Source organism: Octadecabacter sp. R77987, assembly GCF_042466115.1.
Lineage (GTDB): Bacteria > Pseudomonadota > Alphaproteobacteria > Rhodobacterales > Rhodobacteraceae > SW4.
In genome coordinates, this window is the sequence record NZ_JAXHBQ010000001.1 from 1,532,065 (window position 1) to 1,587,606 (window position 55,542).

The 55,542-nt window shown below is 60.2% G+C and carries 60 protein-coding genes and 1 pseudogene (2 of these 61 cut by a window edge); 34 read left to right on the plus strand and 27 right to left on the minus strand.

Annotated features, from left to right (window positions below; genetic code table 11):
- On the minus strand, positions 1–460 hold the 5' portion of the coding sequence (locus tag SJY21_RS07755; protein ID WP_377508522.1) for an FAD-dependent oxidoreductase. 2,033 nt of this gene lie to the left of the window's left edge; the window shows 460 of its 2,493 coding nt (coding positions 1–460); its start codon is at positions 458–460; its stop codon lies beyond the left edge, outside the window.
- Between the two features lie 166 nt (positions 461–626).
- Here SJY21_RS07755 and panC point away from each other — a divergent pair, with 166 nt between their 5' ends.
- The 4 genes from panC (at position 627) to SJY21_RS07775 (ending at position 3,372) form a co-directional block, all read left to right on the plus strand.
- Positions 627–1,484 carry a pantoate--beta-alanine ligase gene (gene panC, locus SJY21_RS07760; protein ID WP_377508524.1) on the plus strand — a complete coding sequence of 286 codons (858 nt, stop codon included), beginning with the start codon at positions 627–629 and terminating at the stop codon, positions 1,482–1,484.
- Positions 1,481–2,293 carry a 3-methyl-2-oxobutanoate hydroxymethyltransferase gene (gene panB / locus SJY21_RS07765; RefSeq protein ID WP_377508527.1) on the plus strand — a complete coding sequence of 271 codons (813 nt, stop codon included), beginning with the start codon at positions 1,481–1,483 and terminating at the stop codon, positions 2,291–2,293. Before panC ends, panB begins: the two co-directional genes overlap by 4 nt.
- 164 nt (positions 2,294–2,457) lie before the next feature.
- A complete protein-coding gene (locus SJY21_RS07770; protein ID WP_377508530.1) occupies positions 2,458–2,649 on the plus strand; it encodes a hypothetical protein in 192 nt (63 codons plus the stop codon).
- 81 nt (positions 2,650–2,730) lie between these two features.
- Positions 2,731–3,372 carry a hypothetical protein gene (locus tag SJY21_RS07775; RefSeq protein ID WP_377508533.1) on the plus strand — a complete coding sequence of 214 codons (642 nt, stop codon included), beginning with the start codon at positions 2,731–2,733 and terminating at the stop codon, positions 3,370–3,372.
- Here the strand turns inward: SJY21_RS07775 and SJY21_RS07780 are convergent.
- On the minus strand, positions 3,369–4,355 hold the full coding sequence (locus SJY21_RS07780) for a 2-hydroxyacid dehydrogenase (protein WP_377508535.1): 987 nt from the start codon (positions 4,353–4,355) through the stop codon (positions 3,369–3,371). The genes SJY21_RS07775 and SJY21_RS07780 overlap by 4 nt on opposite strands.
- 115 nt (positions 4,356–4,470) lie before the next feature.
- Between SJY21_RS07780 and SJY21_RS07785 the strand changes: the two genes are divergently transcribed.
- Positions 4,471–4,980 (plus strand): SH3 domain-containing protein, encoded by a 510-nt coding sequence (locus SJY21_RS07785; protein ID WP_377508538.1) that lies wholly within the window; start codon positions 4,471–4,473, stop codon positions 4,978–4,980.
- An 8-nt stretch (positions 4,981–4,988) separates the two neighbouring features.
- A complete protein-coding gene (locus tag SJY21_RS07790) occupies positions 4,989–5,897 on the plus strand; it encodes a cation diffusion facilitator family transporter (RefSeq protein ID WP_377508541.1) in 909 nt (302 codons plus the stop codon).
- Here SJY21_RS07790 and SJY21_RS07795 read toward each other — a convergent pair.
- Genes SJY21_RS07795 through SJY21_RS07830 form a run of 8 tightly spaced genes read right to left on the minus strand, consistent with a single transcriptional unit; the run spans position 5,894 to position 14,082 of the window.
- Positions 5,894–7,909, minus strand: coding sequence for a M3 family metallopeptidase (locus SJY21_RS07795; RefSeq protein ID WP_377508544.1), 2,016 nt, complete (start codon positions 7,907–7,909; stop codon positions 5,894–5,896). The genes SJY21_RS07790 and SJY21_RS07795 overlap by 4 nt on opposite strands.
- Before the next feature lie 56 nt (positions 7,910–7,965).
- Positions 7,966–8,763, minus strand: a complete 798-nt coding sequence (locus SJY21_RS07800; protein ID WP_377508547.1) for an amino acid ABC transporter permease — start codon at positions 8,761–8,763, stop codon at positions 7,966–7,968.
- A gap of 42 nt (positions 8,764–8,805) precedes the next feature.
- Positions 8,806–9,591, minus strand: coding sequence for a transporter substrate-binding domain-containing protein (locus SJY21_RS07805; protein ID WP_377508550.1), 786 nt, complete (start codon positions 9,589–9,591; stop codon positions 8,806–8,808).
- 59 nt (positions 9,592–9,650) lie between these two features.
- Positions 9,651–10,682, minus strand: coding sequence for a HesA/MoeB/ThiF family protein (locus SJY21_RS07810; protein WP_377508553.1), 1,032 nt, complete (start codon positions 10,680–10,682; stop codon positions 9,651–9,653).
- The gene (gene dut / locus SJY21_RS07815; RefSeq protein WP_377508556.1) at positions 10,679–11,137 is read right to left on the minus strand and encodes a dUTP diphosphatase; all 459 of its coding nucleotides are present in this window, start codon (positions 11,135–11,137) and stop codon (positions 10,679–10,681) included. Before dut ends, SJY21_RS07810 begins: the two co-directional genes overlap by 4 nt.
- A 36-nt stretch (positions 11,138–11,173) precedes the next feature.
- A complete protein-coding gene (gene coaBC, locus SJY21_RS07820) occupies positions 11,174–12,361 on the minus strand; it encodes a bifunctional phosphopantothenoylcysteine decarboxylase/phosphopantothenate--cysteine ligase CoaBC (protein ID WP_377508559.1) in 1,188 nt (395 codons plus the stop codon).
- A 57-nt stretch (positions 12,362–12,418) separates the two neighbouring features.
- The gene (locus SJY21_RS07825) at positions 12,419–13,207 is read right to left on the minus strand and encodes a ChaN family lipoprotein (RefSeq protein ID WP_377508562.1); all 789 of its coding nucleotides are present in this window, start codon (positions 13,205–13,207) and stop codon (positions 12,419–12,421) included.
- Positions 13,204–14,082: an RNA polymerase factor sigma-32 gene (locus SJY21_RS07830; RefSeq protein ID WP_377508565.1), complete on the minus strand. Its 879-nt coding sequence runs from the start codon at positions 14,080–14,082 to the stop codon at positions 13,204–13,206. The genes SJY21_RS07825 and SJY21_RS07830 overlap by 4 nt, the downstream gene beginning before the upstream one ends.
- A gap of 85 nt (positions 14,083–14,167) precedes the next feature.
- Between SJY21_RS07830 and cobU the strand changes: the two genes are divergently transcribed.
- The 4 genes from cobU (at position 14,168) to SJY21_RS07850 (ending at position 17,605) form a co-directional block, all read left to right on the plus strand.
- The gene (cobU, locus tag SJY21_RS07835) at positions 14,168–14,701 is read left to right on the plus strand and encodes a bifunctional adenosylcobinamide kinase/adenosylcobinamide-phosphate guanylyltransferase (protein ID WP_377508568.1); all 534 of its coding nucleotides are present in this window, start codon (positions 14,168–14,170) and stop codon (positions 14,699–14,701) included.
- Positions 14,698–15,273, plus strand: coding sequence for a histidine phosphatase family protein (locus SJY21_RS07840; RefSeq protein ID WP_377508571.1), 576 nt, complete (start codon positions 14,698–14,700; stop codon positions 15,271–15,273). The genes cobU and SJY21_RS07840 overlap by 4 nt, the downstream gene beginning before the upstream one ends.
- A 58-nt stretch (positions 15,274–15,331) precedes the next feature.
- Positions 15,332–16,021, plus strand: coding sequence for a glutathione S-transferase (locus SJY21_RS07845; RefSeq protein ID WP_377508574.1), 690 nt, complete (start codon positions 15,332–15,334; stop codon positions 16,019–16,021).
- 69 nt (positions 16,022–16,090) lie between these two features.
- Complete coding sequence (locus tag SJY21_RS07850; RefSeq protein ID WP_377508577.1) at positions 16,091–17,605, plus strand: YifB family Mg chelatase-like AAA ATPase; 1,515 nt, start codon at positions 16,091–16,093, stop codon at positions 17,603–17,605.
- On the opposite strand, the gene SJY21_RS07855 is transcribed toward SJY21_RS07850, so the two are convergent.
- The 4 genes from SJY21_RS07855 to rsmI all read right to left on the minus strand — a co-directional run bounded on the left by SJY21_RS07855 (position 17,575) and on the right by rsmI (position 20,687).
- Positions 17,575–18,519 carry an alpha/beta hydrolase gene (locus tag SJY21_RS07855; RefSeq protein WP_377508580.1) on the minus strand — a complete coding sequence of 315 codons (945 nt, stop codon included), beginning with the start codon at positions 18,517–18,519 and terminating at the stop codon, positions 17,575–17,577. The genes SJY21_RS07850 and SJY21_RS07855 overlap by 31 nt on opposite strands.
- Positions 18,464–19,405, minus strand: a complete 942-nt coding sequence (gshB, locus tag SJY21_RS07860) for a glutathione synthase (RefSeq protein ID WP_377508583.1) — start codon at positions 19,403–19,405, stop codon at positions 18,464–18,466. The genes SJY21_RS07855 and gshB overlap by 56 nt, the downstream gene beginning before the upstream one ends.
- 68 nt (positions 19,406–19,473) lie before the next feature.
- Positions 19,474–19,830 carry a YraN family protein gene (locus SJY21_RS07865; RefSeq protein ID WP_377508586.1) on the minus strand — a complete coding sequence of 119 codons (357 nt, stop codon included), beginning with the start codon at positions 19,828–19,830 and terminating at the stop codon, positions 19,474–19,476.
- Positions 19,827–20,687, minus strand: a complete 861-nt coding sequence (rsmI, locus tag SJY21_RS07870; protein ID WP_377508589.1) for a 16S rRNA (cytidine(1402)-2'-O)-methyltransferase — start codon at positions 20,685–20,687, stop codon at positions 19,827–19,829. The genes SJY21_RS07865 and rsmI overlap by 4 nt, the downstream gene beginning before the upstream one ends.
- 107 nt (positions 20,688–20,794) lie before the next feature.
- Between rsmI and SJY21_RS07875 the strand changes: the two genes are divergently transcribed.
- From SJY21_RS07875 to murJ, 5 genes are read left to right on the plus strand one after another with little or no spacing between them, the layout of a single operon-like run.
- Entirely contained in the window at positions 20,795–21,982 is a 1,188-nt protein-coding gene (locus SJY21_RS07875) for a penicillin-binding protein activator (protein WP_377508591.1), read from the plus strand.
- Positions 21,942–24,773 carry a [protein-PII] uridylyltransferase gene (locus SJY21_RS07880; protein WP_377508594.1) on the plus strand — a complete coding sequence of 944 codons (2,832 nt, stop codon included), beginning with the start codon at positions 21,942–21,944 and terminating at the stop codon, positions 24,771–24,773. Before SJY21_RS07875 ends, SJY21_RS07880 begins: the two co-directional genes overlap by 41 nt.
- A complete protein-coding gene (locus SJY21_RS07885; protein ID WP_377508597.1) occupies positions 24,770–25,351 on the plus strand; it encodes a dimethylsulfonioproprionate lyase family protein in 582 nt (193 codons plus the stop codon). Before SJY21_RS07880 ends, SJY21_RS07885 begins: the two co-directional genes overlap by 4 nt.
- A 7-nt stretch (positions 25,352–25,358) precedes the next feature.
- Positions 25,359–25,604, plus strand: coding sequence for a YdeI/OmpD-associated family protein (locus SJY21_RS07890; RefSeq protein WP_377508600.1), 246 nt, complete (start codon positions 25,359–25,361; stop codon positions 25,602–25,604).
- A gap of 2 nt (positions 25,605–25,606) precedes the next feature.
- The gene (murJ, locus tag SJY21_RS07895) at positions 25,607–27,145 is read left to right on the plus strand and encodes a murein biosynthesis integral membrane protein MurJ (RefSeq protein WP_377508603.1); all 1,539 of its coding nucleotides are present in this window, start codon (positions 25,607–25,609) and stop codon (positions 27,143–27,145) included.
- Here the strand turns inward: murJ and SJY21_RS07900 are convergent.
- Positions 27,142–27,822: a rhomboid family intramembrane serine protease gene (locus SJY21_RS07900; protein WP_377508606.1), complete on the minus strand. Its 681-nt coding sequence runs from the start codon at positions 27,820–27,822 to the stop codon at positions 27,142–27,144. The genes murJ and SJY21_RS07900 overlap by 4 nt on opposite strands.
- Positions 27,823–27,901: 79 nt before the next feature.
- On the opposite strand from SJY21_RS07900, the gene trpS reads away from it, so the two are divergent.
- Complete coding sequence (gene trpS / locus SJY21_RS07905; protein WP_377508609.1) at positions 27,902–28,921, plus strand: tryptophan--tRNA ligase; 1,020 nt, start codon at positions 27,902–27,904, stop codon at positions 28,919–28,921.
- Here the strand turns inward: trpS and SJY21_RS07910 are convergent.
- Positions 28,918–30,018: a class I SAM-dependent RNA methyltransferase gene (locus SJY21_RS07910; RefSeq protein ID WP_377508612.1), complete on the minus strand. Its 1,101-nt coding sequence runs from the start codon at positions 30,016–30,018 to the stop codon at positions 28,918–28,920. The two genes, trpS and SJY21_RS07910, sit on opposite strands and share 4 nt — an antisense overlap.
- 28 nt (positions 30,019–30,046) lie before the next feature.
- Positions 30,047–30,913, minus strand: a complete 867-nt coding sequence (yghU, locus tag SJY21_RS07915) for a glutathione-dependent disulfide-bond oxidoreductase (protein WP_377508615.1) — start codon at positions 30,911–30,913, stop codon at positions 30,047–30,049.
- 159 nt (positions 30,914–31,072) lie between these two features.
- Here yghU and SJY21_RS07920 point away from each other — a divergent pair, with 159 nt between their 5' ends.
- From SJY21_RS07920 to SJY21_RS07990, 15 genes and pseudogenes are all read left to right on the plus strand, one after another.
- Complete coding sequence (locus tag SJY21_RS07920; RefSeq protein WP_377513192.1) at positions 31,073–31,567, plus strand: VOC family protein; 495 nt, start codon at positions 31,073–31,075, stop codon at positions 31,565–31,567.
- Between the two features lie 176 nt (positions 31,568–31,743).
- A complete protein-coding gene (locus tag SJY21_RS07925) occupies positions 31,744–32,610 on the plus strand; it encodes a branched-chain amino acid aminotransferase (protein WP_377508618.1) in 867 nt (288 codons plus the stop codon).
- A gap of 57 nt (positions 32,611–32,667) precedes the next feature.
- Complete coding sequence (locus SJY21_RS07930) at positions 32,668–33,123, plus strand: universal stress protein (protein WP_377508622.1); 456 nt, start codon at positions 32,668–32,670, stop codon at positions 33,121–33,123.
- 355 nt (positions 33,124–33,478) lie between these two features.
- On the plus strand, positions 33,479–33,814 hold the full coding sequence (locus SJY21_RS07935; RefSeq protein WP_377508625.1) for a hypothetical protein: 336 nt from the start codon (positions 33,479–33,481) through the stop codon (positions 33,812–33,814).
- A 126-nt stretch (positions 33,815–33,940) separates the two neighbouring features.
- Complete coding sequence (locus SJY21_RS07940; protein ID WP_377508627.1) at positions 33,941–34,501, plus strand: NifU family protein; 561 nt, start codon at positions 33,941–33,943, stop codon at positions 34,499–34,501.
- Positions 34,502–34,519: 18 nt separating this feature from the next.
- Positions 34,520–35,098, plus strand: a complete 579-nt coding sequence (gene tsaB / locus SJY21_RS07945) for a tRNA (adenosine(37)-N6)-threonylcarbamoyltransferase complex dimerization subunit type 1 TsaB (protein WP_377508630.1) — start codon at positions 34,520–34,522, stop codon at positions 35,096–35,098.
- 80 nt (positions 35,099–35,178) lie between these two features.
- Complete coding sequence (locus tag SJY21_RS07950; protein ID WP_377508632.1) at positions 35,179–35,514, plus strand: GNAT family N-acetyltransferase; 336 nt, start codon at positions 35,179–35,181, stop codon at positions 35,512–35,514.
- 182 nt (positions 35,515–35,696) lie between these two features.
- Positions 35,697–36,692 carry a BMP family protein gene (locus SJY21_RS07955; RefSeq protein WP_377508635.1) on the plus strand — a complete coding sequence of 332 codons (996 nt, stop codon included), beginning with the start codon at positions 35,697–35,699 and terminating at the stop codon, positions 36,690–36,692.
- Between the two features lie 77 nt (positions 36,693–36,769).
- Positions 36,770–37,132 carry a molecular chaperone GroEL gene (locus SJY21_RS07960; protein WP_377508638.1) on the plus strand — a complete coding sequence of 121 codons (363 nt, stop codon included), beginning with the start codon at positions 36,770–36,772 and terminating at the stop codon, positions 37,130–37,132.
- A gap of 1 nt (position 37,133) precedes the next feature.
- Positions 37,134–38,675 carry an ABC transporter ATP-binding protein gene (locus SJY21_RS07965; protein ID WP_377508641.1) on the plus strand — a complete coding sequence of 514 codons (1,542 nt, stop codon included), beginning with the start codon at positions 37,134–37,136 and terminating at the stop codon, positions 38,673–38,675.
- The gene (locus tag SJY21_RS07970) at positions 38,675–39,778 is read left to right on the plus strand and encodes an ABC transporter permease (protein WP_377508644.1); all 1,104 of its coding nucleotides are present in this window, start codon (positions 38,675–38,677) and stop codon (positions 39,776–39,778) included. Before SJY21_RS07965 ends, SJY21_RS07970 begins: the two co-directional genes overlap by 1 nt.
- Positions 39,779–39,781: 3 nt before the next feature.
- Positions 39,782–40,750, plus strand: coding sequence for an ABC transporter permease (locus tag SJY21_RS07975; protein WP_377508647.1), 969 nt, complete (start codon positions 39,782–39,784; stop codon positions 40,748–40,750).
- Positions 40,734–41,538 (plus strand): annotated as a pseudogene (locus tag SJY21_RS07980) (purine-nucleoside phosphorylase). The gene SJY21_RS07975 and the pseudogene SJY21_RS07980 overlap by 17 nt, the downstream one beginning before the upstream one ends.
- Before the next feature lie 141 nt (positions 41,539–41,679).
- Positions 41,680–42,597 (plus strand): sulfite exporter TauE/SafE family protein, encoded by a 918-nt coding sequence (locus SJY21_RS07985; protein ID WP_377508650.1) that lies wholly within the window; start codon positions 41,680–41,682, stop codon positions 42,595–42,597.
- Positions 42,594–43,349, plus strand: coding sequence for a TIGR02186 family protein (locus SJY21_RS07990; RefSeq protein WP_377508653.1), 756 nt, complete (start codon positions 42,594–42,596; stop codon positions 43,347–43,349). The genes SJY21_RS07985 and SJY21_RS07990 overlap by 4 nt, the downstream gene beginning before the upstream one ends.
- On the opposite strand, the gene SJY21_RS07995 is transcribed toward SJY21_RS07990, so the two are convergent.
- The 7 genes from SJY21_RS07995 to SJY21_RS08025 form a co-directional block, all read right to left on the minus strand.
- Positions 43,346–44,059: an SDR family oxidoreductase gene (locus SJY21_RS07995; RefSeq protein ID WP_377508656.1), complete on the minus strand. Its 714-nt coding sequence runs from the start codon at positions 44,057–44,059 to the stop codon at positions 43,346–43,348. The two genes, SJY21_RS07990 and SJY21_RS07995, sit on opposite strands and share 4 nt — an antisense overlap.
- Positions 44,056–45,588, minus strand: a complete 1,533-nt coding sequence (locus SJY21_RS08000) for an ATP-dependent RecD-like DNA helicase (protein ID WP_377508659.1) — start codon at positions 45,586–45,588, stop codon at positions 44,056–44,058. Before SJY21_RS08000 ends, SJY21_RS07995 begins: the two co-directional genes overlap by 4 nt.
- A 39-nt stretch (positions 45,589–45,627) precedes the next feature.
- Positions 45,628–46,263: an acyl-homoserine-lactone synthase gene (locus SJY21_RS08005; RefSeq protein ID WP_377508662.1), complete on the minus strand. Its 636-nt coding sequence runs from the start codon at positions 46,261–46,263 to the stop codon at positions 45,628–45,630.
- A gap of 81 nt (positions 46,264–46,344) precedes the next feature.
- The gene (locus SJY21_RS08010; RefSeq protein WP_377508665.1) at positions 46,345–47,133 is read right to left on the minus strand and encodes an autoinducer binding domain-containing protein; all 789 of its coding nucleotides are present in this window, start codon (positions 47,131–47,133) and stop codon (positions 46,345–46,347) included.
- Positions 47,075–47,290: a hypothetical protein gene (locus tag SJY21_RS08015; protein WP_377508668.1), complete on the minus strand. Its 216-nt coding sequence runs from the start codon at positions 47,288–47,290 to the stop codon at positions 47,075–47,077. Before SJY21_RS08015 ends, SJY21_RS08010 begins: the two co-directional genes overlap by 59 nt.
- Before the next feature lie 193 nt (positions 47,291–47,483).
- On the minus strand, positions 47,484–48,773 hold the full coding sequence (gene ccrA / locus SJY21_RS08020; RefSeq protein ID WP_377513194.1) for a crotonyl-CoA carboxylase/reductase: 1,290 nt from the start codon (positions 48,771–48,773) through the stop codon (positions 47,484–47,486).
- A gap of 131 nt (positions 48,774–48,904) precedes the next feature.
- Entirely contained in the window at positions 48,905–50,290 is a 1,386-nt protein-coding gene (locus tag SJY21_RS08025; RefSeq protein WP_377508671.1) for a 1-acyl-sn-glycerol-3-phosphate acyltransferase, read from the minus strand.
- 136 nt (positions 50,291–50,426) lie between these two features.
- Between SJY21_RS08025 and SJY21_RS08030 the strand changes: the two genes are divergently transcribed.
- Both SJY21_RS08030 and SJY21_RS08035 read left to right on the plus strand, forming a co-directional pair.
- Positions 50,427–52,394, plus strand: coding sequence for a methylmalonyl-CoA mutase family protein (locus SJY21_RS08030; RefSeq protein WP_377508673.1), 1,968 nt, complete (start codon positions 50,427–50,429; stop codon positions 52,392–52,394).
- A gap of 108 nt (positions 52,395–52,502) precedes the next feature.
- The gene (locus SJY21_RS08035; protein ID WP_377508676.1) at positions 52,503–52,832 is read left to right on the plus strand and encodes an H-NS family nucleoid-associated regulatory protein; all 330 of its coding nucleotides are present in this window, start codon (positions 52,503–52,505) and stop codon (positions 52,830–52,832) included.
- Between the two features lie 3 nt (positions 52,833–52,835).
- Here SJY21_RS08035 and SJY21_RS08040 read toward each other — a convergent pair whose 3' ends face one another.
- Together SJY21_RS08040 and SJY21_RS08045 are read right to left on the minus strand one after the other, a co-directional pair.
- Positions 52,836–53,357: a DUF4329 domain-containing protein gene (locus SJY21_RS08040; RefSeq protein WP_377508679.1), complete on the minus strand. Its 522-nt coding sequence runs from the start codon at positions 53,355–53,357 to the stop codon at positions 52,836–52,838.
- Entirely contained in the window at positions 53,350–53,895 is a 546-nt protein-coding gene (locus SJY21_RS08045; protein WP_377508681.1) for a DUF4329 domain-containing protein, read from the minus strand. Before SJY21_RS08045 ends, SJY21_RS08040 begins: the two co-directional genes overlap by 8 nt.
- Before the next feature lie 61 nt (positions 53,896–53,956).
- Between SJY21_RS08045 and deoD the strand changes: the two genes are divergently transcribed.
- Entirely contained in the window at positions 53,957–54,661 is a 705-nt protein-coding gene (gene deoD, locus SJY21_RS08050; RefSeq protein ID WP_377508684.1) for a purine-nucleoside phosphorylase, read from the plus strand.
- Here deoD and SJY21_RS08055 read toward each other — a convergent pair.
- Positions 54,654–55,542 carry the 3' portion of an NAD(P)/FAD-dependent oxidoreductase gene (locus tag SJY21_RS08055; protein ID WP_377508687.1) on the minus strand. It continues 194 nt past the right edge of the window, so the window shows 889 of its 1,083 coding nt (coding positions 195–1,083); its start codon lies off the right edge, out of view; its stop codon occupies positions 54,654–54,656. The two genes, deoD and SJY21_RS08055, sit on opposite strands and share 8 nt — an antisense overlap.

The window sequence follows — 55,542 nt, forward strand, 5'->3', positions numbered from 1 at the left end:
TCACGTCCGCGGGGTTAATATAGCCGTCGGTGTGATGATAAAGCGCGCCTTTCAGGTCTTCGGTGCGGATCAGCGGCCAGCGTTCCTTGATCTGCGCGGGCGTCAGCCATTCATAGGGCACATCACAGGTTTCCGCGGTGGACGCATATAGCATATATTCATCCATGCGTTCATCCGTCTGGGCCATGCGCAGGTTGCCAACCACGGCAAAGCCCGCGTTCAGACCGGTTTCCGCCTCGAGCGCCTTGTAGAAATCGACCGAATACTTGTGGATATGGGTCGTCGCAAAGGACATGTTGAACAGCGGCAGCAGGCCAGCCGCGTGCCACGTTGACCCCGATGTCAGTTCGTCGCGTTCCAGCAGCATGACGTCCTTCCAGCCCGCTTTGGCAAGGTGATAGGCAATCGAGGTGCCGACGGCACCACCGCCGACAACAAGGGCTTTGACATTGGTTTTCATGGGGCGACTCTTTCGCTGGCGCATTTCGTTGGCCGCAATTTGGCGCAAATCGCAAGGCGGGGCGAGAGTGTCCCGACCACCTTTGGCGCGAATGCGACAGCGGACAGTTGTGAAGCGTCCTGCCGGGCAGTAACAATGGCGCAAGATTGTTACCATTGGGGAAGATATGCAGGTCTGCCGCACCATTTCCGACATCCGCGCTGCGGTGGCCGGCTTTCGCGCCGCCGGCGACACTGTTGGGCTTGTGACGACCATGGGCGCGCTGCACGCGGGGCATATGGCGCTGGTCGCTGCGGCCAGGTCAGCACATACCCGCGTGATCGCGACGATATTCGTCAACCCCACGCAATTCGGCGACCCCAAGGACCTTGCCAGCTATCCGCGCACCGAAGACGCCGATCTGGCGATGCTGCGTGATGCGGGTGTCGATGCGGTGCTGATCCCCGATGCGGCCGAGATTTACCCCGAAGGCGAAGAAACCATCGTTGAAACCACGCGGCTGGCCAACGTGCTGCACGGGCTTGTGCGCCCCGGCCATTATCGCGGGGTGGCCACGGTTGTGGCGAAACTGTTCAACATCAACCAGCCCGACGCCGCCTATTTCGGCGAAAAGGACTATCAACAGCTTCAGGTCATCAAACGCATGGTGCGCGACCTGCATATGCCCTTGGTCATTCACGGCGTGCCGACCGTGCGCGAACCGGACGGGCTTGCCATGTCATCACGCAACGTGCGCCTGACGGAAAACGACCGCAAGGCGGCTGTGGTTCTGTCGCGCGCTTTGGACAAAGCCCAAGCCACTGCCGCCCGCCGCGTTCCCATTGACCGGATTGATCAGGCCCTGCGCACCACCATCAACGCCGAACCACGCGCCCGTCTGCGCGCCGTTGATATCGTTGAACCCGCCACCCTTGCCCCCGCGACGGGGCTGATGAAAGGGCCGATTGCGATCATGCTATCGGTCGAATTCGGCCCCAACGACAATCCCGTCATGCTAATTGACCAGCGAGAGATCACACCATGAGCAGCCAGACCGAAACCATCCGCCGCAATACCGTGCCGCAAATTGCAGCCCGCAAGGGCGGTGATCCGATCGTGTCGCTGACATCCTATCATGCGCACACGGCGGCGATTGTCGATAAATACGCCGATTTCATTCTGGTCGGGGATAGTCTGGGCATGGTCATGCACGGAATGGACAGCACCGTTGGTGTTCCGCTTGACCTGATGATCATGCATGGCAAGGCCGTGGTGCGCGGCACGAAAAAGGCGCTGATCGTGGTCGACATGCCCTTTGGCACCTACGAGGAATCGCCAAATATCGCGTTCCGCAACGCGGCCAAGATCATGAAAGAAACCGGCTGTGGCGCGGTGAAACTTGAAGGCGGGTCGCGCATGGCCGAAACGATCCACTTTCTGGTGCAGCGCGGGATTCCGGTGATGGCGCACACCGGCCTGACCCCGCAATCATCCCACGTCATGGGCGGATTCAAGACCCAAGGCCGCAATGAAGACACATGGGCCGCCCACGAGGACGACGCCCGCGCCGTGGCCAAGGCAGGCGCCTTTGCCGTCGTGCTGGAAGGCATGGTCGAACCGCTGGCCGCCAAGATCACCAAACAGATCGACATTCCCACCATCGGCATCGGCGCATCCGCCGACTGCGACGGGCAAATTCTGGTGCTTGAGGATATGCTGGGCATGAACCCTTGGACTCCGAAATTCGTCAAGGTTTACGGCTCGCTTGGCCCGATGATCGAAGATTCGGTGAAACGTTACGCCGAAGAGGTGAAAAACCGGTCGTTCCCAAGTGAGGAAGAGGTTTACCGCTAGTCGGTCTGGCAGTGATTTGCCCCAAGTTGACCTGCGCGGCATTTTTGCCGCAGGGGAAACAATCGCGCGCATTCACATGTCGCAAGCGGGCAAATTCATGCTATATGTCTGGCAGTTAAACAAATGAGGGCCGCGCCAATAGTGGCTCCGTTGAGGATAGTAGTATGACCCGTTTCGCTATTACTGCGCTTGTTGCGGTGACAACTCTTGGTGCGTGTTCTGCCCAAAACAGCGGATACACGTCCCGTATGGACACACAAAGCATGATGGATATCGGTGGTTTTTCGCCCGATGTGATCGGCGCACGTCCAGACAATGACGACATGCGCTATTCCACGCGCGGGTTGATCCGGTAACACCCAAAGGTGGGGGAAACCCCCATAAGCGTGTGGGTATCTGTGTGCTAACGTGTTCAGGCATTGAACACGGAGGGCACCATGCACCGTTACCCCATCAAAGCCGCCGCGCAACTGGCCGAGGCTGGCAAACACGCAGCAACCCATCCGTCCGTTGCCCCTTTGATCCGGCGCGGGCTGGATCACGGCGATGTCACGGCCTTTATGCTGAACAATGGTGTGTTGTTGTTACCCGGCAGTAATTCGGTCGGCGATTATATCCTGTTCAATCTACGTGTATTCAAGATTGGTGGCACACGTTACCGCCTTGAAGACAGCGCGACCGGCAAGGGCCACAGCGGCGCGATCTGGCATCAGGGTTTCCTCACCTATTCCAAGGCGATCTTTGACCATTTCGCCGATATCCCGCCAAAATTCATCATCGGGCATTCACTGGGGGCCGCGGCTGCACAAATCCTGTCCAAAAGCTGGGGCGTGCCCGCGATTGGCTTTGCCGCGCCGCGTCCGCGCTGGGGCGCGACCCGCCTGCGCAACGAACATCTGGCCCTGTCGATCCTGCGCAGCGACGATTTCGTCACCACCCTGCCCGGCGGCTTTCGCCACCTTGGCACCGCCAAACGGCTGGCCCCGCGCGACAACAACGCCGGCATGGACCACCACATGAAACACTACCGCAAGATCGTCGACGAACACGCCGGCAACCTGCCGGTGCAGTGGCCCTAAAGCACCCCCGGCACCACCAGATCGGGCGGGCGGTGGCCGTCGTCGAATGTCTTGATGTTGATGATGACCTTCTCGCCCATCTCGATCCGCCCCTCAATCGTGGCGGACCCCATGTGGGGCAGTAACACAACGTTGGGCAGTTCGCGCAGGCGGGGGTTGATCTGGGACCCGTGCTCGAACACGTCCAGCCCCGCGCCGCCCAGTTCACCAGCCCGCAGCATCCGTGTCAGGGCGTTTTCGTCAATCACTTCCCCGCGCGAGGTGTTGACGATCACGGCGTCGGCTTTCATCAGTTTCAGCCGCCGTGCGTTCATCAGGTGAAACGTGCTGGGCGTATGCGGACAGTTGATCGAAATCACGTCCATCCGCGCGACCATCTGGTCAAGGCTTTCCCAATAGGTCGCCTCAAGCGCGTCCTCGATTTCCGCACGAAGGCGTTTACGATTGTGATAATGCACTTGCATCCCGAACGCGGCGGCACGCCGCGCTATCGCCTGCCCGATCCGGCCCATCCCCAAAATGCCCAGACGCCGCCCACCAATCCGTCCGCCCAACATCGCCGTGGGCGCCCAGCCGCCCCAATCACCCGATTGCATCAACGCAAGCCCTTCGGGAATGCGGCGTGTCACGGCCAGGATCAGCGCAAGGGTCATATCGGCCGTGTCCTCGGTCACGACACCGGGGGTGTTGGCCACCAGAATGCCGCGCTGACGGGCGGTGTGCACGTCAATATGGTCAATCCCGGCGCCGTAATTGGCGATCAGCTTCAGTTTCTCGCCTGCCTGCGCCAGAACCTTGGCATCAAGCGTGTCGGTCACCGCAGGCACCAGGACATCCGCGCGCTGCATGGCCGCGGCCAGTTCTTCGCCGGTCATCGGGGTATCACCGTCGCGCAATTCGACGTTGAACAGCTCTTTCAGGCGGGTTTCGACCACGTCGGGCAACCGTCGCGTGACAACAACACTTAGGCGTTTGCTTGGCATGATCTGCTCCTCTCGCTTCCAAATGCGCGCGTTCTCTGGCAGGTTGCCAGTCAGGCGCAGGCGGCACAAGAACCCCGATGCCGCAGAGCAGAGAATTTAGGTAACAGGTAGTCCAATGATCGGTTTGGTGCGCAGTCTGATGGTGATTGCCCTTGTGGCAGTGGCGGCAATGGCCAGTGCGCAGGAAACCGTTGGCGAACTTGGCCCTGAAACCAACCTGCCTCTCCCGCGATTCGTGTCGATGAAGGCGAACGAGGGCAACGTGCGGCGCGGCCCGTCGCTAAGTCACCGGATTGACTGGGTGTTCAACCGCCGCGACATGCCACTACAGATCGTCGATGAATACGGCCACTGGCGGCGCGTGATTGACCGTGACGGCGTGGGCGGCTGGGTGCATTATTCGCTGCTGTCGGGCACGCGCACGGTGATCGTTGATCAAGACCTGCTGCCGCTTCATGCCCGCGCGGATGATACATCGCCCGAAACGGCTGTGCTGGAAGTTGGCGTGATTGCCCGCCTTGGCGAATGCAATGAAACCTATTGCCGCCTGACGGCAGGTGGCTATCGCGGCTGGGCCCCGAAATCGGCCCTTTGGGGTGTTGGCGCGGATGAAATGCGCGACTAGACTTGGGCATGAACGCTAAGAATGACAAGACCCTGAACCTGTCCGCCGGCCTGATGTCGGTGACAGTTGCACTGATCCTTGTGCTGGCAAAACTCTGGGCACTTGGGCAAACCGGATCGCTGGCCGTTGCCGCCACTTTGGCCGACAGCGCGATGGATTTGATGATGTCTCTCGGCGGTCTTGCCGCGATTGCCTATGCGGCCAAACCCGCCGATGACGACCACAACTTCGGCCATACCTCGGCCGAGGATCTGGCCGCCCTTGGCCAGTCCCTGTTTATCCTGATTTCCGCCGGTGTGATTGCTGTCGCTGCCATATTCCGCCTGCTTGATGACAACGTAACCCTGCCCGAACGCGAACAGCAGGGCATGGCCGTCATCGTGTTTTCCATCGTTCTGACACTGGGTCTCGTGCTGTGGCAACGCCGCGTCGCGCGCAGCACGGGCAATCGCGTGGTCAAGGCCGACAGCCTGCACTATCTGGGCGATCTGATCCCCAATATCGGGGCTTTACTGGCGCTTTGGGCCTCGGCGGCTTTGGGGTTGGGGCAGGTCGATAGCGTTGTCGCGCTGGGGGCCGCAGCCCTGTTGGCCGTGGGTGCCCTGCGCATCGGCAAGGGTGCATGGGACGCGCTGATGGACCGGCAGGCAGACCCGGACATGATCGAAGGGATCGCCAAGATCGCTGGCAGTTTTGAAGGTGTGCACGGGTTTCACGACCTCAAGACCCGCGTTGCTGGAAGCCGCGTTTTCGTGAACCTGCATATTGAACTCGACGGCACGCAAACCCTGAACGAAGCGCATGCAATCGGCGCGGCCCTGCGCCGCGCGATCCTGCACGCCTATCCGCGCGCCGATGTTCTGATCCACAAAGACCCGCTGGGCGTCGAACCCCACCCCGACGATCCCAGCCGCTAAAGGCCGCGCCCTTTCAGCAACGGCCCCACATCGGGCATCTTGCCCCGAAACGCGAGATAGGCATCACTCGCCTCTTGCGTCCCGCCAGCCGACAGGATGTGTTTTTCCAGCTTGGCGGCCATATCCGCGTCAAACGCCCCGCCCGCTTCTTCAAAGGCCTCAAACGCGTCGGCGTCCATCACCTCGGACCACATGTAGCTGTAGTAACCGCAGGAATAGCCATCACCCGCGAACACATGCGCAAAATGCGGCGTGGCGTGGCGCATGCCGATGGCGTGGGGCATCTCGATCTCTTCCAGAACTTCGGCCTGTTTCTGCATCGGGTCAGTCGGCGCGTCACCTTCGTGAAACGCCAGATCAACCAGCGCAGAGGCGAGGTATTCAACCGTCTGGAACCCCATGTCATAGGTCGCAGCCCCCAACATCCGGTCCAATAAATCACGGGGCATGGGTTCACCGGTTTCGGCGTGGGTCGCGAATTCTTCCAGCACCTCGGGCACCCCAAGCCAGTGTTCGAACAACTGGCTGGGCAGTTCGACGAAATCGCGTGCCACCGATGTGCCGCTGATCAACTGATAGGTCACATCCGACAGCATCTGGTGCAGGGCGTGGCCGAATTCATGGAACAGGGTGCGGGCATCATCATAAGACAACAGCGCCGGTTCCCCTTCGGGCGGTTTGGCGAAATTGCACACGTTCACCACGTGTGGGCGGATGTCGCCTGCCAGCTTTTGCTGGTTGCGCATTGCACTGCACCACGCGCCCGACCGTTTCGATGAGCGCGCGAAGTAATCAGCGATGAACACGGCGATATGTTCGCCGTCGCGCTTGACCTCCCACGCCTTGCAATCAGGGTGATAGAGCGGCACCTCAATGGGCGAAAACTCCAGTCCGAACAAGCGGTTGGCGCACGAAAACGCGGCCTCGACCATACGGTTAAGTTGCAGGTAGGGTTTCAGCGCGGCCTCGTCGAGATCGTGATCATCCTTGCGGCGCTTTTCCGAATAATAGCGCCAGTCCCAAGGTTCCAACGGCCCGGTTTCACCGTCATTATGCATCATCGCTTGCAGGCGCATCCCGTCGGCATCTGCCGCTGCTTTGGCCGGTTCCCAGACCTTCATCAGCAGATCGCGCACCGCATCGGGCGTGCCAGCCATTTCGGTTTCCAGCTTGTAATCGGCAAAGCTGTCATAGCCCAACAGGTCCGCACGCTGCGCACGCAGATCAAGGGTTTCAGCGGCGATATCACGGTTGTCGGTTTCGCCACCATTCGCGCCACGTGCGGCCCACGCCTCGTAGGCTTTCTGGCGCAAGGCGCGGTTAGGGCAGAACTGCAAGAACGGCACGATAAGTGAGCGCGACAGCGTCACAACAGGCCCGTCAACATCGTGATCCTTGCCCGCAGCCCGCGCCGCGGCGATCACGAAATCAGGCAGACCCGCCAGATCAGAATCGCCCAGCGGCATGAACCACGCGCGTTCATCGGCCAGCAGGTTCTGGCGGAACTGGTTGCCAAGCACCGAAAGCCGCCCCTTTACCTCGGTCAACCGGTCAGCGGCATAACCTTCAAGCTGCGCACCGGATCGGACAAAATTGCGCCGCGTCAGCAGAAGCACACGCTGTTGTTCATCCGTCAGGTCCAGGTTTTCGCGGTCCTGCCACAGGGTTTCAATTCGTGCGAACAGGTCTTTGTTGGATGACACTTCGGAACTGAAGGCAGACAAAAGCGGCGCAAAATCCCGCGAAAGGGCTTCGCGCGCGGGGTTAGCATCGGCACCCGCCAGCGCATAAAACGCGCCCAAGGCCTGATCAAGCAGGCGGTCGGACAGATCCAGCGCCTCGATTGTATTGGCAAATGTCGGGGCTTCGGTATTCGCCGTGATCGCCGCGATATTGGAACGCGCCTCGGTCAAAGCAGCGTCAACGGCTGGGGCGAAATCGTCGTCTGAAATCTGATCGAATGGCGGCAGCCCATAGGGCGTGTCCCAGGTCTGCAAAAGCGGGTTGGTCATCAAAGTCTCCTTTGCACCACAGTTAAGCGTCTCGCGCGCAAATCACCACCACCCGCCTAGCCGAAATCCTTTTGCCGCAAGCGTTTTTCAATCCGGCGCAGGACCAATGACAGCGAGACAGTCATGATCAGATAGATCAGCGCGACCACATTATAGGTTTCAAAATAGCGGAAATTGCCCGCCGCCGTGACCTTGCCCAACTGCGTCACATCCAGCACGCCCAATACCGACACAAGCGAGGAATCCTTGATCATCGCGATGAAATCATTGCCCAAGGGTGGCAGAATGCGCCGGAACGCCTGTGGAAAGACGATATGGCGAAACCGTTGCCACGCCCCAAGGCCCAGCGCCTCGGCGGCTTCGATCTGGCCCTTCTCGATGCTTTGCAGCCCTGCGCGGAACACTTCGGCGATAAAGGCGGAATAGCCGATGGTCAGCGCGATAATGGCACGCCACATCAGGCTGAAATCACGGTTGCGGATCGTGTCGGCGCCAACCCCTTCCAGCCCCCAGTTGACCAAGGCAACCATCGCGGGCGCAATCACAAAGGCGACGTAAAGCAACAACACAAGGATCGGCACACCGCGCACGATCTCGATATAGAACCGGCAAAGCTGCCGGATCACCAGAAACCGCGAAAGTGAGCCGACCGCCAGCACCAGCCCGATAGCCGAAGCCATGGCAAACCCCGCAAGCGTGACGAAAATCGTCACCCAAATCCCCTTGGACAGGGTCATCAGAACCTTGTGATAAAGGTCATCCGCGACCACCCGATACATCAGATAGGCAGCAATACTGGCCGCAATCAACAGCCACCACGGAAAGTCGCGATCTTGGGGGGATTGGGGGATCATGGGATGCGTCGGGGCCAGCCAAAAGCCAGCCCCGCCAAAGGCTTATTCGCCAAGCTTGTAGTCAAGGAACCACTTGGTGTTCAGCGCCTCAAGCGTCCCATCGGCGGCCATATCGGCAATCGCCGCATTGATCGGTTCAACGAGATCAGACCCCTTGGGGAAGATGAAACCGAAATCTTCGGTGCCCAGTGGTTCGCCAATGATCTTCAGCCCGCCATCGGATGCCTCGACATAACCGGCACCGGCGGTGCCATCGGTCAGGACCATGTCCACATCGCCTGTGCGCAGCGCCTGCACGGTCGCACCGAACGTTTCCATCTGCACGATGCGCGGGTTGGCTTCGTCGCCGTCCAGCACGTCATAGACCGTCACGTAAAACGGCGTGGTGCCGGGCTGCGCGGCAGACAGCAGATCGGCGTCAGCGGCAAAAGAGGCGGCATCGGTGAAACGCTCCTCGTCGCCGCGCACCAGCATGACCATCTGGCTGGTCATGTAGCTGTCGGAAAAGTCGACGATTTCGGCGCGGTCCTCGCGGATGGTGATGCCTGTCATGCCCATGTCATATTGACCTTCGGACACCGCAGGGATCATCGCGTCCCAGCTGATATTTTCGTAAACGACAGTGGCATTCAGACGCGCGGCCACTTCGGCCATCGCATCATATTCCCAGCCGATCGCCTCGCCGTCAGCGATGAATTGCAGCGGCGGATAGGCATTTTCCGTGACAACGACAATTTCGCGGCCGTCCAGATCGGGCAAATGCCCTTCGGCCAGCGCGGTTGTCGCAAAAAGGGCCGCAGCGGCGGCAAAAGGGGCAAGCAGTTTCATGGCAGTCTCCCAAGTGTTGAACGGCGCGAGTATGGCGCAACGGGACGCGCGCGCAAGGGTCAGTGCGCGCAAACCGGACAATCCGCGCGGGGTTGCATCGCGATGGTGCGTGTCTCGCCATATAGCGCGTCATAGATCATCATCCGCCCGCGCAACGCCTCACCCGCACCGGTGATCACCTTGATCGCCTCGACAGCCATCATCGCGCCCAACACACCGGGGAGCGGGCCAATCACGCCCGCCTCGGCACAGGACGGGGCAAGGGACGGATCGGGGGCCTGCGGGAAGATACATTGGTAACACGGCGCGCCGTTCGCCGGATCATAGACGCTGATTTGCCCCTCCCACTGGGTCAGCGCGGCGGCAACCAACGGCACGCCCACCCGCACACAAGCGGCATTCACCAGATAGCGGGTGGCGAAGTTGTCAGTGCCATCAAGCACCAGATCGTATTCGGCGATCAGGTCATCCGCGATGCCATCATCCACACGGCGCTGATAGGTCTTTACGGCCACATTCGGGTTCTGCGCCTGCATCGCTGCCGCGGCCGAGCGCACCTTGGGCAGGCCGATATCACCGTCACGATGGATCACCTGCCGTTGCAGGTTGGAATTGTCGACCACATCATCGTCAATCACACCAATCGTGCCGACCCCAGCCGCCGCCAGATACAACAGAACGGGCGATCCAAGGCCACCGGCACCTACAACCAGAACGCGCGCATCTTTCAGCGCTTTCTGGCCCGGTCCCCCGACTTCGCGCAGCACGATGTGACGGGCGTAGCGGTCAAGTTCGGCCGCGCTGAATGTGCCGCCAACCACGGGAACATCCCGCGCCGCGACATGCGCCTTCACACGTGCCAAACCCGCGCGATACGCCAGCCCAATCCCGATAAAAGCGGCAATCATCAGCCAAAGCCGCGCATCGCCACCCGTTGCCTCGCGCAGCGGATGCCCATCGGGCAAAGCAAGCTGCACGACGATCACGCCAACAAACAGGATGCCGATCATGATCCAGCGCGCACGCATCGGGGCGCCCGTGACCGCCCCAAACACCCAAAGCGCCAGCGCCATGGCCAGAACCATGATCATCCCGTTTGCCCCGTCGATCCAAACCCGCCGGACCCTCGCGCGGTTTCGTCCAAGCCCCCGGCAACCACAAACTGCGCCTGCACTACAGGTGCGACAACCAACTGCGCAATCCGCTCGCCGTGGCGAATGACAAACGCGCTGTCCCCAGCGTTCATCACGATCACGCCCAATGGCCCGCGATAATCACTGTCAATCGTGCCGGGGCTGTTGGGAAGGGTAATTCCGTGTTTCAACGCCAAACCGGACCGCGGGCGCACCTGCACCTCGAACCCTTCGGGGATTTGCAGCCGTAAACCGGTTGGCACCAAGGCACGCGCACCTGCTGTCAGGATCACCTCACCGCGATCAGGCAGGTTGGCACAAACATCAGCGCCCGCCGCGCCTGCGGTTTGATAGGTGGGCAAAGGCAGGCTTTGATCAGCCCCATCGACCCATTCAACTGCAATCAGTGGCATGCCGCCCCCGCCTTTTGCAAAACACGGTTCACCGCATCAACCCAGCGCATCGGCAAGCCTTTGCGCCAGACGCGCGGCCACTGCATCCTTACCCATACGCGGCCAGTCTTCTGATCCATCTGCGGTAATCAGGGTCACATCGTTTTCAGACCCGCCCATGATGCCGGTAGCAGGCGACACGTCATTGGCAACGATCCAGTCACAGCCCTTGCGCTTGCGCTTGGCCGTGGCATTGGCGATCACATCATCGGTTTCGGCCGCAAAACCCACGACCAGTTTCGGGCGGCCTTCGCGTAACCCGCTGACCTGCGCCAGAATGTCGGGGTTTTCGGCGAATGTCAGCTTGGGCAAACCCTTGCCGTCTTTCTTGATCTTGCTGTCGCTGGCCCCTTTTACGTGCCAATCGGCAACCGCTGCTGCAAACACCGCTGCATCTGCGGGCAAGGCATCCCGAACCGCCGCCTGCATCTGCGCCGCCGTTTGGACCGGCACAACCGTCACACCATGGGGTGGCGGCACATCTGCCGGGCCGGTCACAAAGGTTACTTGCGCACCAAGCCCCAGCAACGCGCGCGCAATCGCCGTGCCTTGCGCGCCCGACGACCGGTTGGCGATATAGCGCACCGGATCAATCGGTTCGTGGGTTGGGCCGGAAGTCACCAGCACGTGTTTGCCTTTCAAAGGCCCGTCCGTCAGCGCAGCTTCAATCGCTGCGACGATTTCCATCGGTTCCGCCATCCGGCCCGGCCCGTATTCACCGCAAGCCATGTCGCCCTCGTTCGGGCCGACAACCAGAATGCCATCGCCTTGCAACGTGGCCAGATTGCGCCGGGTTGCGGCGTGTTCCCACATCCGCACGTTCATGCTGGGGGCGATCAGCACGCGTTTGTCCGTGGCCATCAACAGGGTCGAGGCCAGATCGTTGGCGTGCCCACCCGCCATTTTGGCCATCAAATCAGCGGTTGCAGGCGCAACGACCACCAGATCAGCGGCGCGGGACAGTTCGATATGGCCCATCTCGGCCTCGTCGGTCAGATCGAACAAGTCCTGATAGACCTTGGCCGCAGCCAGCCCCGATACAGACAGCGGTGTGACAAATTCCGCGCCTGCACGGGTCAGCACGGGCGTCACCTGATGCCCGCGTTCGCGCAAGCGGCGGATCAGATCAAGCGATTTGAACGCCGCGATCCCGCCACCGATGATCAGAAGGATATGTTTGGCCATACGCGCCACCCCTTTTTCGCTGTCTTAGGAGTAAGTGCGCCGCGCCTGAATGACAAGCTAGCGGAAGGCATCACAAGGGTCGGGGCGCACAACGCCTTTGGCGCTTAGAACAAGGTCAAACGCCCCGTCCATCGGCGCGTCATCTTCGGTTTGCCCCAGCGAAAAGATGATTGCGTTGGGCAAGACCCCGTCGAGGATCGACGGCATGCCCCAATCCTTGCGGGCGTGACCGTTGCCAGTGATCACCACTACCGCGCCCGACGTGTCAATCATCGCCTGTGCCACGGCGCGCGCAAGCGTGGCGTCGCGAAGGCGTTGGATATCAACCATGGCTGGCAGCATGTCCGGCGGCATGGCATTGCAATGCGCCTGATCTTGCAACGCGATGCGCGCAACCTGCTGGTCAGCGGGCAAGGCGCGATGCAATCCGTAGTCGCCCGCGTCCGCCCCGAATGTTGCAGCGATCCCGTCTGTCATGGATGCCCGTGCGACATCACGCGGGACGGCCGCGCCATAAATTCGCGCGTCTGCGGCCGCCACCAAGATCGGGGAATACATCGCAAAATCGGGCCAGCCTGCTTGCTCCCACCCCAGTAAATCCCCAAGCATTTCAGGGTCCTGGCGTGTTTCAGGCGTAACAAGCGCCGCCTGTTCCGGCGTCAGCATTTCCATAACGATTGCCGAAGGCGCAATGTGCGCCACCCATTGGGCCTGCAAGTCGTGATGCGCAGGGTTGTCGTGGATTTCGCCCAATACGACGACATCAGCCAGAACCGCAGCATCTGGCACCGCCTGCGCGGCGACCGGACCGGCCCAAATGGCCGCAATCAGGGCGAATATCCTCATGCGAGGAAGTGATGCACTTCCGTCGATTGCCCTTCAAGGCTTTTGCGCATCTTGCCAAAGGCGGCTGCTTCAAGCTGGCGCACGCGCTCCTTACTCAGGCCCAACTCGGTCCCAAGGCTTTCCAACGTGCGCGGATCGTCGCGCAGCTTGCGTTCGCGCACGATGAACCTTTCACGATCATTGAGGTTGTTCAACGCCGTCATCAACCATTGGCGCAGGGTTTCCGTATCGTGGCTGTTTTCAACGGTTTCGGCAGCCTGCGGCCCGTCATCGGCCAGCGCGTCAATCCATTCGCGGCCTTCGTCCTCGGCCGACTGGGTTGCATTCAGCGAAAAATCGGACCCTGACAACCGCCCCATCATCATCTCAACATCTTTCAAGGGCACACCCACTTCGCTCGCGATCTTTTCGCGCAGGTCGTGGCCCGAAAGGGTTTCACCGGTCGCCAAGGCCTCGCGCTCAAGCCGTGCCTGCACGCGGCGCAGGTTGAAGAACAGCGACTTTTGCGACGACGTGGAGCCGGTGCGTACCATCGACCAGTTGCGCATGACGTGGTCCTGAATGCTCGCCTTGATCCACCAAACCGCATAGGTCGAAAAGCGCACACCACGATCAGGGTCAAACTTGTCAGCCGCTTTCATCAGCCCCAGTGACGCCTCCTGGATCAGGTCATTCATCGGCGCGCCGTAGCGGCGAAACTTGCTGGCCATCGAAATCGCCAGCCGCATGTAGGCGGTGATCAGCCGGTGCAGCGCCTGTTCATCGCGCTTGTCGCGCCAGGCATAGGCCAGTTCCAATTCGGTCTCGGCATCCAGAAGTTCGGCCTTCATCGCGCGGCGCGTAAAAGTCTGGTCAGACGGTCCATCAAAAGCCATGTCGAAAACCCCCGTATTGTGTTGAGCAGTAACAACGTGTTCTTAAGAGGTATTACGCAACGCAAACTGCATCGGATCACCCATCGTGCCAGATTTTCCCTTGCCGCAACTCACTTTGGTCCTAGGGGGCGCGGCCTCGGGCAAGTCCGCTTTTGCAGAACGTCTGGTGGCCGGAACCGGGCGCGCGCGGGTCTATTTGGCAACGGCGCAGGTCTATGATGCTGAAATGGCTGATAAAGTTACGGCGCATCAGGCGCAGCGCGGCAGCAACTGGCACACGATCGAAGAACCGTTCGATATCGCGACACCATTGGCTGGCGTTTCTGCCGATCAGATCGTCCTGCTTGATTGTGCAACGCTTTGGCTGTCCAACGCCCTATTGGCCGACACCCCAGCGACCGACGCCGTTGACGACTTCATGAACGCACTCGCCGCCTGCCCTGCGCCCGTCGTTGTGGTCTCGAACGAGGTTGGCGCGGGAATCGTGCCCGACAACGCCCTTGCCCGCGCGTTTCGCAATGCCCAAGGCGCGCTTAATCAGGCTGTGGCCGCGCGCGCTGATCTGGTTGTAAATGTGATCGCCGGACTGCCAATGGTGCTCAAGGGCCAACTCTCATGACCCGTGTGTTCTGGGTGCGCCACGGTCCGACCCATGAAAAAGCGTTCGTCGGACATCGCGATGTGCCCGCCGATCTGTCCGACACGGCTCAGATTGCGCGAATTGATACCTACCTTCCTGTTGATGCCCTGATCGTGTCCTCGGACCTGTCGCGCGCCGTTGATACGGCCAACGCCATCCAGAACGCACGCACCCGCCTGCCCCACAGCAGCGATCTGCGCGAATTTGATTTTGGCGATTGGGACGGGTTGCACCACAGCGAGGTGGCCGCGCGCGACCCCGATCTTGTGCGTCAGTTTTGGGAAAACCCCGGTAAACTGGCAGCCCCCAACGGCGAAAGCTGGAACATGGTTGCGACCCGCGTCAACGCCGCGATTGACGGGATCGCCGCCGAAAACCCGCGCCGCGACATCATCGCTGTCGCGCATATCGGCGTGATCATGACGCAAATTCAGCGGGCCGGCGGGTGCACCGCATATCACGCCATGAGCCACCAGATCGCCAACTTTTCGATCACCGAGATCCAGATGTGGCCCACGATGGGAGTCGCGCGGATCAATCACCTTCCGTGATGACATTGCGCACAAATTTGCGCTGGGCGCAGGCACCGCATCGCCCTAGGATTTGCCCATGACGTATGAATTGTTCCTTGGAAATCGCCTTTATTTCAGCTGGTCCATCGCGGCCTTCATGATGTTTGAACACTTTGGTCTGGCCGATCAGGTCACGATTACCGTGTTTCAGCCGCAATCTGAAAGCGACGTCAAACGCCACCTGTCCCAGCTTGCACCCGCGCGCACCCTGCCGACGATGCGCACGCCTGAAGGGGTGATCGTGTCCGACAGCATGGCCATCGCCGAGGAACTGGCGAGCCGTCATCCCGACATTGCGTTCTGGCCGCGCGATCCGGCAAACCGCACCGTGGCGCGCACCCTGGCCAACGAAATGCATTCCAGCTTTGGTGGCTTGCGCGGCAACTGGCCGGTGAACCTGCGCCACGCCTACGTGCCTGTCACGCCGCCCTCCGAAATCGCCGCCGAACTTGACCGGCTTGAACTGATCTGGAGCAATGCGCGCAAGGTTACAGGCGCAACTGGCCCGTGGCTTTGCGGTGATTATTGCCTTGCCGATGCGATCTTTGCGCCAATGGCGGCGCGGCTCGCGGCCTATGGGTTCGATACGCGACCCACAACCAAAGCCTATGTCGCGGCCCACCTCGCCGATCCCGCGTTCCGCAAATGGCGTGCAAACGGTCTGGAACTTGATCCCGAAATGCCGAAATTCGAGCTGGATTTGCCCCACGCCGACTGGCCGAACTAGCCACACGTTAACCATTCTTAAACGCCTTTCCTGCCAAACCGTTAACCACGAATGGAAGGGACGGGAAACATGGTTGCACTGACCTATACGGTGGCTTTTGAAGGGGTCGAGGCGCGCCAGGTCGAGGTGCAATGCGCCATTTCGCCCGGAATGCCCGCGTTTTCCATTGTCGGACTTCCCGACAAGGCCGTGTCCGAGGCCCGCGAACGGGTCCGCGCAGCACTGACAGCGATGGCCATCGCCCTGCCGTCCAAGCGGATCACGATCAACATGTCGCCCGCCGACCTGCCCAAGGAAGGGTCGCACTATGACCTGCCCATCGCCGTGGCGCTGCTCTCGGCGCTCGACATCATCCCGCAGGACAAGGCACAGGAAACGCTGGCATTGGGGGAGCTTTCACTGGATGGCACATTGGTGCCGGTCGTCGGCGCATTGCCCGCTGCGATGGCCGCCGCAAGCGAAGAGCGCACCCTGCTTTGCCCGCAGGCCTGCGGGGCCGAGGCCGCATGGGTCGGCGCGGCCAATGTGATCGGCGCGCGGTCACTTGCAGACGTCGTGCGTCATTTCACCGGCCAGTCGGTCATTGCCCCAGCCAAACCCGGCGAGGTCACGCGCCCGACCCGCGCGCGCGACCTGCGCGATGTGAAGGGGCAGGAACGCGCCAAACGGGCACTGGAAATCGCGGCCGCCGGACGGCACCATCTGTTGATGGTCGGATCACCCGGTTCGGGGAAGTCCATGTTGGCGGCACGGCTTGCGGGTATTTTGCCGCCCCTTGATCCGGCCGAAGCGTTGGAAACCTCGATGATCCATTCGCTGTCAGGCTTGCTGGACGAAGGCGGCATCAGCCGCGAGCGCCCCTTTCGCGAACCCCACCATACGGCGTCCATGGCAGCAATTGTCGGCGGCGGGCGGGGTGCCAAACCAGGCGAAATCAGTCTGGCCCATAACGGCGTGTTGTTCATGGATGAATTCCCCGAATTTTCGCGCACCGTTCTCGAAACCCTGCGCCAGCCTATCGAAACAGGCGATGTGGTGGTGGCGCGGGCCAATGCGCATGTGCGGTACCCCTGCAAATTCATGCTGATCGCAGCGGCAAACCCCTGTAAATGCGGGTATTTGTCGGACCCGGCCCGCGCCTGCGCCCGTGTCCCGCAATGCGGCGAGGACTATCTGGGTCGCATTTCCGGCCCGTTGATGGACCGCTTTGATCTGCGCGTCGAAGTGCCGCCCGTTGCCTTTTCCGACCTTGATCTGCCTGCATCCGGCGACAGTTCGGCGCAAGTCGCCGCCCGCGTTGCCACCGCGCGCGATGTGCAGGCCGCGCGGTTCGCGGGGCATGCAGATGTGCGGGTCAACGCCGACATGGAAGGCGCACTACTCGAGGAAATCGCCACGCCTGACAGCGAGGGGCGCGCGTTGCTGACCAAGGTCGCGGAACGGTTTGGCCTATCAGCGCGGGGCTATCACCGCGTGCTGCGGGTCGCGCGCACCATTGCCGATCTGGACGGGGAATCGGACGTGCGCCAACCTCACGTGGCCGAAGCCGTGAGTTACCGTTTGGCGCTGGCCAGCGAGGTGTGAACCACCCGCGAAATCTGACCGATCGTCACCTCGGACTCAGGCAATTGCCAACCGGGAAAAATGGGCCAGACATGCGGCAGATTATGTTCTTCGGTAAGAACGGCATCAACGCCCTGGTCGACCAAAGCCGCGACCATGCGACGGGAATCATCATACAGGATTTCCGCGTCACCAACCCAGATGCGCACGGGTGCGGCCCCGACAAAATTCGCAAACAGTGGCGACGCGCGCGGATCATCGGCATCTGCGCCAGACAAGTACCCATCACGGCTTTCGGCCATGCGTTCGGGCGGTAAAACCACTTCGGTGTTTGCATTTCCTGTCATGCTGTCACCCGACAGGGTCAAGTCTGTCAACGGCGACAAAACCCAAACCACAAGCGGTTGCGCCAACCCGGCACTGCAGATCTGTGCCAATAGCGAAAGCGCCAAACCACCGCCCGCGCTGTCACCGGCCAGGATCACCGGACCTTGCGCAGCCAGTTCGCGATACACGCGCAACGCTGCGTCGGGCGCAGCAGGAAACGGGTTTTCAGGCGCAAGCGGATATTTTGGCAAGATCACACGCAGTCCGCACTTTTGCGAAATCCGCTTTGCGAAACCGTAATACGCCGTGGGACTGCCAAAAAAGTATCCGCCACCATGAAAATACAGGATCGGCACGCCGTCAGTTGGCCCGACCTCCATGACTTCGATCCCGCCAATGCGTGCCATTCGTGCGTCGCGTGGCGGCCCGTAAAACAGACGCATCTGCCCCGCAAACCGCTTGCGTGCCCGTTCGGGTTGCGCGGCTGACAAACGCGCCATCGCAGGCCGCTGGAACGCCCTTAACCATCGGTTCAAAAGGCGGGTGCGCAAGCTAGGCACGGCGGCGCTCGATCGCTTGCCAGATTTTCTCGGCAATGTTGGTGCCATCGAATCGTTCCAGTTCCTGAATGCCGGTGGGTGAGGTCACGTTGATTTCCGTGAGCCAGTCGCCAATCACGTCAATCCCGACAAACACCTGACCTTTTTCGCGCAACAGCGGGCCGATGCGCGCGCAAATCTCAAGGTCGCGCGGGGTAAGGTCAACTTTTTCGGCGCGCCCGCCCACATGCATGTTGGACCGCGTTTCGCCCTTGGCAGGCACGCGGTTGATTGCGCCCACAGGTTCGCCGTCAACCAGAATGACCCGCTTGTCGCCCGCAGACACAGCGGGCAGGAATTTCTGCGCGATCAGCGGTTCGTTGTTAATGCCCGTGAACATTTCATGAAGCGAGGCGAGGTTGCCGTCCTCGGCGTGCAGCTTGAACACGCCAGCACCGCCATTGCCGTAAAGCGGTTTCAGGATGATATCACCGTGGCGGGCGCGAAAGGCGCGCAGCGTATCCAGATCGCGCGCGACAGCCGTCGGCGGTGTCAGATCGGGAAAGTCCAGAACCAGCAGTTTTTCAGGATAGTTGCGCACCCAAAACGGGTCATTCACCACCAGCGTGTCGGGATGAATCCGGTCGAGCAGATGGGTTGTCGTGATATATCCCATGTCGAACGGCGGGTCCTGACGCAGCCAGACCACATCGAAATCGGCCAGATCAACCTCGGTCTCCGCGCCCAGCGCAAAGTGATTGCCCACCTCGCGTTTGACAGTCAGCGGCCAGCCGCGCGCGGTGATCCGCCCCTCTTGATAGGCAAGCCTGTCAGGCGTGTAATAAAACAGGGAATGGCCGCGCGCCTGCGCTTCTTCGGCGATGCGGAAGGTGCTGTCAGCGTCGATATTGATCGGCCCGATCGGGTCCATCTGAAACGCAACTTTGAGGGTCATCACGGGCTTCCTGTTTCACTGTCCCGTCTTAGATGGCCTAGGCTAGCTACAGGTGCAAGGCGCGCGCGCTAGAATTCCTGAAAGGCGTTTTCAAGGATCGCGATTTCACCGATCCCGTTCACTGTCGCAAGATCAAAGCGCACATCCGTCAACTGGCCGCGCGGCTGGGTGCCCAGAAATTCGCTGGCCGCCATGCTGATCCGGTCCATCTGGTGGCGCGACAGACTTTGGGCCGCGCGCCCGTGACTGCGGCTTTTCTTGACCTCGACGAAAATCAGGCCATCGCCGCTTTGCACGATCAAATCAATCTCGCCGCCCTTGCCCCGCCAGCGGCGGGATACGACCGTGCAACCACGGCGCTGATAATCCTGCGCAACCGCGTCCTCGGCAGATAGGCCTGCGTGATAAGACGTGATCCCGCTCATGTATCATCCTCAAGTTTCAGGGCCATTTGATAGACATCGCGCCGCGCCAGTCCGAACGCGCCCGCAACAGCCGTTGCCGCATCCTTGACCCGCATCGTTTTCATCGCGTCACGCAAGGCACCTTCAATTTCATCCGCGCCGGTTTCGCGGCCATCGCCGCGATCAACCAGCACCACAACTTCACCGCGCAGCGGTGTATCGCCGATCGCAAGCGACAGTTCGCCAAGCGTGCCACGCTGCACTTCTTCAAACTTTTTGGTCAGCTCGCGGCACACCACGGCCGACCGTCCGGCCCCCAAGACCTCGCACATATTGCTTAACAGTTTGCCAACGCGTTTGGGCAACTCGTAAAACACCAGCGTCGCGCGCACATCGGCCAAAGCGGCCAGTTCGCCGCGCCGCGCCGCATCGGTATTGGGCAGAAATCCGGCGAACAAAAACCTGTCGCTGGGCAGGCCCGACACAGTAAGTGCCGCCAGCACAGCCGAGGCGCCGGGCGCGCCAATCACTTGATATCCTTCAGTAATTGCTGCTCGGCCAAGGGCAAACCCCGGGTCCGCAACCAATGGTGTACCCGCTTCAGACACATAGGCCACGGATTTGCCATCGGCGATGTTCGCCATCAGACGCGCACGCACATGTTCACTGCTGTGGTCGTGGTAGGCGACGATCTGCCGGTCGCCCAATGGCACACCGTGAATATCCATCAGCTTGCGCGCCGTGCGCGTGTCTTCGGCAGCGATCACATCGGCACTGGCCAGAATATCCAGGCCGCGTAGTGTAATGTCACGCGCCGCCCCGATCGGGGTCGCGACAAAATACAGACCGGCAGAGAGTGGCTTGGTTTCAAAAATCATGACTCGACCCTTGTGCCCTCTGCCTTATTATGGTCCCAGCATGCGCGGCCATTCAGCGGCCCGCCAGCTTTGCGCACCATGCGCCACCAGAGGGAGTGAGATAGTCCATGTTTACCTGTTTGCCCAGCCTGCGTCAGGCCGCCCTGCGTTTGATTGCCGCCATGTCGTTTGTGTGGCTTGCCGCCTGTGACCCAGCAATGCTTGGCGGCGCTGGTGGTGATGGCGGCCCGACGATCGACCCAAGTGCCCCTGTGCAGGTTGCACTGCTGGTTCCGGGCGGATCGGGTCAAGCAACCGATAGCTTCCTTGCCCAGAACCTTGAAAATGCGGCCCGCATGGCAATAGCAGACCTGAACGGCGTGACGATCAACCTGCGCGTTTACAACACTGCAGGCAATCCGCAGCAAGCCGCTGCAATGGCCACTCAGGCCATCAGCGATGGCGCACGCATCATCATCGGCCCGCTTTACGCCGAAGCCGCGAACGCCGCTGGCCTTGCTGCATCGCAGGCTGGCATCAACGTTCTTGCCTTTTCCAACAACACAACGATTGCCGGCGGCAATGTCTTTGTTCTGGGCGCGACATTCCGCAATACGGCGGACCGGCTGGTCGGCTATTCAACGGCGCAAGGGCTTGATCGTATCCTGATTGCCCACGCGGATGACCTGCAGGGTAACCTTGGCCGTGATGCGATTGCCGCTGCGGCCCGCGCCAAAGGCGCAACGGTCACAGGCATCCAAAGCTATGCATTCAGTCAGGATGGTATCTTTCAGGCGGCTGGCCCCATCGCCGCCGCTGTTGGTTCCACGGGTGCCGAAGCCGTGTTCGTGACGGGTGGCGTGAACGCCGACCTGCCGATCCTTGCAACGGCCCTGCCTGATCGCGGGTTCAACCCCGGTGCAACACCTCTTATTGGCCTGACACGCTGGAACGCCGCGCCGCAAGCGCTGTCCCTGCCCGGCCTACAGGGCGGCTATTTCGCGCTGCCTGATCAGGGGATGAGTGCCGGATTCGAAAGCCGCTACACCGCCACATATGGCGAAGCACCGCACCCGCTGGCCGGTCTGGCCTATGACGGGATCGCCGCCGTGGGCGCATTGGTTGCCGATGGCAACCGCGATGCGCTGACCCGTGCCGCATTGACACAACGGTCGGGCTTTCAGGGCACAAGCGGCATCTTCCGTTTCTTGCCCAATGGCACGAACGAGCGCGGCCTTGCCGTCGCACAAATCCGCAACAATCAGGTTGTCATCGTTGACCCAGCCCCCAGAAGTTTTGGTGGCGCAGGGCTCTGACGCCCTTCCCACACAATCCGATCACATAAGCACAGATCCCGCGACGCCGGACAGTTTTCTCTGTCCGGCGCAGGACATTTTTGACGCACCTGCGGTCGCGAACGCGCTGACCAAGGCTCTGCAAAACCAAACCGATCCCAAGGCCATTCGTGCCGCCGCCGTTGCGGTTCTGGCAGCAGCCCAAAAACGCGGGCGCGCGGCCATTGCCGATGCCTTTGCCAAGGATCCGTTTGCCGCCCGTCCGACAACACGTGCCTATGCCTGGCTCACAGATCAGATCATCACCTCGGCCCTTGGCGTCGCACTTGACCATCTGCATCCGCTGCCCAACCCGACAGCCGCCGAAAACATCGCCGTCATCGCAGTGGGTGGCTATGGGCGCGGCGAAATGGCCCCACATTCCGATGTCGATCTGCTGTTCCTGACGCCCTACAAAACGACCCCTTGGGCGGAAAGCCTGATTGAATCGCTGCTTTATATTCTGTGGGATCTCAAGCTCAAGGTTGGCCACGCAACGCGCACCATCAAGGACTGCCTGCGCCTTGCCCGCGAAGATTACACGATCCGCACGTCGCTGGTTGAATACCGCTACCTCGAGGGCGATCCCGACCTTGCGCAATCACTGGCCGATCTTTTGTGGAAAGACCTTTTCAAATCCACTGCTCCCGATTTCATCGAGGCCAAACTGGCCGAACGCGCCGAACGTCACCGCAAACAAGGCGGGCAGCGTTACGTCGTCGAACCCAACGTCAAAGAGGGCAAGGGCGGGTTGCGCGACCTGCAAACGCTTTACTGGATCGGCAAATATGTGAACCACGTGCGCACCGCTGCGGAACTGGTCGATGCGGGTGTGTTCACGCAGGACGAATACGACACCTTTCACACGGCCGAGGATTTTCTCTGGGCTGTGCGTTGCCACCTGCATCTGATCACTGGACGCGCCACCGATCAGCTGACGTTTGACTTGCAGGTCGAGGTCGCCGCGCGCATGGGCTATACCGATCACGGTGGCCGCCGCGCCGTCGAACACTTCATGCAGGATTACTTTCGCCGCGCCACGCAGGTGGGTGAATTGACACGTGTCTTTCTGACAGCCCTGGAAACACATTACATCAAGGCCGAGCCGATGCTGACCCGCTTGCTCAAGCGGCGCAAAAAGGCACGCGCCCCCTATGCGATCAAGCAAAACCGCCTGACTGTCGACGACGAAACACTTTTCCTGTCCGACAAACTCAACATGCTCCGCATATTCGAGGAAGCCCTGCGCACTGGCACGCTGCTGCACCCGGATGCGATGCGCCTGCTGGCCAACAACCTTGGCCTGATCGACCGCGAGATGCAGGGCGACAAGGAAGCCAACCGCATTTTTCTTGATCTGCTTTTGAAACACGGCAACCCCGAACGGGCTTTGCGCCGGATGAACGAATTGGGTGTTTTGGGGGCGTTTATCCCTGAATTTGCGACCATCGTCGCGATGATGCAATTCAACATGTATCACCACTACACCGTTGACGAACACACGATCCAATGCATCAGCCACCTTGCCAAGATCGAGCGCGCCGAACTTGACGACGAACTGCCCGTGTCCGCGGCCATCATCAAGAACGGGATCAACCGGAAAGTGATGTATGTGGCAATGCTGCTGCACGATATCGGCAAGGGGCGCGACGAAGACCATTCGGTGCTGGGTGCACAAATTGCCCGCAAACTCGCGCCGCGTCTTGGGCTGAAGCGCAAGGAATGCGACACGGTTGAATGGCTGGTGCGCTATCACCTGCTGATGTCGGATATGGCGCAAAAACGCGATATCGCCGACCCGCGCACCGTGCGTGATTTTGCCAAGGCCGTGAAAACCAAAGAACGGCTTGATCTGCTGTGTGTGCTGACGGTCTGTGACATTCGCGGCGTTGGCCCCAATACGTGGAACAACTGGAAAGCGTCCCTGCTGCGCGCGCTTTATCGCCAGACCAGCCGCGCGCTGGAAGAAGGGATGGAGGCGCTGAACCGCGAAGAACGCGGAACCGAGGCGAAAAAGAACCTGCGCGCGGCCCTCCCCGATTGGGACGAAAAAGACCTGCGCACCGAAGTGGCGCGCCATTATCCGCCATACTGGCAAGGCCTGCATGTAACGGCCCATGCAGATTTCGCCAAGCTGTTGCGCGGCATTAGCGATGATGAAATCCGCCTGGAACTGACACCCGACCCCGACCGCGACGCCACGCGCGTTTGCTTTGCCATGGCTGATCATCCGGGCATCTTTAGCCGGATGTGTGGCGCGCTGGCCCTTGTTGGGGCAAATATCGTCGATGCGCGCACGTTTACATCCAAGGACGGCTACGCCACCGCCGCATTCTGGATCCAAGATGCCAACGGCGCGCCCTATGATCCCACCCGCCTGCCGCGCCTGCGCGCAATGATCCAGAAGACACTTCTTGGCAAAGTGGTGACGGGCGAAGCCATGCGCGACCGCGACAAGATCAAGAAACGCGAACGCGCCTTCAAAGTGCCGACCTCAATCGCCTTTGATAACGAGGGATCGGAGATTTACACGATCATCGAGGTCGATACCCGCGACCGGCCCGGCTTGCTGTTTGATCTGACGCGCACCTTGGCCAATGCCAACATCTATATCGCCAGTGCCGTGGTCGCGACCTACGGCGAACAGGTGGTCGATACCTTCTATGTCAAAGACATGTTCGGCCTGAAATTCCACGCCGAAAGCAAGCAGCGCAGCCTTGAAAAGAAACTGCGCGAGGCAATCGCGCGCGGGGCCGAACGGGCGCAGGAATGACTACCGGCGTTTGGGACTCACTACTTTCCGAGTTCGCGCAGGTCTATGCGGCGACACCCCGACTTCAAGCCTTTTGCGCATTTCCTAACGATATCTCGCGTCAGGGTGTCCTGGCACATGACATTCCAGCACGTGCGCTGCTTGAATCCGATCCGGGTTTGACGACCGACGATTACACCGGCTTGCGCGATGCATTTATCGCCGCATCCAGTCATGCGCTATGGCGCGAAACCTATAAAGGCACAGATATCGATCAAGATTTCCTTGATCGTTTCGGTTGTTATTGCCTGATTGGTCACGGCGGCGCCTTTTCAAGCGAAAGCCTTTTTGCATACGTCGTTTATATGCCGGCCAACCTCCACTACCCGTGGCACGACCACCCCGCCGAGGAGATATATTTCGTTCTTGCCGGTGAAGCCGAATTTCATCGCCAGGGCGAACCGTCCGAGGTTCTGAAATCCGGTGAGGTGTCATTTCATACCAGCAGCCAGCCCCATGCCATGACAACACATGATCATCCGGTCATGGCGCTTGTTCTGTGGCGTGACGGGTTCGCAACGAGCCCGAAACTGACATGAGGGAGAAATGACCCTAACACGTGACATCAACCCGATGCCTGATTTCGTGCAAACCGCGCTGGACAATCGTGGCCTGCGCGCCGCGTTCGATGCCCGCCCCGATTATCAACGTAACGACTGGCTGGGCTGGATCGCGCGTGCCAAACGTGAAGAAACGCGGCAACGGCGGCTGGAAAAAATGCTGACAGAGCTTGCGCAAGGGCATGGCTACATGGGAATGGCGTGGCAGCCATCGCCCAACAAGGACGCCTGAATTTGAAACCGATCCGCCTAGTCTCGGGCTTTTTGACCGTCGGGGTCTGGACCTTGCTTAGCCGCATCCTTGGGTTTGTGCGCGATATCATGATCGCGGCCTACCTTGGCACGGGGCCGGTCGCCGAAGCCTTTCTGGTTGCCTTCTCCCTGCCCAACATGTTTCGCCGTTTCTTTGCCGAAGGCGCGTTCAACATGGCCTTTGTGCCGATGTTCTCCAAAAAGCTGGAGGGCGGGGAAGACGCGCAAACCTTTGCCCGCGATGCGTTTACGGGGCTGGCGACGATCCTGATTGCATTCACGCTGCTGGCCACTGTGTTCATGCCGTTCCTTGTGATGGCTATGGCCAGCGGGTTTCTGGGCGACGAACGCTTTGATCTGGCGGTTGATTATGGGCGCATAGCCTTTCCATACATCCTGTTCATCTCGCTTGCGGCGCTTTTGTCCGGTGTCTTGAACGCCACAGGCCGTTTCATCGCCGCCGCCGCCGCGCCTGTGTTGCTGAACCTGATCTTTGTGGTCGCCATCTTGCTGGGCAACCGTTTGGGCTGGCCAATAGGTGATACGCTGGCCTGGGCCGTGCCGCTGGCAGGTATCGCGCAACTGGTGCTTGTCTGGATCGCGGCCAGCCGCGCCGGTTTTCGCCTGATCCCGCGCCGCCCCCGCCTTACACCCGATTTGAAACGCCTTGCGGTGATCGCCGCACCTGCGGCATTGGCGGGCGGTGTCGTGCAAATCAACCTGTTGGTCGGTCGTCAGGTGGCCAGCTTTTTCGACGGGGCGATCGCGTGGCTGTCCTATGCGGACCGTCTGTATCAACTGCCGCTTGGCGTGGTCGGTATTGCCATCGGCGTGGTCCTGCTGCCCGACCTGTCGCGCCGTCTGCGCGCAGGCGATCTGGCAGGCGGGCGCGATGCATTCAACCGCGCCTGCGAGTTGAGCCTGGCACTGACAATCCCCGCCGCTGTGGCGTTGATGGTGATCCCCTTGCCACTGGTCACGGTGCTGTTCCAAAGGGGCGCGTTCGGGGCTGATGATGCCGCGGCAACAGCGCTGGCAGTCGCCGTCTATGGCCTTGGGCTGCCCGCATTCGTGATGCAAAAAGCCCTGCAACCTCTGTTTTTCGCCCGCGAAGACACGCGCCGTCCGTTCTATTACGCGCTGGCCTCGCTGGTGGTGAACGCGGTCATCGCCTTTGGCCTGTCCTACTACATCGGCTATATCGCCGCCGCCCTTGGCACCACGCTGGCGGGCTGGGCGATGGTTGTGCTGCTGTGGCGTGGATCGCGCGATATGGGCGAAGCCGCACAGTTCGATACCCGTTTCAAGCGCCGCATCTGGCGCATCATCGCAGTGTCGCTGCTCATGGGTGTGATCCTGTGGGCGCTGACCCTTTTGATCGGCCCGTTCCTGATGGTCCCCACCTGGCGCTACCTTGCGCTGGCCGTGTTGGTGCTGATCGGCATTACAGCCTATTTCACATCGGGCCACCTTTTCGGTGCATTCCGCCTTGGTGAATTCAAGCGGGCGATGCGCCGCTAGGGACGCTGGCGGACGCGTGCCACGAACGCGCCCCAGCCTCCCGGTGACAGGACCGGCGCGATCACCAGCCCAATCACAAATCCGGCGATTTCCGCGATCCATGTGGGGCTTGATCCAAAAAGCATCCCGTAAACCAGCATGATCCCCAACAGGACGATGATCAGCGTAAACGCACGCAGCTGGTTTTCGCCCAAGCGCCCCAAGGTCAGCCACATCAGATAGGTATAAGCGCCGATCAGCCCGTAAACCGGTGGAAACACCCCGATCAGCGCCACATTACGCGGTGACATCAGCCCGTAAACCAGCGCCCCGCCAATGGTGCAGGCCAGAAACAGGATGATGACCGCGACTGGGTGAAAGACCTCGCCCACATATTTGCCAAGCGCCAAAAGCAGGACAATCCCCCACAACGCATGGGTGAAAGAGCCGTGAATGAACGGATAGGTCACAAAGCGTTTCAACAAATCAGCGGTCCAGAGCCCCTGATCAAAGACAATCGCGACGATGCGTGGCGACATCCCGTAATCCTGAACCGCAGCGGGCCGCCAGCCGATCCCCGTGCGCCCTCCGATCCAGCCTTGTTGCGCCATGCTCAGCATCGCTTCAACGCCGATGATCACGGCGACCAGCGCTAAAACGATCGGCGGAATGGCGTTGAACGGGTTTTCGTTCTGCATGAAACGGGTCCTTTGGTTGACGCCCTCTTGCGCCATGGGTAAGCGAGAGGCACCCCGAAATCCAGCCCCGGACCAGATCATGAGCCAAGCGACATTCACCCCCCGCGTCTTTTCCGGCATCAAACCTTCGGGCGGGCTGCAACTGGGTAACTACCTGGGCGCGATCAAACGCTGGGTGGACATGCAAGCGGGCGATTATGAAAACATCTATTGCGTTGTCGATATGCACGCGATCACCGTCTGGCAGGATCCCAAGGATCTGGCCAATGGCACGCGCGAAGTGGCCGCAGGCATGATTGCTGCGGGCATTGATCCGGCAAAATCCGTGCTGTTCAACCAGTCGCAAGTGGCCGCCCATGCTGAACTGGGCTGGATCTTCAATTGTGTTGCCCGCCTGGGCTGGATGAACCGGATGACGCAATTCAAGGACAAGGCAGGCAAGAACGCGGAAAAAGCCTCGCTTGGGCTTTATGCTTATCCGTCGCTGATGGCCGCGGATATCCTGCTCTATCACGCCACGCACGTCCCCGTTGGCGAGGACCAGAAGCAGCACGTCGAACTGACCCGCGACATCGCCAACAAATTCAACCACGACTACGGCGTTGATTTCTTTCCCATCACCGAACCGGTGATCGACGGCCCCGCCACCCGCGTGATGAACCTGCGTGACGGCACCAAAAAGATGAGCAAATCCGGTGACAGCGACATGGAGCGCATCAACATGACCGATGATGCCGACACGATCGCCAAGAAATTCAAGAAAGCCCGCACCGATCCGGCACCCCTGCCCGAAACCGTCGAGGGGCTGGCCGACCGCCCCGAAGCACGCAATCTGGTCGATATCTACGCGGCCCTGTCCGATACCACCCCCGCCGAAGTGATCGCGCAATACCCCGGCGCTGGCTGGGGCACGTTCAAACCGGCGCTGGCCGATCTGGCGGTGGAAAAGCTCGCCCCGATCAGCGGCGAAATGGCCCGCCTGATGGCCGACCCCGCCGAGATCGACCGGACATTGGCCCAAGGCGCCGAAAAGGCCCGCACCATCGCCGAACCGATCCTTGCACAGACCTACGAAATCGTCGGATTGCTGCGCAGCTAGCGCAGGGGGTCTGTCTGGAACAGTTTCACCTTCAGCCCGCCAAACGCCACCGGCGGGCCAGCGGGTTTGAACGGCAGGCCGGATGATTTGGCCAGCCCGTTGTCTGACGTGACCATGCCGACGCGCCATCCCTTGAAGCGGTCCAGCAGGGTTTTGCCCAGCGCGCCGTAAACCGCGAACAGCAGCTTCTTGTCACCGATCCGCGCCCCGTAAGGCGGATTGACCATCACCAATCCGGGCGGGCCATCGGGGCGTTGCAAATCACTGACAGCGGCGCGTGTAAACTGCGTGCAATCGGCCACACCGGCACGGGCTGCATTGGCCGTGGACATGCGGATCGCGCCATCGTCGCGGTCACTGCCGAAAAACTGCAAGAGCGGCTTGGCGTTGGGGTGATCGGCGCGCATGGCGTTCCACGCCACGCTGTCAAACGTCGCCAACTGCTCGAACGCGAAATGGCGTGACCGCCCGGCGTGCAACCCCGCCGCAATCTCAGCGGCTTCAATCACAAACGTCCCTGACCCGCACATCGGGTCGACAAGTGGTTCGCTGCCATCATAGCCACATTCACGCAGAAACAGCGCCGCCAGATTTTCGCGCATGGGCGCTTTGCCCACGGCCTCTTTGTGGCCGCGTTTGTGCAGGCTGTCGCCGGATGTATCGACGCTGAACGTGCAAAGGTTATCATCAATCCGCAGTTTCAGGCGGATCGGCGCATCTGCGGCAATCGTCGTGCCCAATTCCTCGACCAGCGCCTTTTCAACGCGCTGCACCGCAGCCCCCGCGTGATAGATTTTCGAGGCCTTGCAGGTCGCCTCGACCTTGACCGGCACATCGGCGCGCAAGACATCGCCCCACGGAAACTTGCGCGACCGTTTGTCCAACTGCGCCAGATGGAAGGCACGAAATTCGCCGATACGGGCCAGAACCCGCCCCGCCCCGCGCAACTGCAAATTGGCGCGCCAAACCTCGGCCCAATCGCCCTGCACCGTCACGCCACCCGCCGTCACGACAGGGTTGGCGAAACCGCGCGCCATAGCTTCGTCGCGCAGGGTGTTTTCAAGGCCAGGGGCGGCCACAAGGAAGATATCAAACATAGCCGTCCCTAGCCCCATTGCGCCCCGCTTACGAGGGGGTATCGCCGATCTTGTCCTGCGTCTGCGTGTCAAAATCACTGGCATCATGACGTTCGCGCAACTGCAACGCCGGATCGCCCGTGGCCTTGTTCACCATGCGGCCCCGCAGCACCGCAGGGCGCGCGTCGATTTTTTCAGCCCAGGCCAGCACATGCGTGTAGCTGGTCACGTCCAGAAACTCGGCCGCGCCATACTGGCGCCCCAGAACCAACTGGCCATACCACGCCCAGATCGCCATATCGGCAATGGTATAGTCATCGCCCGCAATGAACGGATGATCCGCCAGTTGACGATCCAGCACATCCAACTGTCGCTTGGTTTCCATCGCAAACCGGTTGATCGGATATTCAAACTTTTCGGGGGCATAGGCATAGAAATGGCCAAAACCGCCGCCCAGATAGGGCGCGCTGCCCATCTGCCAGAACAGCCACGACAGGCATTCGGTGCGCGCGCCGTGGTCAGTTGGCAGGAAATGCCCGAACTTTTCCGCCAGATAGAGCAGGATCGCCCCGCTTTCGAACACCCGCTGGGGCGGGGTTGCGGAATGATCCATCAGTGCCGGAATCTTGGAATTGGGGTTCACATCGACAAAGCCGCTGCCAAACTGATCTCCCTCGCCGATGTTGATCAGCCAGGCGTCATATTCGGCATCACCTACGCCCAGCGCCAGCAATTCTTCCAGCAACACCGTCACCTTGACGCCATTGGGCGTGGCCAGCGAATAAAGCTGAAGCGGGTGCTTGCCCACGGGCAGATCCTTGTCATGGGTCGCGCCGGCAATGGGGCGGTTGATGCTGGCGAACGTCCCGCCGCTTTCCTGTTCCCATGTCCAGACTTTCGGGGGTGTATAGGTCATGCGCTTTCCTTTTCGTTGTTGGGGGGACACTTGCGGCAACGGGCAGAAGTTTCAAGCCCGACGCACTGTGCAAATTCGCACGACCACCGTTCAAACTCGCCACTTTCGTGCGCGATCGCGCTGCGCTAGGTGTCTGCCAACAATCCACGCGAGGACATGATGACTAAGTTTGCCCATCCCCAAACCCGTATCGGACACGTCCACCTGCGTGTCGCGAACCTTGATCGCGCGATCAGTTTCTATTCCGGCGTCTTGGGGCTTTCGGTTACGCAACGCTATGGTGCCGGGGCTGCATTTCTTGGGGCCGGCGGGTATCACCATCACATTGGGCTCAATATTTGGGATAGCCTTGGCGCGACGCCGCCCCCGAAAGGGCACACAGGGCTGTATCACACCGCATTCCTGTTTCCGGATCACGCAGCACTTGCGCAAACCATTCACCGCGTTCTGGCCGCGGGCATTACCATTGACGGTGCCGCCGATCATGGCGTGAGCGAGGCCGTCTATCTGCGAGATCCTGATGAAAACGGTGTCGAGCTATACGTCGACCGACCCGAAACAGACTGGCCCCGCGACCCAAGCGGAGAATTGACCATGTATAACAGCCACTTTGATGTCCCCGCACTGCTGGCGCGCTATCCGTCACAAAACTGAATCCGAATCCGCCCACTCTGGACAGGCGCTGGGGGCTGGTTGCCCATAGCGCTGATCTTTCGGCCTTGTCTCCGCCGATCGTCCCTTGCGCCCGGGCCGCCCCGCCCGGGCGCATTTTTTAGAGTCTGGACCTTGCTCTTTCCCTCGCCTAGCTTCCGGCCCAAAGAGAGGCACCCATGGCGACCGGCACAAATATCCGCACATATTTTCATGGCACTTGGCACGATGGCGACATCCCTTTGATGCATGCCGCTGATCATGGCATGTGGCTGGGCAGCTCAGTGTTTGACGGTGCCCGTGCCTTTGACGGGCTTTGCCCCGATCTAGCGGCCCATTGCGACCGCGTGAACCGTTCCGCAACGGCGCTGATGATCAACCCGACAGTCAGCACCGATGACATGGTCGCGATCGTGAGGCAGGGGCTGGCGCTTTATCCCCCCAAATCGCCAATCTATATCCGGCCGATGTATTGGGCGATTGAAAGCGGGTTCAGCGCGATTGTGCCAAAGCAAGGCGGCGAAACAGGTTTTGCGGTCTGTCTGGAAGAAATTCCCATGAGCGCACCGGATGCGACGACCACGCTGACGACCACGCGGTTCCGCCGCCCTGTCATGGAAAGCGCAGTCGTGAACGCCAAGGCAGGATGCCTTTACCCCAACAACGCGCGGATGCTGGCCGAGGCCCGCGCCAAGGGGTTCGGCAATGCGCTGGTGGCAGATGCCATGGGCAACGTGGCCGAAAGCGCGACCGCCAATGCCTTTATGGTCAAGAACGGCGAAGTATTCACCCCCATCCCGAACGGCACTTTTCTGGCCGGTATTACGCGCGCACGCCATATCAGCAACCTTGCCAATGACGGCGTGAAAGTCCACGAAACCGTGCTGACATTCGATGATTTCCGCAACGCGGACGAGGTGTTCCTGTCAGGCAATATGTCCAAGGTCACGCCCGTCACCGCCTTTGACGACCGCCAGTATCAAGTTGGCCCCGTCACGCGGCGTGTGCGCGAATTGTATTGGGATTGGGCGGCAACAGCAGGCTAAAACCGTTGCCAGTGCTGCTGCACTGCGCCACACTTGCCCGCAAGAGAGGAAACCGTCATGCGTAAGTTTCTGGTCGTTTTGGATGATAGCCGCGAATGTCTGAACGCGATGCGCTTTGCCGCGATGCGGGCTGCGAAATCGGGTGGCGGTGTTGCCGTGCTGTCGATCATCCCACCGGATGAATTCAACCACTGGATCGGTGTCGGCGAAGTGATGCGCGCCGAGGCCCGCGAACGGATCGAAGTCCATTTCGAGGTCTTCGCCAAGTGGATGCGCGACAAGCAGGGCGTCGATCCGCAGCTTATCATCCGCGAGGGCGAAGCCGTGCCCGAAATCATGGCACAGATCGACGAAGACCCCGAAATTGGCGTGCTTGTCCTTGGTGCGGGCACTGGAAAAAAGGGACCCGGACCGCTGGTAACACAACTGACCCGCAACGCGGGCGAACTGCAAATCCCGATCACCATCGTCCCCGGCGAGATGTCCAAAGAACGGCTCGAGGCGATTACCTAGGTAAGAACCTGCTGAAATCGCGGCGTTTTCCTCGCGCCCTCGTGAGCAAACAGAAACATTCCCTGATCACAAATATGCGCACAACGTTTCCGCGTGATCGCCAGAGGCGATAACACGCCGGAATTTGGCGGGGTTTCGTGCGCTGACGCGCGCCACCTGTTGAGCAATGCGTGAAACCGGCCCCACGTGGCAAACCGCGCCCGCGTCAAGGGGCTGATGCGTTCACATCCCGGTCGTATTTTCGTGACCGCCAGTCCCCTTTCGAAACGGCGTGCAGTTGATCAGCTTGGTGTCACCGGAAGCGGGCAGACAGCCAGCTTCGACGACATAAACCAAGTCTATGAAAGGACACACCATGACCAAGACAATCGCTCTGACACTCGCCGCCCTGATGGGGTCTGCAACACTTGCCACGGCCGACGTCAATTCGTTCGGCCTTGATCGCGAACTCGACGCGGCCTCCTCCATCTCGCTGGAAAACGTGCGCGCGGCGGGCGACGGCACAGTCGAAATCTATGACTATCACACGGGCATGCAGGGCAAACTGCTGGGCAGCCAGATGGTGAACGCCGGCGCAAACTCTGACGTGCGCATCAACCTTGGCCAGACGGTGCGTGACGATGTGATTGCCGTGCTCAAGGTGAATGGCCAGATCGTTGCGACACGGGAATTCCAAGTCGAAGCGCGCTAGGTTTCACCCGCTCAAGTCTCTGACCGGTCCTTCGGGGCCGGTCATTGTCATTTTAGAATCGTTCCAAACCTTGACTTCATCTATTCGCAGGCGCATATCTAAAGCCTGACAAAAAAGGTTGGTCCCATGTTCATTCAAACCGAATCCACGCCGAACCCCGCAACGCTGAAATTTCTGCCCGGACAGACAGTTCTTGCATCCGGCACCGCTGACTTTGCGAGCGCCGACGCGGCGGCCGTCAGCCCCCTGGCACAGCGCATCTTTGCGGTTTCAGGCGTGGCGGCGGTGTTTTTCGGCACCGATTTCGTGACGGTGACCAAATCTGACGATACCGATTGGGACCACATCAAACCCGCCGTTCTGGGCGCGGTGATGGAGCACTACCAATCGGGCAAACCGGTTATGGAAGGCGAGCAGGCTGCGTCCGGCCATGCCGAACACACCGGAGAGGATGGCGAAATCGTCAACCAGATCAAGGAATTGCTTGATACGCGCGTGCGCCCGGCCGTGGCCCAGGATGGCGGTGACATCACGTTTCACGGCTTTGACCGCGGCATCGTCTATTTGCACATGCAAGGCGCCTGCGCAGGCTGCCCATCTTCGACACTTACCCTGAAGATGGGCATAGAAAACCTTCTGCGCCACTACATCCCCGAAGTGGTCGAGGTGCGGCCTGTCGCGGCCTAGTCGGACGCGCATTGAAAAATGAAGCCTGACCCGACACTTCTGGCCTTTGACACATCGGCGGCGCATTGTGCCGCCGCTTTGCTGTCGGACGGCGAAATTACCACCCGCGTTGACCTGATGGCGCGGGGGCAGGCCGAACACCTGATGGTCATGCTTGACGATATGCTGGCGGCCGCCGGTATGGGCTGGAGCGCGCTTGATGCGGTGGCCGTTGGCATCGGTCCGGGCAATTTCACCGGCATCCGCATTTCCGTAGCTGCGGCACGCGGTATCGCCCTCGGGCTTGGCAAACCGGCAATCGGCGTGTCGTCACTCGAGGCGCTTGCCCACGGTCAGCCGCGTCCATTTTGCGCCCGGCTGCCCGCCCCGCGCGATCACCATTACGCGCAGACGTTTACGGCGCGCGGCGCTGGCGACCCAAGCCTTGAGGTCGGGGCAGCCACCCTTCCCGACCCGGTCGTCCTCGTGTCAAACATCTTGCAAATCGCTACGATCCGTCTGGCATCCGGCGCACCAATCGCGCGCCCCGCGCCGCTTTATCTGCGCCCTGCAGATGCCGCACCACCCCGTGACCCTGCGCCCGTGATCCTGCCGTGACACCTGCCGCTGCTGCCAGCCTCTATGCGCGCGCCTTTCCAGATTCGCGCCCATGGAGCGCCAGCGAACTGGCGGCACTCATGGCAGACCCCCAAGTGATTCTCTGCGGTGATGACCTTGCGATGGTTATTGCCCGCGTTGTTCTGGACGAGGCCGAGATTTTGACCCTCGCTACTGATCCGGATCATCGCCGCAATGGGCTGGCACGCGCTGTCTTGCAGTCATGTGAGGCCCGGTTGCGCACCCGTGGCGTGCGCCGCGTTTTTCTGGAGGTTGCTGCCGACAATCGCGCTGCACAGGCACTATACAAGGGCTTTGGCTATATTCAGGCCGGAGAACGCCCCGATTACTACAGCCGCAAGGATGGCACAAACGTCGCCGCACACCTGTTGCGCAAAGATATCGCCGCGCGCTGACCTTACGTCACCAAAGGCGAGATCACGCGTACCCGTCTTTTCGGCAATGAAATTCGCAAAAAGCAGTTGACCCTTGCGGCCCCGCGTTGCCTTATCTTGCGATGCTGACTTGATCAGCTCGCTTTTCGCGGGGGCGACGGGAAACCGGACACGCCCCGAAATCAAAGACCTGGGAGACACAAATGACCCTCATGACGAAATTCCTTTCTGCTTCGGCTGCCTTGGCACTGACGGCAGGTGCTGCACTGGCCGATCCGGCAGTGCTGTTCGACCTTGGCGGCAAGTTCGACAAGTCCTTCAACGAAAGTGCCTATAACGGTGCACAGCGTTGGGCTGAAGAAACCGGTGGTTCTTACGACGAAGTCGAGATCCAGTCAGATGCGCAGCGCGAACAGGCGATCCGCCGTTTTGCCGAAGCCGGCAACAACCCCATCGTGATGGCGGGCTTTTCGTGGGCCACAGCCCTAAGCGAAGTTGCCGCTGACTATCCTGACACCAAATTCCAGATCATCGACATGGTGGTTGATGCGCCAAACGTGCGCTCGATCGTATTTGCCGAAGAGCAGGGCTCGTATCTGGTTGGCGTCGCGGCTGCGATGGCATCCGAATCCGGCACCGTCGGCTTTATCGGCGGCATGGATATCCCGCTTATTCGCAACTTTGCTTGCGGATACGTGCAGGGCGTGCTGGCCACGAACCCAGAAGCAACAGTCGTCGCCAACATGACAGGCACCACGCCTGCCGCCTGGAATGACCCTGTGAAGGGTTCGGAACTGACACTGGCGCAGATCAGCCAGGGTGCTGATGTTGTTTACGCCGCTGCTGGCGGCACAGGTGTTGGCGTTCTGCAAACGGCCGCAGACGAAGGCATCCTGTCGATCGGCGTGGACAGCAACCAGAACTACCTGCACCCCGGCATGGTTCTGACATCCATGCTCAAGCGCGTGGACAACGCGGTTTATGACGCACTGATCGCTGGTGAAGATCTGGAAGGCGGCTTTAACGTCATGGATCTGTCCAACGGCGGTGTCGGCTATGCGCTGGATGAATTTAACGAGGCCCTGATTTCGGAAGAAATGAAGGCCGCGCTTGATGCTGCATCCGCTGCGATCATTGCAGGCGAAGTTTCGGTGCACAACTACAACACCGACGAATCCTGCCCTGTTTATGACTTCTAAGTCAGGCAGCTAAGGCCAAGAAAAACGGGGCCGCGCCAGTGATCGGCGCGGCCTTTTGCAGATGGGGGAACAAAACGATGAGCGATGCAATCACAACATTCTTTCGTGCCTGGAGCGAAACCGATCCAACGGCGCGGCGCGCACTGATTGACGATTCTTTTGCCCCCGGCGGCATCTATTCAGACCCGCGCAGCGGCGCACGCCTTGATGATCACGGCGCGATCTCGGACTACGTTGGCATGTTCAGCGCCAATGCCCCCGGCTGGACCGCAAGCGTAGAAAAATCAGACGATGTAAACGGCTACCACCGCGCGATCATCGCCTTTGGTGGCAAGGGGCCGGACGGCACCGAGATGGTTCAGCACGGCAGCTATTTCGCCACGCTTGATGATGGCGGCAAGCTGACGCTGCTGGCCGGATTCGCGGGCACAGGGGCCTGACATGAACGATATCGCCCCCGCCATTGAACTCAAGGGTATCTCCAAGGCCTTTGGCCCCGTCCAAGCCAACAAGGACATCGCGATCCGCGTGATGCCCGGCACGATCCACGGGATCATTGGCGAAAACGGCGCGGGCAAGTCGACACTCATGTCGATCCTTTACGGGTTCTACAAAGCCGACAAAGGCGAGATTTTCATCAGCGGGCGCAAGGTCCAGATTCCCGACAGTCAGGCAGCAATCGCTGCGGGTATCGGCATGGTATTCCAGCACTTCAAACTGGTCGAAAATTTCACCGTTCTTGAAAACGTGATCCTTGGGGCCGAGGACGGCGCGATGCTGCGCCCCAGCCTTGCCAAGGCGCGCCGCGAACTCAAGGCGCTGGCCGAGGAATACGGTCTGAACGTCGAACCCGATGCCGTGATCCAGGACATCGGTGTGGGCATGCAGCAGCGTGTTGAAATCCTCAAGGCGCTTTACCGTCAGGCCGACATCCTGATCCTGGACGAACCCACCGGCGTGCTGACCCCCGCCGAAGCCGATCAGCTGTTCCGCATTCTTGAACGCCTGCGCGAAGAAGGAAAAACCATCATCCTGATCACCCACAAGCTGCGCGAGATCATGGAAATCACCGACACCGTCAGCGTGATGCGGCGCGGCGAAATGACCGCCACTGTGAAAACCGCCGACACCAGCCCGCCTGAACTCGCCGAACTTATGGTCGGGCGCAAAGTGCTGTTGCGGGTCGACAAAGCCCCCGCCAAACCGGGCGAAAAGGTGCTCGAAGTCCGCGATCTGAACATTACCGATGACAAGGGCGTGCATCGCCTGAAGGGTGTCTCGTTTGACGTGCGTGCAGGTGAAATCCTCGGGATCGCCGGTGTTGCAGGCAACGGCCAGTCCGAACTTCTGGAAGTGCTGGGCGGCTATGAAAAGGCCACCGGCGAAATTCTGGTCAACGGCCAGGAAATCGACCTGACCGGCGGCAAGTCCGATGGCCAAAGCCGGCGCGCGCGCGGCATCGCCCATGTCCCCGAAGACCGCCAGCGCGAAGGTCTGATCATGGATTACTTCGCCTGGGAAAACATGGTGTTCGGCTATCACAAAGACCCGAAATATCAGCGCAATCGCCTGTTGATGGACAACACCGCGATCAAGAAAGACACCGCCGACAAGATGGAACGTTTCGACGTGCGCCCGCCCGATCCCTTCCTGCAAGCCAAAAGCTTTTCCGGCGGCAACCAACAGAAAATCGTGCTGGCCCGCGAGATGGAGCGCGACCCTGACCTGCTCTTGATCGGGCAGCCCACACGCGGCGTCGACATCGGCGCGATTGAATTCATCCACCAGCAAATTATCGCCCTGCGCGATCAGGGCAAGGCGATCCTGTTGGTATCAGTCGAACTTGAGGAAATCCTTTCCCTGTCCGACCGGATCGCCGTCATTTTTGATGGCAAGATGATGGGCGAACGCCTGCCCGCCGACACGGACGAAAACGAACTTGGCCTGATGATGGCCGGCATGACCAAGGGGGAGGCCGCCTGATGGAAAAGATGCCGAAATGGGCCGATGTTGTCCTTGTGCCGCTTGTCTCGCTGCTGCTTGCCGCAATTATTTCGGCCATTGTGATCCTTGCGATCGGGGAAAACCCATGGGCCGCCTTGAAACTGATGGTCAGTGGCGCACTAGGGTCCAGTTATGGCTGGGGCTACACGCTGTATTACGCGACAAATTTCATGTTCACGGGGCTTGCCGTGGCCGTGGCCTTTCATGCGCGCATGTTTAACATCGGCGGCGAAGGTCAGGCGATCCTGGGCGGCTTGGGCGTGGCAATTGTATGCCTTTACATCCCGTGGCCGCACTGGTCGCTTGCAGTCTTGGGGGCCACGGCAGGTGCTGCGCTATTCGGGGCCGCTTGGGCCATCATCCCTGCGTTTTTGCAAGCCAAACGCGGCAGTCATATCGTGATCACCACGATCATGTTCAACTTTATCGCCGCCGCCTTGCTGAATTACCTGCTGGTGAACCAACTCAAGGCGCCGGGCATGGAACCCGCCACATCGAAGTTCCCTGAACCCACGCACCTGCCCTCGTTTCAGGACTTGTTCAGCTTTGGCGAAATCACGCTGTTCCGTGGCACGCCCGCCAATGTTGCGTTCTTTGTTGCCGTGCTGGCCTGTATCGCCGTCTGGGTGCTGATCTGGAAAACCCGGCTGGGCTATGAAATCCGCGCCTTCGGGCATTCGGAATCGGCCGCGAAATACGCCGGGATCAGCCCGACCAAAATCATCATTGTGTCGATGGTCATCTCGGGCGGGTTGGCTGGCATGATGGCCGTGAACAACGTCATGGGCGAAGCGGAACGGCTTGTTTTGAACGCCGTAGAAGGCGCAGGTTTCATCGGTATCGCCGTGGCCCTGATGGGGCGAAGTCACCCCGCTGGCGTGTTCATTGCCGCGATCCTGTTCGGGTTCCTTTACCAAGGGGGCGCTGAACTGGCGCTGTGGACGAAGATCCCGCGCGAAATGATTGTCGTCATTCAGGCGCTGGTGATCATGTTCACGGGCGCGCTTGACCACATGGTGCGTGCACCGCTTGAAAAGGCGTTCATCGCCTTCAGCAAATCACACGCCAAGGCAGAGGGATAAAACATGGATCTCTTGTTCAACATTCAGGTCTGGGACTCGACCATCCGCCTTGCCACGCCACTGTTGTTGGCCTGTCTTGCAGGGTTGTTTTCCGAACGTTCCGGCATTTTCGACATCGGGCTTGAGGGCAAGATGCTGGCGGCTGCATTCCTGTCGGCCGCCGTCGCCTTTACCAGTGGCAGTGTCTGGATCGGCCTGCTTGCGGGGATCGGCGCGTCGATGGCGCTTTCAGCGCTGCATGGCGTTGCGTCCATCACCTTTCGCGGCAACCAACTGATTTCCGGCGTTGCCATCAACTTTCTGGCCGCGGGCCTGACGGTTGTTGTCGCGCAAAGCTGGTTTTCCCAAGGCGGGCGCACGCCTCAACTGGCCGGGGGCGCGCGGTTTGAACCGATTGAACTGCCATTTGCCACAGCACTTGCCGATGTGCCATTCATTGGCCCGATCTATGCCGATCTGATTTCTGGCCAAACGATCCTTGTTTACGTCGCCCTGATTTGCGTCCCCGCAACGTGGTGGCTGCTTTATCGCACGCGTTTCGGGTTGCGCCTGCGCGCCGTGGGCGAAAACCCCGCCGCCGTCGATACCGCTGGCGTGTCCGTCGTCGGGCTGCGCTTTGCGGCGGTGATGATCTGTGGCGTGCTGTGTGGCATCGCGGGTGCATATCTTGCCACCGCATTGCAGGCCGGTTTCACCAAGGACATGACCGCAGGGCGTGGCTATATCGCGCTGGCAGCGCTGATTTTCGCCAAATGGCGGCCGTGGTATGCACTGTCGGCGACGATCCTGTTTGGCTACTTGCAGGCGATTGCCCTGCGCCCTGACCTGATCGAGCGGACCTTCGGCTTTGAAATTCAGGGCCAATTGCTGGACGCCCTGCCCTTCATCATGACCGTGGTCATTCTGGCCGGTTTTGTCGGCAAGGCAATCCCACCACGCGCCGGTGGCGAACCCTATGTCAAAGAGCGCTGACCTTGCGGCCCTGATCCGCACCCGCGCCGGTGATGCGCCGGTGCAGGTCGGCCTGATCCTTGAGCTCGGGCCTTGGGCATCTGGCCGATGCAGTTGACGGTGTTGCGATCCCTTATGGCGATCTTGACGGTTTTCCCCACGCGGGCGTCAGCGGGCATAACCCCAACCTTGTGATCGGTGATCTGGAAGGCGTGCGCGTGGCCGTGTTTGGCGGGCGCGCGCATTACTACGAAAGCGGGCGCGGCGATGCGATGCGCCTGCCGCTTGAAGTGCTGCGCGACTTGGGCGCGGATACGCTGATCGCCACCAATGCGGCTGGATCCATGCGGGCGGACATGGTGACGGGATCAATCATGTGCCTGTCCGATCATATCAACTTTTCCGGCCTGAACCCGCTTATTGGCGAACCGACGGATGCGCGCTTTGTGCCGATGAAAGACGCCTATGATCTAGGCCTCCGCGCCGCCCTGCGCGCCGCCGCTACGGCCGAAAACACCGAAATGGCTGACGGCATCTATGCATGGTATTCCGGCCCGTCGTTTGAAACGCCCGCTGAAATTCGCGCGATTGCGATGCTGGGTGCGGACGCGGTTGGCATGTCCACTGTCCCCGAAGTGATCCTTGGCCGCTTCCTTGGGCTGCGCTGCGCGGCGATTTCCACGATCACCAACATGGCCGCAGGCATGAGCGACGAAAACATCAGCCACGAACACACCAAGGCCATGGCCCCCATCGGTGCGGCCAAGCTGGAAAAGGTGCTGCGCCGCTACTTGCGTGACCGCGGATAAATCCAGTTCCGGTTCAGCCATAGGTCCACAGACCAAAACCGGCCATATTTACCGCCATTTGCCCCCTGCGGCATTTGACTTGCTGGCCAAAGCGGCGTTTTCTAGGTAAGCGGCCTTATCCATCGCCGGACCCAGACACTTATGCAAATCTATCTTCCCATTGCCGAAGTATCGGTCAACGCCTTCCTCTTGTTGGGGTTGGGCGGGCTGGTCGGGATTTTGTCGGGTATGTTTGGCGTAGGCGGCGGTTTCCTGATGACGCCGCTGTTGTTCTTTATCGGCATCCCACCCGCTGTCGCCGTCGCGACCGAGGCCAACCAGATTGTCGCGTCATCCTTTTCCGGTGTGCTGGCGCATTTGAAACGCAAAACCGTCGATCTGCGCATGGGGACGGTGCTGCTGATTGGCGGACTTGTCGGTGCAGCACTTGGGGTAGTGGTGTTCAACTACCTGCGTTCGTTGGGGCAGGTCGATCTGCTGGTCAAGCTTTGCTATGTGCTGTTCCTTGGCGTCGTTGGCGGGCTGATGTTTCTGGAAAGCTGGCGCGCGATCCGGCGCAGCAAAAAGGCCGGGGCCGTGCCGGTCCGGCGCAAGCACACATGGGTGCATTCGCTGCCCTTCAAGATGAAATTCCGCGTGTCGGGGCTTTATATTTCGGTCATTCCACCGCTGATCGTCGGGGTCGTTGTAGGGATTCTTGCGGCGATCATGGGTGTTGGCGGTGGCTTTATCATGGTCCCCGCGATGATTTATCTGCTGGGCATGCCAACCAAGGTCGTTGTCGGCACTTCGCTGTTCCAGATCATTTTCGTGACTGCATTCACCACCCTGCTGCACGCGACAACCAACTTTACCGTCGATATTGCGCTGGCTGTGCTGTTGCTGATTGGCGGCGTGATCGGCGCGCAAGTCGGCACACGGATCGGCACACGGATGAAAGCCGAACAACTGCGTATCTGGCTTGCCATCATGGTGCTTGCCGTCTGTGCCAAGCTGGCGTTCGATCTTTTGGTGATGCCCTCCGAGCTGTATTCAATCGGCGAAAGCGGGCACGCATGATCCGGCTGTTCGCCCTGTTGGTGATCCTTGCCCTGCCCGCCAAGGCCGAAGAAGTTGTGCTGGGCCTGAGCCAGGACGCCGTGGCGATCACGGCAACCTTTGACGGTTCCGACATTTTGCTGTTCGGCGCGGTCAAACGCGAAGACCCGATTGATCTGGCCAGCGACCTGCAGGTCATCGTGACGATCGCCGGTCCGACCCTGCCCGCCACTGTCCGCCGCAAAGAGCGCCGACTGGGCATTTGGGTCAACACCGACGTTGTCGAAATTGATGGTGCGCCCTCCTTTTATGCTGTCGCAACCACGGCCCCGCTAGGCGACATCCTCAGCGATGTGGAAGACCTGCGCTACAAGATCAGCATCCCGCGTGCGATCCGGTCAGTCGGTGCGCCGATGGGCGTGACGGATTCCCACAATTTCACGGCTGCACTTATCCGTATCCGTGCAGGCAGCGACCTGTATCAGGTGCGCGAAGGCGCGGTGGACCTCGAAGAAAGCACGTTGTTCAGCGCCGCATTTCGCCTGCCCGCCAACCTGACCGAGGGCGATTATCACGCGCAGATTTACCTGACCCGCAACGGGATTGTCGTCGACGAATACGAAGCAGTTATTCCCGTCGAAAAGGTTGGACTGGAACGCTGGCTATACAACCTCGCCCATGAAAAGCCGCTGATCTATGGCCTTATGTCAATTGCGATTGCCATCGCGGCGGGCTGGGGTGCATCGGCGATCTTTTCGGCGCTACGCCGCTAACCGCGCCCGATATAGGGCATCTTGGTCGCCATGAACGTCTGGAATTGCACGTTGGCCTCGGGCGGAAGTTGCGCCATGCGCAGCACTGCATCAGCCACCAACCCCACGTCCATCGTCGCGATGCCGGGCTGCGATTTCGCCAGTTCCGCGACCATATCCGTGCGGGCGTTGCCGATATCGATCTGGCCGCAGGCAATATCGAACGGGCGACCATCCAGCGACAGCGTCTTGGTCAGCCCCGTCACCCCGTGTTTCGTGGTCGTATAGGTCACTGACCCGTCACGGGGCACATGGGCGCTGATCGACCCGTTGTTGATGATCCGCCCCCCCTGCGGTGACTGGTGGCGCATCTGGCCAAATGCAGCCCGCGCGCACAGGAACATCCCCGTCAGATTGACCGCAACGGCGCGGGTCCAGTCGGCCACGGGAATTTCGTCAATCGGCGCGGCGGGTGTGAAAACACCGGCGTTGTTGAACAGCACATCAAGACGGCCAGCCTTGGCTGCAAAGGTGCTGAATGCCTGCGCAACAGCGCCTTCGTCCGTCACATCACAGGGCAGCACGACAGCACCTCCCTGCCCTGCCGCGACCTCCTCCAGCAACGCAGCGCGCCGTGCAATCAGCCCGACACGCCAGCCATCTGCCAGAAAAACATCGGCACAGGCGCGCCCAATGCCGCCACTTGCCCCGGTGATGATGATGCTTTTCATTCGGCCTCCGGTTCCAGTTCCAGCGGCACCGGATCAACGCGCAAATCATCTGTGCTTAGCGTGCCACTGGGAAGCGCCAAACGGTTGCGCACGACCCAGCGCAACTGCGTTTCCGCCCGCGTGATCGCAACGTATGCAAGGCGCTTCCACAGTTGCGTGCCCGCCTCCATCCGGCCCATGCGGCTGGCGATCTGGATGTCGGGCGCAAAGACCTGCACCGTGTCCCACTGCGACCCTTGTGCCTTGTGGATTGTGACGGCAGCACCATGCAGAAACGTCGCCCCCATGCGGGCAGCAAAGGGAATGAACGGCTCCTCGTCGCCCTCGTGTTCGATCTTGACGATGGACGCCGCGCTGACTTGGGGGTCCTCGGCACCCATCACGTGCAGACGGCTAAACCCCGGCTTGCGCCCTGGCCCCAGATAGATCACCTGCGCGCCCTTGATCAGGCCGCGCGCCTCAAGATCAAGGCGCTTTTTGCGGTGCTTCATGGGCAGTTCGATCCCGTCACAGATCAGCGGCTCACCTTCCAGCAGCTCATCTTCGGGCGCGCCAAAGGCCGCGCGAAACGCATGGATCAGTTTGATACGCGTGGCATTGCGCCAGACCAGACAGGGCGAACGCGCCATCAGATCGCTTTCCACCCGCTGCGCCATGACGACCCGCTCATCACGCGCCGCAGCCTCCGCGATCATCTGTTCGAACTGGTGGAATTCCAGCGCCGGATCGCCCAATGCGTGCGCCAGATCAAGGATCGGGTTGTCCGCGTCCTGCCGGTGAATGCGGTTCAGCACCAGTTTGCGGTTCTCGGGCAGACTGTCGAATACCATACCCCCACCCTCGCCCTTGACGGGTGGCAGTTGTGCAGGGTCACCAAACAACAGCAGGGTTGGGAAAATCTCGGTCAGGTCTTCGAACTGCTTGCCATCCAGCATCGAACTTTCATCGACAAAGCCGATGTCCAACGGCTCCTCGCGGCGCTTCCATCCGGTGATGAAATCGCTGCCGCGCAAGCCTGCCGCTGCCAATGCCGCAGGCACAGATGTGTTCGCCTGATATGAGGCCCACGCCCGATCAAGCGCCACATCGGTCAGCCCTTCGATGTCGGGGCGCTCGCCCTGCCCGGCCAGCCATTCCGCGACCTTCTCGAATTCGGGATCATAGACGGGCGTATAAAGAATGCGGTGGATCGTCGTCGCCGGCACGCCGCGATTGCGCAACACGCTCGCGGCCTTGTTCGTGGGGGCGAGAATGGCCAGCGTGCGGCGATCCTTGCGCTTGCGCCCTTCCCAATCGCCCGACACCACATCAACGCCCGTATCGCGCAGCGCCTTGAACAGTTCAGCCAGCAACAGGGTCTTGCCCGACCCGGCCTTGCCAACCACAGCCATGACCGATGCGGCCGGATCGCCCGCAGGCGGCATCAACAATTGGTCATCCAGATTGATGCCCGCACTGCGCAGCGCCTCGGCGATGGCATCCCATGCTTCGGCCTGATCGTGTGAAAATGTGAGTGCGGGCAATGACATGGCGCGACCCTACAGCGCGCGCGCGCCACGTGCCAGAGGTCACGCCGCCTGTCGCGCAATCTGTGGCGGGTGGCCAAAGGCGCGGGCGAACCAGTGTTCAGACAGGGCCGACGAAATCCCCGCACGGCGCAGCACACGCATCCGCGCGTCAGGGGCATATTCCCACAGGCCCACGCTGATCTGGTCACGCCCCTTGCCACTGCTGCCCAGAACCGTCGGGGATGATCCGATCATCCGGTAAATCCGCACCATGCGGGCATCAAACACGCCGACGAAATGCGTCAGGGAAAACCCGCGCATCAATTCGCCACCTGCCAACATCAAAGCGCCCGCAACCTGTGGCGCTGCACCGCGCGCAAGGCAGAACCGCGTGCATTCCCAGATCAACGGGCTGGTGATGTCCGCACCCACCGTCAGATTGCCAAAATGGTCGCGCACCATCGTCTGGCCCGTGGTTGGCAGGAACCGCATCGATCCGCCGTGCGTGCCATCAGGGCGTTGCCAGATCACGTAAAGCGGGTTCAGGGCGTCGTAGTCATCGCGCTCCCACCCCAGTTCATCCACCTGCACATCCCAACCCAACCGGCGCGCAAACTGGTCAGCGCGATCACGAAACATCGACGCGCACAGGGCCGGATAATCCTTCAATTGATCAGCATAAAGATAACGCAGCATCCTGTTCCCCTTTGCGGCTTGCAACGGGGGCACGTTAGGATTGCGCTGGTTAACGGAATGAAAACCCTCCGTGACGGTGGGTTATTCAGCCGCCGCGCGCGGCGGGATCGTGCCTTTGCCGGGCCATGCACCGCTGGCCGCACGGGCCGATCCACCCACCACGATCATCCCTTCGGACATGGCACGCGCAACCGCGTGGGTCGTGTTGATCGCGCCCAGCTTGAAACGCGCGCTTTCGATATAGGCGCGCAAGGTATGTTCCGAGATCGACAGCATTTCGGCAACCTGCGCACGGGCATATCCCATCGCCAGAAATGTCAGCGCATCGACCTCGCGCGGGGACAGGGGTTTTGTGGGTTCCGGCGCGCGGTGCTTTTCAAACTCCAGCGCCTTTTTGTTGAAATAATGCGCGATCAGGATCAGGTCGCGCTGATGGTCTTGGGTAAAGCGCGCCCAGTCGTCGTCAGTGGCATTGGTCGATACCGAAAACAACGCAAATTGCCCGTTCGGTCCGCGCACGGGCACCGAAAACCCCTGATTGCCGACACCATGCGCGATTGCATCACGCTGGAAGGCTTGCGCCTGTTTTGATGACCAATCCAGCCGCTTCCATTCCACCGGATGAAACCGTTGGAAACACCCCAGCACCACAGGATCAACCCGCAAGTATTCGCGATCAAGGTAGTGCTGGATCCAGACCGGATCATAGGTGCCGCAACCGTATTGTTCGCCGTCCGCGCTGACCCAGTGATAAACGATGTGATCAACGCCAAACAGGTCGCGCAGGGCGAATGTCAGACCCTGAACATCATCAAGCCCGCGGGCCTGTTCCAGTCTCTCCAGAAAGTTGTCCAGCCTCAGCGCCGTCACCCACCACCGCAAGCGGCGTTCCCTTGGTCAGCGGCGCAATTTCGGCGCGCGCAACGCGCGCGGTCTGCACAAGTTGATCAGCCAGCAGTGGCAGATCATTCTTTTGCGCAAAAGCTTGCAGGTCCGATAATACGTCGATGATCCACTTCTGTCCCATGGGCCAGTCTCCTCGCGAGAAGTTAACGTTTGATTAACAACCTATGGTAGCATTGCAGGATTAACGAAACATATCCGCCAATTCGGACCCGCCATTTATGGGGGGAGGGCACCACGCCAACCATCTGAAAAGAAAAAGGGCACGGCCCCCATGCAGGCCGCACCCCTTGTTTTAGCGAATCAGCCGCCGAAACCTAGCGCGGCCCCGCGTCCACAGCATCTTCAAGCGTGCGCAGACCGGTCTTTGGAGACTGCACCAGCACCGCCATATTACCGGGCTTATGCTCGTTCTTGCGCATTTTGGTGTGGGCGGCGGGAATATCATCCCAGCCAAACACCTCGGACATGCAGGGATCAAGGCGGCGCTCGATCATCAGCCGGTTGGCGGATGCGGCCTGTTTCAGATGGGCAAAGTGGCTGCCCTGAAGGCGTTTCTGATGCATCCACATGTAACGCACATCAAACGTGCAGTTGAAGCCTGTGGTGCCCGCACAAATCACGACCATCCCGCCCTTTTTGCACACAAGCGTGGAGACAGGGAACGTGGCCTCGCCGGGGTGTTCGAACACCATGTCGACGTTGTTGCCCTTGCCGGTGATGTCCCAGATCGCCTTGCCGAACTTGCGGGCCTCGCGCAGCCAGTCATTGTATTCCGGGGTGTTCACTGTGGGGAGTTGGCCCCAGCAGTTGAAATCTTTGCGGTTGATCACGCCTTTGGCGCCAAGGCCCATAACAAACTCGCGCTTGTCCTCTTCGGAAATGACGCCAATCGCGTTGGCCCCCGCCGTGTTGATCAACTGGATCGCATAAGAGCCCAGACCACCCGACGCGCCCCAGACCAGCACGTTTTGACCGGGCTTGAGATCATGAGGTTCGTGACCGAACAGCATCCGGTAGGCCGTGGCGAGCGTAAGCGTGTAACAGGCACTTTCTTCCCATGTCAGGTGCTTGGGACGGTGCATCAATTGCTGCGACTGCACACATGTGAACTGCGCGAACGACCCATCAGGCGTTTCATAGCCCCAAATACGTTGGCTTTCGGAAAACATCGGATCGCCGCCGTTGCATTCCTCGTCGTCGCCATCATCCTGGTTGCAGTGAATGACAACCTCGTCGCCGACCTTCCAACGCTTGACCTTGTCACCCACGGCCCAAACGAAGCCAGACGCATCTGACCCCGCGATATGATAATCGGCCTTGTGCACGTCAAAGGGGCTGATCGGGATGCCAAGACCGGCCCAGACGCCATTGTAATTCACGCCTGCGGCCATCACGAGAACCAGAACTTCGTGGCTATCGGGCTTTTGCACATCGACCACTTCGACCTGAAACGCCTGTTCGGGTTCGCCGTGGCGTTCGCGGCGGATTGTCCAGGCATACATCTGTGCGGGAACATGGCCCATCGGGGGCATTTCACCGATGTCATACAGGTCTTTTTCGGGCGCTGTATATGTTGCGATATCAGCATTTACATCCAAGGCCATCTTGGTCTCCATCGGTTTCGGATCCTGTTTTCAGGCAATGCGCGCTGCACCGCAGAATCGTTACGTTCACCTATGCTTAGCAAGTCATCTCGCAAGATTGCAATCCCAAACGGGCCATTTTTGTAATTTAATTACTTTGCCGTTGCAGAAATTCCTGCCGGCTTTGCTGCGCCTGCATCAAAGTGACCCGCAATCGAAGCTGCGTAGTAGGCCAGAACATCGCGCGATTCAGCGGGAACCTGCAGATCATCCCCGATCAGACGGCGCTGACGCAGCCGCATCAATGCGTCCTCGATCACTTTATCCAGCCCGCGCCGTGGCAAAGGCGCGTCGGTGCTAGCCAGGGCTGTCAGATCAGCATTCACCTTGGCGCGCAAATCTGCCGCATCCGTAACACCAGCCAACAAGACACGCGCCACCAGCGGCACCGGCAGCACCGGCATCGCGCGGCGAATGCGCACCATCAACTCGTGACCGACAGCCTCGGTCTGGTCGCCCTCGCGGCCCTGCATGAAGTCACCCAGCGACAAAGGTTCACCAAAGCTGACAGACGCCGTGCCGAATTTGTCGAACCGTCGCGTGATCCGCTGCCACAAATGCGCCAGCACCGCGCGGCAAACAGTGGACAGGGGTGGGCGAAACCGGCGCACACCGGACTTGTCGGCGGCAATCAGAAACTTATCCTCCAGCACCCGATCATAGTTCAGCGCGACAGGAACAAAGATCACCTCGCGCCCGTCCGGTTTGAAATCCGACACGATGTAATTGAGCAAGCCAAGGCGCGGTTCGGCAACTGCCCCGGTCAGGCTTAGCCCGCCCTCGGGAAACACGGCCTGCGTCACGCCCCCTGCCGTTGCCATCTGCACATAGCGCGCCAGCACCTTACGATAAAGTGCGCCGCGCGATTTTCGCCGGATGAAATACGCGCCCATCATGCGAATGACAGCCGACAGCGGCCAGACCCGCGCCCATTCGCCCACCGCATAGGACAGCGCCGATGCGCGCGCGACAAGATAAGTTACCAGCATGTAGTCCATGTTGCTGCGGTGGTTCATCACAAAGATAATTGCCGCGTCCGGGTTCATCCCCTCGATCTGCGCGCGATCAAATACCCCCAGCCGAATACGATACAGCGACCGCGACAGCCACCGCGCCAGCCGCGTGCCAAAGGTGAAATAGGCCGTGGCGGAAAACGATGGCACGATCTCGCGGGCATAGCTGCGCGCCTTTTCAAAGGCCACGTTTTCGGGAATGCCTTCCTTGCGGGCGTATTCACCGATTTCCTGCACGACCTCGGCGTCATAGATCAGCCGCTGGATCATGTCATAGCGGCGCGCCAGCTTGAACGGCTCGATCGGGCGGGGCAAACGGGCGTTGACCTTGGCGATCACCCGTTCCGCGCGGCGGCGGAAAAACCAACGCACGGACGGAAACAGGAAATGTGACGCGAACGTCACCGCTGCAAACAGCACAATCAGGATCAAGAGCCATAATGGCAGGTGCACGGTTTGCGTCATGGCATGACCTTACAGTGTTCTGCGCCGCCGTAAATCCACCCATGCCGCAACGCAGCGAATTGACAAGGTCATAAAGTGTCGATTATCCATGGCTTTGAGAAATAAAATTACCAAACCTGATTCAAGAGGCCACCCGATGTCGCATCCGCAGAAAGATCGCCCATGGCTGTTCCGCACCTACGCGGGCCATTCGACGGCCGCGGCGTCCAACGCGCTTTATCGTGGCAATCTGGCCAAGGGGCAGACGGGCCTGTCCGTGGCCTTTGATCTGCCCACGCAAACCGGTTACGACAGCGATCACGAACTGGCGCGGGGTGAAGTCGGCAAAGTCGGCGTGCCGGTCTGCCACATGGGCGATATGCGTGCGCTGTTTGCCGATATCCCGCTGGACCAGATGAACACATCAATGACGATCAACGCGACCGCGCCATGGCTGCTGTCGCTTTATATCGCCGTGGCCGAGGAACAGGGTGCTGACGTATCCGCCCTGCAAGGCACTGTGCAGAACGACATCATCAAGGAATACCTGTCGCGCGGCACCTATATCTGCCCGCCCGAACCGTCCCTGCGGATGATCACCGATGTGGCTGCCTATACCCGCCAGCACCTGCCCAAATGGAACCCGATGAACGTCTGCAGCTATCACCTGCAAGAAGCGGGTGCGACACCGGAACAAGAACTGGCCTTTGCACTGGCCACGGCCACGGCGGTGCTGGACGACCTGCAAGGCAAGGTCGCCGCGCAAGATTTCCCCGAAATGGTGGGCCGGATCAGCTTTTTCGTCAACGCGGGCATCCGGTTCGTGACGGAACTGTGCAAGATGCGCGCCTTTGTCGAACTCTGGGATGAAATCTGCCAGACACGGTATGGCGTCCAAGACCCGAAATTCCGCCGTTTCCGCTATGGCGTGCAGGTCAACTCGCTTGGCCTCACCGAACAGCAGCCTGAAAACAACGTCTATCGCATCCTGTTGGAAACTCTGGCTGTGACCCTGTCGAAAAATGCCCGCGCCCGTGCCGTGCAACTGCCCGCCTGGAACGAAGCCTTGGGCCTGCCCCGCCCGTGGGATCAGCAATGGTCGCTGCGGATGCAACAGATCCTTGCCTATGAAACGGACCTTCTGGAATTTGGCGACCTGTTTGATGGCAACCCCGTGGTCACGGCCAAGGTTGATGCCCTGAAACACGGCGCGCGCGCTGAACTGGCGCAGATTGATGCGATGGGCGGGGCCGTGGGCGCGATTGACTACATGAAATCCCGACTGGTCGAAAGCAACGCCGCGCGGATTGCCGATATCGAAAGTGGCGACACCACGGTTGTCGGTGTGAATAAATGGACGACTGGCGAACCCTCGCCCCTGACGGCGGGCGATGATGCGATCATGGTGGCTGACAAGGATGCCGAGGCCGATCAACTGGTCCGCCTGACCGCGTGGAAAGCTGCGCGCGATGGGGCTGCCGTGCGCACCGCCCTTGCGGAACTGCGCGCAGCCGCGAGCGCCGGCGAAAACGTCATGCCCCCGTCGATCGCCTGCGCCAAAGCGGGCGTGACAACCGGCGAATGGGCCGATGTGATCCGCGCCGTGCACGGCCAGTATCGCGGACCAACGGGCGTCAGCCACAACCCGTCCAACCGCACCGAAGGGCTGGACGATATCCGTGATCGTGTCGCCGCCGTCAGCCAGCGCCTTGGGCGCCGCCTGAAGTTCCTTGTCGGCAAACCCGGCCTTGATGGCCATTCCAACGGGGCCGAACAGATCGCCGCCCGTGCGCGCGATTGTGGCATGGATATTTCCTACGAAGGCATCCGCCTGACCCCTGCCGAAATTGTCGCCGCCGCACAAAAGGACGATGCCCACGTCATCGGGCTGTCGATCCTTTCGGGGTCTCACATCCCGCTGATCGGTGAAATCATCAAACAACTGGACGCCGCTGGCCTTGGCCACATTCCGGTCGTCGCGGGCGGAATTATCCCGGATGATGATGCCAATCAATTGCGGGCGATGGGGGTTGCGCGGGTTTATACGCCAAAGGACTTTGAATTGAACCGGATCATGGATGATATTGTCACCTTGGCAGATCCCAGCGAAGTCGCAGCCCAGTAATTCAATTCGGCGATGAATTGCACTTTTGGGCAGCTCAACAAGAATTGAATCGCAAATACCAAATTCATCCCCTATGAGGCCTTCTAGATCTGCAAACTGGAAAGCCTCATGACAAACGACCTTTCAAAAATGAACCGCAAAGCGCTTGAGAAACTGGCAAGCGATGTCGACAAGGCCCTGCGCAAGATCGAAAAGCAGGAATTGAAAGCCGCGCGCGCCGCCGCTGAAAAAGCCGCACGTGCACACGGGTTTTCTTTGGCCCAGATTACAGGTGCGACACCCGCAGCGAAGAAAGTCAAAAAGGCGGGTGCAAAATCCGCGCCAAAATATGCCAACCCTGCAAATCGCGATCAAACATGGACAGGCAAGGGCCGCCAACCCGACTGGTATAAATCAGCAATTGCCGCAGGCACGCCCGCCGACGACATGGCAATCTAGGGGTTATTCCAAAAGTTTCACAAGATCGCGGTAAGCATAGCCGGGCGCAATCACACCCATATCACCCGCAATGAAATTCGCATCTGCGGGCAAACACCCAAGCCCGCAGATTTGCGAAACTTCCATATCATTTGTGTCAACATTCCAAAGCCGTCCGCCCGGGGTTGCAACATATCCGTCAATCCCTTCCAGTTCGTCGCCTTCAATATCGTCAGCGCTGGGAACCTCGTTGTAGTAGTCAGGCGAAAACGCACCATGCGTGTGATATGATGCGGTGACAAGACCAATATCCACGGGTTCGTCCGCAAGACAGCTCGCCTTTTCGCCGCGTGTGGGGCGGGTCGCAATCAATTCACCGGCCGCGTCAAAACCGATATATCCGCAGTATTCGACGTTCTCGTTGATCGAGCGCATCTGGATATCTGTCAGAACCTGGCGTGCCAGTGCCAGTTCCGCATTATCTTGGGCAAACGATACCTGCCCCGCAAGACAGATCGCCAAGGCGCAACCGATACGCCTATTCACCAAGCTTCTGAACCAATTCGTCATAGGTATAGGTCTTTTCGATCGTGCCGTTGATACCCTTGTAGAACCGCGGCGCCATGGGCAGACACCCAATTGCGCAAACAAGCCGCGATTGATTGTCTTTTGAATCGACAAACCACAGCCGCCCGCCGGGCGTCGCAACCCACCCGTTGATCCCCAAAGACCGGTCGCCCGCCATATCCACATCGCTTGGCACCTCGTTAAAGTAGCCGATGTCGAATGTGCCATGCGTGTGATATGACGCGATCACAACCATATCGCTGGGCCAGACTGGCAGGCAGCTGGCCTGCGTGCCTGCCTCGGCCTCGGTCGCGCCAAGACTGCCATCGGGGTAACGCCCGACATAGCCACAATATTCGCGCTCCTTGCGAAACGAAACCGGTTGCAGGTCTTCGAAAATCGCCATCACGAAATCAATTTCTTCCCATGTCGGGTCAACACCCGGACGCGCATTCACAGCAAATGGCAGCACCGCAATGCAGGTCGCAAAACGCAGGGCGCGCATCAAATCAGCCATTGGTTTCTTTCGCCTCTCAAGCTACCCATTCAGGATAGTCACAAAAACAGGGGTTCGCCACATGACAATCCACATCGGTGCAAAACTAGGCGATATTGCCGAAACCGTCCTGATGCCGGGCGATCCCTATCGCGCGAAATGGGCCGCCGAAACCTTTCTGGAAAACGCTGTCTGCGTGAACGAAGTGCGCGGCATGTTGGGCTTTACCGGCACATGGAAAGGCAACCGTGTCACCATTCAGGGGTCAGGTATGGGCATGCCGTCCCTGTCGATCTATGCCAACGAATTGATCAGCGAATACAACGCCCAAACCCTGATCCGCATCGGATCATGCGGCGGGATGCAGGATCATGTAGGCGTGCGCGATGTGATCCTTGCGACAACGGCGTCAACGCTGTCCACACCATCGCGCGGGATTTTCAAGGAATTGAACTATGCGCCCACCGCCGATTTCGACCTGCTCCACAAAGCCTATCACGCCGCAGAAACCCTCAAGGTGAAAACCCACGTGGGCGGGATCTATTCATCGGACGTGTTTTACGACGAACGCCCTGATCTGAACGAACAGATGCAGCGGCACGGCATTCTTGGCGTCGAAATGGAAGCGGCGGAACTTTATATTCTTGCCGCCCGTCACAAGCGCCGCGCGCTTGCCGTGCTGACCGTCAGCGACCACCTGCTGACGCACGAAGCCCTGCCCGCAGATCAACGCGAGCGCAGCTTTGGTGACATGGTCGATATCGCGCTGACAGCCGCGTTCAGTTAAACCGCTCTGGCCCGTAAGGGGCCAGCATATCATCGCGCTGGCCGTGCAGGATGTCTTGCGCGGCCAGTTTGCCAACCAGCGGACCCAACGTAATGCCACTGTGCATTGACGCCATGTAAAGCCCCTGCACCCCGCGCGCCGCACCAACAACGGGAAACCCATCCACCGGCACGGGGCGCTGGCCCGTCATGATCGCCGCAACCTTCAGATCAGGCACCGAGGGCAGCCGCGCGCGCAACCGCTCCAGCATCTTGGCGGCAAAATCGGCGGGGCTTTCGCCCAAGGCCTCGTCCAGCCCGCCGCCGCTGAAGACTTCGCCCATGATGACGCGGCCATCGTTTTCCTGCCGGAAATGAATGTCGGGCGACATGATCACATGGCGCACGATCGGCGCCACGGGGGCGGTATGCACGATCACGCCGGTCTTGTTGTCCATCGGCAGGCGTTCACCAACAGTCGCCAGAAGTTCACCACAAGCAACGCCTGTGGCAACCACCACGCAATCGGCAGCTATATCGCCAAAATTCGTCGTGACACCTGTGACCTGATCGCCCTGCACCACAAACCCCGTGACCTTGCAGCCCGCGACAACCGTCGCGCCCCACGCGGCGGCCGCAGCCAGCAACGCGCGGGTCATCGCCTCGCCATCGGCGGCCCCTTCGACGGTCGTGCGAATGCATTGGTCAGGCGGGTCGGCCACATCGGGTTCCAGCGCGCGAAACCCCGCCGCATCGACCAGTTCTGCCTCGTATCCAAACGCCTTCATTTCGGCAAAATGCGCATCAAAATCCGCACCACTGTCTTCCCACCACAGGCTCCCGTGCCACCGCACGGGCGCGCTTGCCCCGATCCGGTCCGCCACATCGCGAAACGCATCAATT

What these genes read in the sequence shown, in the direction of transcription:
- SJY21_RS07775 (WP_377508533.1), top strand. Translation starts at nt 2,731, where the DNA reads ATGCACCGTTACCCCATCAAAGCCGCCGCGCAACTGGCCGAGGCTGGC.
- SJY21_RS07800 (WP_377508547.1), bottom strand. Translation starts at nt 8,763, where the DNA reads ATGATCCCCCAATCCCCCCAAGATCGCGACTTTCCGTGGTGGCTGTTG.
- panC (WP_377508524.1), top strand. Translation starts at nt 627, where the DNA reads ATGCAGGTCTGCCGCACCATTTCCGACATCCGCGCTGCGGTGGCCGGC.
- SJY21_RS07990 (WP_377508653.1), top strand. Translation starts at nt 42,594, where the DNA reads ATGATCCGGCTGTTCGCCCTGTTGGTGATCCTTGCCCTGCCCGCCAAG.
- SJY21_RS08005 (WP_377508662.1), bottom strand. Translation starts at nt 46,263, where the DNA reads ATGCTGCGTTATCTTTATGCTGATCAATTGAAGGATTATCCGGCCCTG.
- SJY21_RS08030 (WP_377508673.1), top strand. Translation starts at nt 50,427, where the DNA reads ATGTCGCATCCGCAGAAAGATCGCCCATGGCTGTTCCGCACCTACGCG.
- panB (WP_377508527.1), top strand. Translation starts at nt 1,481, where the DNA reads ATGAGCAGCCAGACCGAAACCATCCGCCGCAATACCGTGCCGCAAATT.
- SJY21_RS07910 (WP_377508612.1), bottom strand. Translation starts at nt 30,018, where the DNA reads ATGTTTGATATCTTCCTTGTGGCCGCCCCTGGCCTTGAAAACACCCTG.
- SJY21_RS07885 (WP_377508597.1), top strand. Translation starts at nt 24,770, where the DNA reads ATGACTACCGGCGTTTGGGACTCACTACTTTCCGAGTTCGCGCAGGTC.
- SJY21_RS07960 (WP_377508638.1), top strand. Translation starts at nt 36,770, where the DNA reads ATGAGCGATGCAATCACAACATTCTTTCGTGCCTGGAGCGAAACCGAT.
- SJY21_RS07795 (WP_377508544.1), bottom strand. Translation starts at nt 7,909, where the DNA reads ATGACCAACCCGCTTTTGCAGACCTGGGACACGCCCTATGGGCTGCCG.
- SJY21_RS07855 (WP_377508580.1), bottom strand. Translation starts at nt 18,519, where the DNA reads ATGGCACCAACATTGCCGAGAAAATCTGGCAAGCGATCGAGCGCCGCC.
- SJY21_RS07930 (WP_377508622.1), top strand. Translation starts at nt 32,668, where the DNA reads ATGCGTAAGTTTCTGGTCGTTTTGGATGATAGCCGCGAATGTCTGAAC.
- SJY21_RS07785 (WP_377508538.1), top strand. Translation starts at nt 4,471, where the DNA reads ATGATCGGTTTGGTGCGCAGTCTGATGGTGATTGCCCTTGTGGCAGTG.
- SJY21_RS07985 (WP_377508650.1), top strand. Translation starts at nt 41,680, where the DNA reads ATGCAAATCTATCTTCCCATTGCCGAAGTATCGGTCAACGCCTTCCTC.
- SJY21_RS07805 (WP_377508550.1), bottom strand. Translation starts at nt 9,591, where the DNA reads ATGAAACTGCTTGCCCCTTTTGCCGCCGCTGCGGCCCTTTTTGCGACA.
- SJY21_RS08025 (WP_377508671.1), bottom strand. Translation starts at nt 50,290, where the DNA reads ATGACGCAAACCGTGCACCTGCCATTATGGCTCTTGATCCTGATTGTG.
- gshB (WP_377508583.1), bottom strand. Translation starts at nt 19,405, where the DNA reads ATGACCCTCAAAGTTGCGTTTCAGATGGACCCGATCGGGCCGATCAAT.
- SJY21_RS07970 (WP_377508644.1), top strand. Translation starts at nt 38,675, where the DNA reads ATGGAAAAGATGCCGAAATGGGCCGATGTTGTCCTTGTGCCGCTTGTC.
- SJY21_RS07940 (WP_377508627.1), top strand. Translation starts at nt 33,941, where the DNA reads ATGTTCATTCAAACCGAATCCACGCCGAACCCCGCAACGCTGAAATTT.
- SJY21_RS07810 (WP_377508553.1), bottom strand. Translation starts at nt 10,682, where the DNA reads ATGATCATGGTTCTGGCCATGGCGCTGGCGCTTTGGGTGTTTGGGGCG.
- SJY21_RS07830 (WP_377508565.1), bottom strand. Translation starts at nt 14,082, where the DNA reads ATGGCTTTTGATGGACCGTCTGACCAGACTTTTACGCGCCGCGCGATG.
- SJY21_RS07850 (WP_377508577.1), top strand. Translation starts at nt 16,091, where the DNA reads ATGGTTGCACTGACCTATACGGTGGCTTTTGAAGGGGTCGAGGCGCGC.
- coaBC (WP_377508559.1), bottom strand. Translation starts at nt 12,361, where the DNA reads ATGGCCAAACATATCCTTCTGATCATCGGTGGCGGGATCGCGGCGTTC.
- SJY21_RS08045 (WP_377508681.1), bottom strand. Translation starts at nt 53,895, where the DNA reads ATGGCTGATTTGATGCGCGCCCTGCGTTTTGCGACCTGCATTGCGGTG.
- SJY21_RS07995 (WP_377508656.1), bottom strand. Translation starts at nt 44,059, where the DNA reads ATGAAAAGCATCATCATCACCGGGGCAAGTGGCGGCATTGGGCGCGCC.
- SJY21_RS07955 (WP_377508635.1), top strand. Translation starts at nt 35,697, where the DNA reads ATGACCCTCATGACGAAATTCCTTTCTGCTTCGGCTGCCTTGGCACTG.
- SJY21_RS07770 (WP_377508530.1), top strand. Translation starts at nt 2,458, where the DNA reads ATGACCCGTTTCGCTATTACTGCGCTTGTTGCGGTGACAACTCTTGGT.
- deoD (WP_377508684.1), top strand. Translation starts at nt 53,957, where the DNA reads ATGACAATCCACATCGGTGCAAAACTAGGCGATATTGCCGAAACCGTC.
- dut (WP_377508556.1), bottom strand. Translation starts at nt 11,137, where the DNA reads ATGCCACTGATTGCAGTTGAATGGGTCGATGGGGCTGATCAAAGCCTG.
- rsmI (WP_377508589.1), bottom strand. Translation starts at nt 20,687, where the DNA reads ATGATTTTTGAAACCAAGCCACTCTCTGCCGGTCTGTATTTTGTCGCG.
- ccrA (WP_377513194.1), bottom strand. Translation starts at nt 48,773, where the DNA reads ATGGCCTTGGATGTAAATGCTGATATCGCAACATATACAGCGCCCGAA.
- SJY21_RS07975 (WP_377508647.1), top strand. Translation starts at nt 39,782, where the DNA reads ATGGATCTCTTGTTCAACATTCAGGTCTGGGACTCGACCATCCGCCTT.
- SJY21_RS07790 (WP_377508541.1), top strand. Translation starts at nt 4,989, where the DNA reads ATGAACGCTAAGAATGACAAGACCCTGAACCTGTCCGCCGGCCTGATG.
- SJY21_RS07920 (WP_377513192.1), top strand. Translation starts at nt 31,073, where the DNA reads ATGACTAAGTTTGCCCATCCCCAAACCCGTATCGGACACGTCCACCTG.
- SJY21_RS07935 (WP_377508625.1), top strand. Translation starts at nt 33,479, where the DNA reads ATGACCAAGACAATCGCTCTGACACTCGCCGCCCTGATGGGGTCTGCA.
- SJY21_RS07780 (WP_377508535.1), bottom strand. Translation starts at nt 4,355, where the DNA reads ATGCCAAGCAAACGCCTAAGTGTTGTTGTCACGCGACGGTTGCCCGAC.
- yghU (WP_377508615.1), bottom strand. Translation starts at nt 30,913, where the DNA reads ATGACCTATACACCCCCGAAAGTCTGGACATGGGAACAGGAAAGCGGC.
- SJY21_RS07875 (WP_377508591.1), top strand. Translation starts at nt 20,795, where the DNA reads ATGTTTACCTGTTTGCCCAGCCTGCGTCAGGCCGCCCTGCGTTTGATT.
- SJY21_RS08000 (WP_377508659.1), bottom strand. Translation starts at nt 45,588, where the DNA reads ATGTCATTGCCCGCACTCACATTTTCACACGATCAGGCCGAAGCATGG.
- SJY21_RS07925 (WP_377508618.1), top strand. Translation starts at nt 31,744, where the DNA reads ATGGCGACCGGCACAAATATCCGCACATATTTTCATGGCACTTGGCAC.
- SJY21_RS07865 (WP_377508586.1), bottom strand. Translation starts at nt 19,830, where the DNA reads ATGAGCGGGATCACGTCTTATCACGCAGGCCTATCTGCCGAGGACGCG.
- trpS (WP_377508609.1), top strand. Translation starts at nt 27,902, where the DNA reads ATGAGCCAAGCGACATTCACCCCCCGCGTCTTTTCCGGCATCAAACCT.
- SJY21_RS07845 (WP_377508574.1), top strand. Translation starts at nt 15,332, where the DNA reads ATGACGTATGAATTGTTCCTTGGAAATCGCCTTTATTTCAGCTGGTCC.
- SJY21_RS07825 (WP_377508562.1), bottom strand. Translation starts at nt 13,207, where the DNA reads ATGAGGATATTCGCCCTGATTGCGGCCATTTGGGCCGGTCCGGTCGCC.
- SJY21_RS07950 (WP_377508632.1), top strand. Translation starts at nt 35,179, where the DNA reads ATGGCAGACCCCCAAGTGATTCTCTGCGGTGATGACCTTGCGATGGTT.
- SJY21_RS08035 (WP_377508676.1), top strand. Translation starts at nt 52,503, where the DNA reads ATGACAAACGACCTTTCAAAAATGAACCGCAAAGCGCTTGAGAAACTG.
- SJY21_RS08015 (WP_377508668.1), bottom strand. Translation starts at nt 47,290, where the DNA reads ATGGGACAGAAGTGGATCATCGACGTATTATCGGACCTGCAAGCTTTT.
- SJY21_RS07965 (WP_377508641.1), top strand. Translation starts at nt 37,134, where the DNA reads ATGAACGATATCGCCCCCGCCATTGAACTCAAGGGTATCTCCAAGGCC.
- SJY21_RS07840 (WP_377508571.1), top strand. Translation starts at nt 14,698, where the DNA reads ATGACCCGTGTGTTCTGGGTGCGCCACGGTCCGACCCATGAAAAAGCG.
- SJY21_RS07890 (WP_377508600.1), top strand. Translation starts at nt 25,359, where the DNA reads ATGACCCTAACACGTGACATCAACCCGATGCCTGATTTCGTGCAAACC.
- tsaB (WP_377508630.1), top strand. Translation starts at nt 34,520, where the DNA reads ATGAAGCCTGACCCGACACTTCTGGCCTTTGACACATCGGCGGCGCAT.
- SJY21_RS07900 (WP_377508606.1), bottom strand. Translation starts at nt 27,822, where the DNA reads ATGCAGAACGAAAACCCGTTCAACGCCATTCCGCCGATCGTTTTAGCG.